This window comes from Photorhabdus sp. CRCIA-P01 (assembly GCF_003545805.1).
In the GTDB taxonomy this organism is placed as follows: Bacteria; Pseudomonadota; Gammaproteobacteria; order Enterobacterales; family Enterobacteriaceae; genus Photorhabdus; species Photorhabdus antumapuensis.
Map to the genome: position 1 here is coordinate 230,685 of NZ_NMQR01000001.1, position 54,017 is coordinate 284,701.

Genomic DNA, 54,017 nt, shown 5'->3' on the forward strand with positions numbered 1-54,017 from the left:
TCATTTCTAAGCTGCCTGTACGGCAGTGCACAAAGCAATAGAGAAATTTGGATATATGAAAAAGTTTCTAAGCTGCCTGTACGGCAGTGCACATTTCGAGTGGGCTGCGGTGAGTTAATCATATTTTCTAAGCTGCCTGTACGGCAGTGCACATTGTGATCAATTAGTACCGGATGGCCGGGGTTTCTAAGCTGCCTGTACGGCAGTGCACGAGACGCTGAGTTTCAGGCACCGCCGAAAAAATTTCTAAGCTGCCTGTACGGCAGTGCACCTCGGTCATGGTGCCACCCATATACAATTGAATTTCTAAGCTGCCTGTACGGCAGTGCACTACCTCCGGTAAAAGTGGTTTTGGGGTGTAGTTTTCTAAGCTGCCTGTACGGCAGTGCACTCGTTATGATGTAATGATAATTAATCAGGTTATTTCTAAGCTGCCTGTACGGCAGTGCACCTACCCCCTCAATGGGTGCGCTCGTCGCTTCTTTTCTAAGCTGCCTGTACGGCAGTGCACTTCCCCGATTTATTTGAAGCAACGCAAGTAAATTTCTAAGCTGCCTGTACGGCAGTGCACGTTATACCTACAAAAGGTGGCTTACAATCAATTTTCTAAGCTGCCTGTACGGCAGTGCACAGAAATATGTGTCAGTATCAAATATAACCAGCTTTCTAAGCTGCCTGTACGGCAGTGCACTATAGGGTTAAGGGGATCAGGAATCAGGTTAATTTCTAAGCTGCCTGTACGGCAGTGCACTTTTAATCTTCATCTCAAAAGTCCTTACTGTATTTCTAAGCTGCCTGTACGGCAGTGCACTTTTCAGAACGGGGAACTTGGCTTAAGTTTGATTTCTAAGCTGCCTGTACGGCAGTGCACTCTGTCTTATCAGCGATATCTTGCATCAATCCTTTCTAAGCTGCCTGTACGGCAGTGCACTTTATATCTGTCACGTTCTTTACGAAGAAATTTTTCTAAGCTGCCTGTACGGCAGTGCACTTAACAATATGATGAAACCGTATGCCGATTCATTTCTAAGCTGCCTGTACGGCAGTGCACAAAGGCGTCGCATTGACGATGGCCGAATATCATTTCTAAGCTGCCTGTACGGCAGTGCACTATGCCTCACAGAAATATAGTGGGTAAACAAATTTCTAAGCTGCCTGTACGGCAGTGCACGGTCACCGTTACCGGGCAATCGGAAATTCAATTTTCTAAGCTGCCTGTACGGCAGTGCACGTGCACTCGCTAATGAAGTGGACGGAGACTTGTTTCTAAGCTGCCTGTACGGCAGTGCACGCCAATTGACTAATTACAGCTCATTTCCGAGTTTTCTAAGCTGCCTGTACGGCAGTGCACTGAAATTGGTGATCCTGCATATTGGGAATATATTTCTAAGCTGCCTGTACGGCAGTGCACGATGCTCGATCCATCGTATCCGTCCATTTTTTTTTCTAAGCTGCCTGTACGGCAGTGCACGCTTACATCGGCAGCGTCATTATTGGTTATCTTTCTAAGCTGCCTGTACGGCAGTGCACAGTTACATATTAACTTTAACCTGATGATTTTTAAATAGCATATCTGTTAAAAAGTGAAAAACCCTTTTTATAAGAGATAATTAATTTTACTATAAAATCAACAAGTTACAATACATCTCAAAAAAAGGGTAAAAATAGGGTTTAACAAAAATACCATCACACACTTAAATCACCCATTCTAATGTCTATGCAGTAAGTGAAAGCATTGATCACAAAACATTCAACCATGATAGAGCTATCAAACAAGATAGACTTTACTCTCACTCTATTTAGAATATGCTGACCTAATATTTTTAAGTGCATTTACCAACGTGTGATATTGAACACTTTTAACTGAATACATCATATTTCACTCTCTTCTTGTATAATTACTATATAAAAATAGAATTAAATGACTCTGGATTAAAGTAATAAATGTAATATTATTGCTCTATAAATAAAACTCGAATGCCTTTAAATAATTCATTACGATTTTTACTATCCCACATTTTTCATATTCAATTATCCAATCTTTTCATGACCAAATTTATCTCCTGATTATAAATATCATTTAATATATCCATCTTAATTCCTTATCCCAATTAGAGCTATTCTATTTATCATTCTTTTCTATAAAAAAGAGCGAACCCAAGCAGTACTCCGACAAAAGCGATAGCTTTTGAATGCACTTGAGTACAGAGTGGTGGATGAACGAAACGAATTACTCCTCACGTACTACGTGTACGTTCCGGGTTCTCTTCACTGTTCATTTAGAAGAATAACGTGCAACAATTACTCCAGTTAGGATAAGATTTTAGCTAATATTGGATTTAACCACTTTACCACAACATAATGATAATCTACTGAATGTTAATTATATCGCAGAAATTCTGCTTACCACCTTTATGTTTACCTTATTCCTTTTATATCACTGATAAAATTCAATATTTAACTGTTTGATATAAATGTTAAGTTAAATCTCATCGATAAATTATCTGCTATATAGGTAGTTAAGTAACCGTAACAATAAGGAAACAATAAAATGGCAATAATATATATAAACCCTAATCAGACCTTTGAAATTTATAATAAAGGCAATATATTAATCCCTTTCATACACAATGATGCAATTATAAAAAACAATGGCCCAGCACCAGTTAGGCTTGTAAATTACTGGGCACCTCCATCTGGGAATTATAATCAATATATTTCTATAGATATCCCGCCCGGAGAAACCAGAACGCTTCCAGCACCTCCTGACCTTATTTACTATTATAAAGTTGAAGCTATCAATCTCAGCAATAACGAACCCGCAGAAATTGAATTTATTGTGTTAACATCTGATCCTGATTGGGATTAATAAGTAAGACCTTCATTTTCTGCCCTAAACAAGGCATTAAAAGGTGAGGAATTCGACTTTATCATATCGACAATTGTTATCCAATGTATTAGAAGGGAAAAATTTATAAGTCTTTTTACAGAGACTATGAGACTCTTAAAGATATTAGGAATAGATATTCTAAAGAAGCGCCCTTAACTGAAGAATCGGAAATTGTTAAAAGAGATTCAGTTAAGAAATGCCTTAAAGAAGATACAAACACAGATGACAATTTTAAGTGTGTATATAATTTCTATTCAAAAGAGATAGATATAGAAATATGCACTCAAAAAGCAGATACAGAAGCTACGGAAACAACTAGGCAGCTTCAATTCAGAATTGAAGCTGCCAAGGAAATAGTTCAAAAAAATATCCGAAAAAGGAACAGAACTAACGGATATCAATATAACTAGATTCTATTACGCATCAGCAAGGATAGCTGCATTGGCTTATGTCAGCATCGTAGATGTATATCCGATTTACCATATCGAACCCGATCAGATTATACCCAGCTTCTCAGATAAGCTTTTTGGGCGCCTTGAAAAAAAGTAAATTCAGATAAAAAAGGGATTGCCATGGTGCGTAATGAGCCATCCCCTCCAACTTTTAGAGCCGTTCGGCCCCACTAAAACGCTTTTGTTTTTGGCTCACCAATCTGCCACCATCCCACTTTACCGCAGATGACATCATGGCGGTCTATCGCTGTCGCTGGCAGGTCGAACTGCTGTTCAGGGAACTAAAATCCCACACCCATTGGACAGGTTTTGCGACCGGCCAGAAAGCGATAGCGGAAGGGCTCATCTGGGCAAGTCTGCTGGCGTTGATAGTCTGGCGAGGCAGTTTTTGCCTTCAGTTTCCTTTCTTAAAGCCGCCAAAAATGTTGATGTCTGGTTGTTGCCGATATTGGGCGCGATTATTCATCATGCCGGGTCGGAAATAGAACACCATCTGGATTGGGCCCTGAAATATCTCGCCAAAAATGCGTTGAAGTTGCCCCAAGGAAAATCCAATAAAAATAATGGGTTGGAGGGTATTTTCGAGAGACTTAATGCTTAAGGTCCAGTGTATGATCGTTGTTATATGTATTAGCTTTAGCAATAGCTTTTGCCACATATTCTGTCATTTTGTCAAGTGGTACAATGTCCGTACTATCGATATAGTCCATCATTAAGAAGATACCGAAAGCAGTAATAGCACAAGTCTGTGGTTCCATATAATTATCAGTACCATGCTTCAGCACAAAGAATTGAGAAGCGATAGCTGGAACTAAGGATTTAGTGATATTGGACATGATTATCTCCATTATTTCAATAAGAGTTGGATTGGTTAATTTGAATTAGCTTGTTACTTTCATGCAGACATGAGAAAACTAGGTATGGGACTCCTACCTCTCTCACCGCCTTACATTCCGCCTCTCACTCCATACACAAAAAAATTAAATTCTTCACACAACAAAATTCAAGATACCGCAATATTGGCTAGCTATAAAAATAAATAAAACTAGCCCACGACGATAAAGATGAGTACACATATGAATGGATTCGCCAGCACCGTTGGAACGATGTGGTACACTCATGTGTAACAGTAAGGTGTGAATCTTAGGAAAATCATTTAGAAACATAAGGCTAGAAAGAAGTGGCGGAGGAGGAGAGATTCGAACTCTCGGATGGTTTCCCATCGGCGGTTTTCAAGACCGCTGCCTTAAGCCGCTCGGCCACCCCTCCGCAATGGGGTGCACTATAAACAGCACCGAGACAGATGTAAAGTATTCTTCTGTTCGATTGCCGTAAATTTACCCTTTCTCACGGTTGTTGGCTTATTTTATCCACACATGTGCATACCATCCTTGGGTATGGAAGTGATTTTTGCTAAATTACGGCTACTTTTCTTTGATGGTTATTAATGATTATGCTGGTATTCGAAGGTCAAGAAATCGAAACCGATGCGCAAGGTTATCTGAAAAACAGTAGTGACTGGCAGGAAGCAATAGCTTTACTCCTAGCCGAACAGGAAGAAATCACTTTGACTGAACAACATTGGGAAGTCATCCGTTTTATCCGAGAATTTTATAAGGAGTTTAATACATCCCCGGCTATCCGTATGTTAGTAAAAGCAATCGCACAAAAGTATGACGAAGAAAAAGGCAACAGCCGCTACCTTTACCGTCTGTTTCCCAAAGGGCCGGCAAAGCAGGCAACTAAGATTGCCGGTCTGCCGAAACCGGTAAAATGTATCTAATCAATAAACTAGTTCAGTGGCGGACACTAAAATCTACAACATCCTCCACTGCGCAGGATTGAGATGAAAAGTTATCTATTCGAGCTCCCGGTGGACCACCCTGTTCCAACCAATGGGTTAATTCATTTAGTTGTTCACTATCACCATAAGCTACGATTTTGACACTACCGTCATGCAAATTACAGACATAACCTGTCAGCTTATTAAGTTTCGCCCAACGAAAAGTTTGATAACGAAATCCAACTCCCTGAACCCGGCCATAAACATAAATTGTTACCCCATATTTAATCATAATTACCCCTAATCAACCAGTCACCTTGCGGTATCGCTCACATATATAGTTAAGCACGCGACTCTTGATTGTGTTTTATATTTACTACAGCTAACCTGAAATACATGAAGTCACGTTTGCAACTTAAAGCAAAAAATGGCTTCAACTACCGGGTACTGCTCTTGTAATTCACCTTACTACCCTTATATCAATGTCAAGACAAGACTTCTTTGGAGATGACTATGATTATCGCCAGCAAATTCGGTATCGGCCAACAAATACGTCACAAACTTCTGGGTTATTTGGGAGTCATCGTGGATATTGATGTGGAATACTCTCTGGAACAACCCCAAGAGGATGACATTGCATCCAATGCTACCCTGCGTTCCGCTCCCTGGTATCACGTTGTGATGGAAGATGACAACGGTCAACCTGTACACACTTATCTGGCTGAAGCACAATTAACCTATGAAACATCCGATGAACATCCAGAACAACCTTCTCTCGATGAGCTAGCAGAATCCATCCGCCATCAACTATTGGCCCCAAAACTGCGCAATTAACCGCCATTTATACCTAAACAACCTAAGGCAGTTATTGAACCACAACACTATTTTCCGTTTTTCTAAGCTGCCTGTACGGCAGTGCACCTTGTATGCTTATCGACGTACATTGTTGCATTTTTCTAAGCTGCCTGTACGGCAGTGCACCGTGACAAACGGCATACCCAGGAAGATATCCTTTCTAAGCTGCCTGTACGGCAGTGCACAGCAATAAATATATTGGCGACCCGTGCCCGAATTTCTAAGCTGCCTGTACGGCAGTGCACAGTAAACAACGGCGTCTCCCTCCAGTTAATCTTTTCTAAGCTGCCTGTACGGCAGTGCACCGTGGAAACGCCGGCGACGGCATTGAGCAGTTTTTCTAAGCTGCCTGTACGGCAGTGCACCCGCCGAATGCCGAACGATACCCGCACTCGTATTTCTAAGCTGCCTGTACGGCAGTGCACATGCTGACCATCTGGTCTACCCTGATGTGGACTTTCTAAGCTGCCTGTACGGCAGTGCACGCGGTGATCGGGCAATGGCCGATAGTTTTTGATTTCTAAGCTGCCTGTACGGCAGTGCACCTTAATAACATGTAAGTTTGCATTCCAAAGGTTTCTAAGCTGCCTGTACGGCAGTGCACGGCTTCCCGTTCATAATTACCTCGCTATTAGTTTTCTAAGCTGCCTGTACGGCAGTGCACGACTACAATTCTTAAATCCATAAGCCACGGAATTTCTAAGCTGCCTGTACGGCAGTGCACAGTTACTCAAAGTGCAGGTGCGCCAACTTGAATTTCTAAGCTGCCTGTACGGCAGTGCACTCTGGGGGTGAGTGCGAACACGATTTATTCATGTTTCTAAGCTGCCTGTACGGCAGTGCACGTGTGTGAGTGACGCAGATTGAAGAGCACAACTTTCTAAGCTGCCTGTACGGCAGTGCACAGTGATATCAAAGCCCCGCAGTGGTCCAAAATTTTCTAAGCTGCCTGTACGGCAGTGCACGTGGCACAACAGCAGTTATTGATACAGAGAAATTTCTAAGCTGCCTGTACGGCAGTGCACTGACGCAACAATCTATACAGTTGATAGAAGCTTTTCTAAGCTGCCTGTACGGCAGTGCACTGCCGTCGCAATAACGACACTCTGTCGGAATGTTTCTAAGCTGCCTGTACGGCAGTGCACAGGGTGATTTTAATTCAGCAACGGCTGCATTGTTTCTAAGCTGCCTGTACGGCAGTGCACTCAAGCGGGGCTAAATATGACAAAAATATTATTTTCTAAGCTGCCTGTACGGCAGTGCACTGAAGTTATTCGAAAGTTGGGGCCACTATCCTTTTCTAAGCTGCCTGTACGGCAGTGCACATAGCAAAGCAATTAATGAGCGAAATACACTGTTTCTAAGCTGCCTGTACGGCAGTGCACAATTAAAATCAATCGGGGTGAGTTTTAATAATTTTCTAAGCTGCCTGTACGGCAGTGCACTATGAAACTCATGGACAAGCAGCCTGATATATTTCTAAGCTGCCTGTACGGCAGTGCACTAGCAACAACTGATGATATCAATGTCCCTGTCTTTCTAAGCTGCCTGTACGGCAGTGCACTTACGAGAGGTCGTATGAAGTTTAACTCTCATTTTCTAAGCTGCCTGTACGGCAGTGCACGAACGCGGTCAGCTACTGGCACAGTGTGAGCTTTCTAAGCTGCCTGTACGGCAGTGCACTTGTTCACTGCAACGGCGTAACCAAAAATTGGTTTCTAAGCTGCCTGTACGGCAGTGCACGTACAGACCAATTGTTGAGAGAGGGTATTATTTTTCTAAGCTGCCTGTACGGCAGTGCACGGCGGAACTTCATAAAAACAGCCGTGGTAAAATTTCTAAGCTGCCTGTACGGCAGTGCACTATGACGTATCTCGCCCTGGCGACTGCCTAACTTTCTAAGCTGCCTGTACGGCAGTGCACATAGTTAAATTATGTGAAAATTTTGATCTTGATTTCTAAGCTGCCTGTACGGCAGTGCACCTTTTGTGCGTGTAGTGAAGTGATCAATACGATTTCTAAGCTGCCTGTACGGCAGTGCACGCACTGATATTGGCATTTTTCTGGTATACATGTTTCTAAGCTGCCTGTACGGCAGTGCACCCAAAGTCAGCACTTTTTAGCTTCTTAATTGTTTTCTAAGCTGCCTGTACGGCAGTGCACTGTTACATATTAACTTTAAGTTGCTGACTGTCAAAGAATATAGTGATAAAAAATGAAAAAACCCTTTTTTCAGGAGATATTTTATTTTTCTTTTAAATCAATATGTTATTTTTTGATGATAAAAAAGGGTCAAAACTGAGGTACAGCAAAAGCACCATATCTTATAGCAATAAAAATGTAGATTCCGGCAAAATTTAGCCGCTATAAGAACAACTAAATTTTCCTTAAAATATTGTAATAACTGTAAAAATAGATTTTATAAGAAGTCTAGAAAAGTACACTCAACTAAATATCCAGCTCAAACATTATTTGAACACTTGGAACCGGGGCACCGTTTCTCACCCAACACCTTAAGTTTGTATTGGATACTGGTGCCAAGATCCCTTCATCCACTGATTAAAAACCAAATAATTACAAGCTGGAAAATATTATTTTTCGAGCCCCAATCTTGGAATTTCAATTTTTGGGCAGCGATCCATAACAACATCCAGACCTGATTCCTCTGCCAACACTTTTGCTTGCTCATTAATAACACCAAGTTGCAACCAGAGCACTTTTGCTTTGATATCTATAGCTTCTTGCGCAATGTCATATGCAGCTTCAGCATTACGGAATACATCGACCATATCAACAGTCTGTGGAATATCTGCCAGTTGTGCATGCACTCGTTGCCCAAGCAGTGTTTGCCCGGCAAGCTTCGGGCTGACAGGAATCACCTGATAGCCTTGTTCCAATAAATAAGCCATAACTTTATAACTTGGACGAGTCGTTTTTTCACTCGCACCTACCAGAGCGATCGTTTTTACTCGTTTTAGTATGTCGGCAATTTTCTGGTCACTCATTTACTCCTCCTTAAAATTCGATATTTTTACTTTGTTTATTTATATCAATGTATATGATAAACATTGTTATCAATTGAGCTCACTACGATCAAAAACACAATAACGATTACCAAAGGTATTCTCATGGAATTGACAACCCGCACAATGGCAACCGCTAAAAATATAGCGCTTATTGCACATGACCACTGTAAAACTTCGCTACTAACCTGGTCCAAAAAACATAAGAATTTACTCAAGAAACATCATTTATACGCTACCGGCACAACCGGTAATCTGATTCAGAATGAAACCGGATTACCCGTTACCAATATGCTTAGTGGCCCAATGGGTGGAGATCAACAAATTGGCTCTCTAATCTCAGAAGGGAAAATTGATGTGTTGATATTTTTCTGGGACCCACTTAATTCCGTGCCTCATGATCCTGATGTAAAAGCACTGCTACGCCTTGCTACAGTATGGAATATCCCCGTTGCAACCAATCTGGCATCTGCGGATTTTATTGTTGGTTCTCCTCTGTTTTCTGAATCAGTAGATATTCAAATGCCTGATTATCAACACTATTTGAATGAACGTCTGAAATAAGTCTTTATAATATATATACCTGTAACTACGTACTTTCTCCAAGTCAGATACTTAGAAAAAACAGCGTGGGATTTCCAGGAAAGGTATCCCATGATAGCATCGAATATTTCAGTCAACGCAAAACCTTAAGGTTTACGTTGAACAGGCACACTTAACTGCTCTAGCTGACGTACAAACACCGACGGATTATTCTTGTCTTGCATCAACCACACCTGCTTCTTCGCCCGTGTTAATGCAACATACAAAAGGCGACGCTCCTCTGCATCCGAAAAATCCTCCGGCGGTGGCAGTAAAACCTGTTCCATCACAGATTCCCTTGCTGGTGCAGGAAAGCCATCTTGCCCCTGATGCAAACCAAGAATAATCACATAATCCGCTTGCCGTCCTTTGGAAGCATGGACAGTCATAAACTCTATTTTCAATTTAGGCCAACGAGTTGCTGCTTTTTTCAGTAATTCAGGTTTTAAATAGTGATAACGCGCCAGCAATAAAATCGTTTCCTGCTCAGTGATATAGCCACTCATTTTATTCAACAAAGGTTCAAGCTGGTCTTCTGGCAGGATAACAATTGATTTTTTATTACCTTTAGTCAAACCATTCAATGGCTTCCTTAACTGATTTGGGTTTTGTTGCACAAACGCGTTAGCAATCTCACCAATCCTATCATTAAACCGATAAGAGATATCCAGTACACATTCAGCACCTTTGCCAAAATAATCAGCAAATGCGGTAGTCAACATCAGCTCCGTGCCACTGAAACGATAAATTGCCTGCCAATCATCCCCTACGGCAAACAGACAGCTTTGGCTATTTTGGCTTCGCAATGTAGTGAGCAATGTGGCCTCTAATGGTGAAATATCCTGAAACTCATCGACCAGAATATGCTTCCACGGGCTGATAAACCGCCCTTTATCCAGAATATTCACTGCTTGATGGATTAACCCTGAGTAATCAACAGCACCTTCTGTTTTCAATTCAGATTTCCACGCTTTTAATAAAGGCCCAATCAAGCGAATACATTTTTGAAATCGATCTAGATACTCTCCCTGAACTTGCTCTATCATTGCTTTCTGACTACCACCATGTATACGCATCAACCCCAACCAACGCTCAAACCGATCTGACAAACGGTTAGCAAGCTGTTCATCGCGCCAAAATTCACCTTCCGGCACTTCCCATTTCAACTCTTCCGTCAGCCATTCCCGCCAACCTTTGGCCTGCGCTTTCTTTCCGCTGCATTGTTGTTGCCAGTGTTTAATCAGAAAATCTTTTCTTTTTTGTTCATCTGTTTCCAACACGCTGATTTTTGGCGCTTTATTACTCCCTTGCTGAATGATATGCAACACCAAAGTATGAAACGTTTTTACTTTAATATCATTCACACCAAGACGAGTCTGAATCCTCTCATTCATCTCATTTACGGCTTGATGACTAAAAGCTAACAGTAATATCTGTTCGGAAATCACCTGTTGGCGAAGTAATGACCAACCCGCTCTCGCTACTAGCACCGATGTTTTTCCACTACCCGCGCCAGCAAGAACCAGAACTGAATTTTCACCATTAATAACAGCCAGACGCTGAGAAAGGTTTAAAGGAGATGTTTCTACCCGCTGAAAAAAGTCACGATGTTGCTCCAACATACGTTCTGTCCATTGCAGATTGATTTCCTCAGCACACTTTTCGCCATTCTCAAGCCAACGCAAACAAATTTGATACCCATCCCGGCAATGATCAAATTGTTCCAGACGTTGTAATGGCAATGGTAAAGCCTGAAATGTTGCTTGAATCTGTTGTTGTAATTGGAACAAATCAGCTTTTTTCAACCAGCGATTCTGTTGTCCAATTCTGTTGATTTCACTAACCTGAGCTGCCAGTACATTAGCACTAATATCACTCATTTCCTGGCTCCATTTCTGCCATTCACCAAGCAGATAATGGTAAAAATGCTGAGTTTGCTGCCATTCAGTACCGTGAAGGCGAACCGCTTGTCCATCGGATAGTTCAAACTCTAATTCACCCCAGATGATACCCCGTTTACACTGAATATTAATTAACTGGTTAAATGGGATCAGGTATTGATGCTTTTCACCACTGACTTCAATACCCGCATTCAGCAAACGCACCCGATTATAAGGATGCTGAGCAAGACGTTGACCAATTTGTGTTGCTTTAAGTTCCATTATCGAGCGCCATACCTAAAAAATAGTTGAATTATGTCTTATAAGAGTTTTTTATCACTAATAAACCTTTTATCATAATAGTTATTTATGACCGTTATTATTACCTCAGAGGTATTTTGTGCTAACTGTTTTCTCCGGTCTGCGCCGTTTTCTTTATAACAGTCATTTTCTCTACTATAACCGTATCCTAATAGCCTTGGCTGGAACAACACTAGTGCCTTGGTTTCTGGATAAAGAGCCTAAAATAACTATCTCATTGACCTTGGGCGTTGTTGCCGCAGCACTCGCTGATCTTGATGATCGTCTGACTGGTCGTCTACGTAATCTAGTGATCACGCTGATTTCTTTCTTTATCGCTTCAACCTCTATTGAATTACTGTTCCCTTATCCCTGGTTTTTTACTATTGGACTGGCATTATCCACTTGCAGTTTTATCTTACTGGGAGCCCTCGGACAACGTTATGCCACTATTGCATTTGGTGCGTTGCTGATCGCAATTTATACTATGCTTGGCTCGTCTATTTTCCCACTATGGTATCAACAACCCCTATTACTGCTGACAGGTGCAATCTGGTATAACCTGCTAACCCTAACGGGCCATTTACTGTTCCCTATTCGCCCATTACAAGACAATCTAGCACGTTGTTACCAACAACTCGCAGTTTACCTTGATGCTAAAGCTAACCTGTTTGATCCCGATATAATAGAAGAAGGATACCAGCAATCCGTCGTTAATGTGGCAATGGCAAACAGTGTCTTAGTTAACACGCTAAATCAAGCCAAAACCTCCCTACTGACCCGTCTGAAAGGCGATAGCAGCCAACGTGGAATCCACCACACTCTACATTACTACTTTGTTGCACAAGATATTCACGAACGGGCAAGTTCATCTCATGTGCAATATCAGAGCCTACTACATACTTTCCGTTACAACGATATTCTGTTCCGCTTTCAACGTCTTCTCTCTATGCAAGCCCGTGTATGTGAACAGATTGCTCAATCGATACTCTGGCACAAACCATACCAGCACGATCCGCGTATCGAACGTGCATTTAACTATTTGGAAAGTTCCTTACAACAACTCAGTAAACAACAGAAACATAACCTCAAGATTACCGCCTTATGTCATTTGCTAAAAAACCTACGTGCGATTGATGCACAATTAGCAAGCATGAGTTCTGGACAATACCATCTTTCCAAAGACAGAAGAGATGAAACTCAACTATCCGACGAAACTTTGACGGGCTGGCGTGATATCTGTCTAAGGCTCAATCGTCACCTAACCCCACAATCAGCCCTGTTCCGCCATGCAATCCGCATGTCTGTTCTGCTATGTAGTGGCTACACCATGATCCAGTTGTTGGACTTACAACATGGATATTGGATTTTACTAACCAGTCTATTCGTTTGCCAACCCAACTACAGCGCTACTCGCCGCCGTTTGACACTGAGAATAATAGGAACCCTTGCCGGCGTCTTGATCGGCTTGCCAATCCTTTACTTTGTGCCATCTATTGAGGGACAACTGGTGTTAATTGTCATTTCTGGTGTATTGTTCTTCATCTTCCGTAACACCCAATATGCACATGCAACCCTGTTTATCACATTACTGGTATTATTATGCTTCAATTTGTTAGGTGAAGGCTTTGAAGTCGCATTACCAAGAATTATTGATACATTAATTGGTTGTGGTAGCGCCTGGTTAGCCGTTAATTTCATTTGGCCAGACTGGAGATTCCGCCAGTTATCACAAGTGATAAACCGGACGATGAACACCAACTGTCGCTACCTGGATGCTATTTTAGTTCAATATTATCAGGGAAAAGATAATGGATTAACCTATCGAATTGCCCGCCGTGATGCCCATAATAGTGATGCAGAACTGGTATCCGTTATTTCAAACATGTCTGCCGAGCCGAAAAGTGACCAGACTTCTCAAGAAAAAGCATTCCGGCTATTGTGCCTAAATCACACCATGCTAAGTTACATCTCTGCGCTGGGAGCACATCGAGATAAATTGGATAATAAAGCTATTCTGGATATTCTTAATGATGTTGTTTGTTATGTCGATACAGCATTAAAATCGATATTAATAGACGATGATAGAATTAAGCAAATACCTGTCAACATAGTGAAAAGAATTGAGCAAGCTCCGACAGAAATAAATAGTAAAGAACAACTGGTATTGCAACAAATCAATTTATTAATAGAATTGTTACCTGAAATCGTCAATATCATTAAAAAAATTAATCAATTATAACCAGATTGACATACTGGGGCAGTTAACTGCCCCTTCCTTTAGCTGTTCACGATAAAGATCTAATAAGCCAATTCCTTGTGCCAGAGTAATAAATCATTACGGATCTGTACCGGTAAAACGGCTGAATGGCATCCTTCAATTGCACCAGCCAAAGCAAGTAATAAACTAACATTAGAATTTCTTTTATATTGATGCAGCTTTAAATAACTGGCTTTCGCACCTAACAACCGCAAATCTTCAACTTTACATATTCCGACTTTCCATAACTGACGTTCCAAAGACATTCCAAGATTAGGCAAATCCTTCAAACGCTCTGGCATCTTCTTTTTACCTGCCATTTCAATAAATGAGTAATGATAAGCCAAATACGCATATTGAGATAACAACTCCTGATCTTGCCAAAGGGACTCAACAACTTGATAATAACGCAAAATTACAGGCACTCCTTTTTTCGAGTAAATATAGTTTTTCATTCCTCTGGCTTTAAATAATACTTCAGCATGGCCATTTCCTCTTAAATATAATTCTCCATCAGCAATAATAGCGAACATAATCCCATCAGCTAACAGGCTGTAACCGCCGAACTGTGGCTTCCTTGTCAATGCCCCAAACGAAGAAAAACCATTTTTGAGTTGAGTAAAACGCACCTCAGACAAAAACATACAGATCACTCCATGAGTTTTGTGCAAATAAATCTCTTATCCATAGATTTGCCCCAATTATTAGTAAAATAAATAACAGGAACAAGCAATTAAAAACATACGCAATCCAATTTTATCTGCCAATGGTTAAATGAGTTTACAGCCATTTACAGTCAATATTTGCGAAGCTCTTTGAAAAAATAGGCTTGATCTCAGCCTGATATGAAGATACTGTATATTAATACAGTTAATTGTGGCGAGGTTCATTATGGGCATTCAATCATCCTGGGTTTACCCTTCTATGCCTTATGGATTTCAAGATGCATCGCGACGGCAAGGGAGCGAACCCCGGGAGCATAGATAACTATGTGACCGGGGTGAGTGAGTGCAGCCAACAAAGAGGCAACTTGAAAGATAACGGGTATAAACATCAGTCAACCAAAAAGCGGCTATCACCCTCTTCACCTGCACAAGACAATTCAGCCAAAAGAGAGGGTTATAGTGAAAGAGGGTAAAGAAGGTATAGTGAGTGAATTGATTTATAGTGATAACCAATATAGCGATAACCAAGCGGTCATTAATCGTATATTGCTACCTTTGTTACGCCAATCAGGAAATGAAGCCCGTTGGTTGCTATGGGTTAGTCCACATAAGAAACTGAGTCGCCAATGGTTAATTAACTCCGGATTACCTCTAGATAAAATTATTCAATTAAATCACATTAGCTCCATTACAACGGTAGAAGCAATGGAAAGAGCATTGGCGAGTGGTAATTACAGCGTGGTACTTGGCTGGTTACCAAAGTTATCGGAAAAAGATACCGTAAGATTACGGGCTGCGGCACAAAAAGGTCATGCACTGGGCTTTATTATGCGCCCACAAGATGTAAGTAAAGAAACCAACCGTGCTGAATCGCGATCAGATTTACTAAAAATCCATTCCATTCACTATCATTGACCAAAACTAGGAATTATTGCAATATTCATAACACAAAATAATCAATTTAGACCAAGAGCCACTAATCACAGTTAAAATCAATTAATTAAGGTAAGATTAGTTGTAAAGAATAGTAAAGTTTTTTTGAAATCACACATTATCTTTTAAATTTTTTACTCTATTAATCAAGGGGCACTTGTAACTTTTTAACTTCGTTGTAGACTTTACACCATTAAAGGTTACTGCACTTAGTACCCTTGTATTGTTTGGTCCATCGGTTTTATGAAAGTGCAGTATTCCTAACTGAGTTTTTTTAATCAATATGGCTCAACAGCCTATCTTCGTAGGTATTAAATTAGTGCAGGTTATTCTTATGGGTAAATAGTGAACACGGAAATGCACAAAATTCAAAGCGTACACACAATAACGGTACCGAAGAATTTGAACACAACTCAGTGTTTGCTTTTATTACAAAGAATGGCAAATGAAATAGCCTAATGGGGTAGGCAGTAAGTAAAAAGGCTCCCAAAGCCAATTGCCTATTGGGTGATGATAATAACGAGGCGTTAAAATGAAAAAGACAGCTATCGCGGTAGCAGTGGCAGTGGCCGCTTTCACAACTGCAACGCAAGCAGCTCCAAAAGACAACACTTGGTATACCGGTGGTAAGTTGGGTTGGTCCCAATACCATGACGTAAATTTCTACGGTAACGGCTATACCAGTGCAATCGGTAATGGCCCTACTCACAAAAACCAATTGGGTGCGGGTGCTTTCTTAGGTTATCAAGCCAATCCGTACCTAGGTTTTGAAATAGGTTATGACTGGTTAGGTCGTATGTCTTACAAAGGCAGCGTCAATAATGGTGCCTTCAAAGCCCACGGTTTCCAACTGGCAACCAAACTGAGCTATCCAATTATGGATGACTTGGATATCTATACTCGCCTAGGTGGTATGGTTTGGCGGGCAGATTCCAAAGCAACTTACAGCACAACCAATACTCATCTGAAAAATCATGACACCGGTGTTTCTCCACTGGCAGCTATCGGTGTTGAATATGCGATAACTAAAGACTGGGCTACTCGTCTGGATTACCAATGGGTTAATAATGTCGGTGATGCAGGTTCAGTAGGTGCACGTCCTGATAACGGTTTGTTGAGCGTAGGTGTTTCTTACCGCTTCGGCCAAGATGAAGCAGCAGCCCCAGTTGTTGCTCCGGCTCCGGTTGTTGCTCCAACACCTGCTCCAGCACCCGTTGTTGAAAATAAACGTTTTACCCTGCGTTCTGACGTTCTGTTCGAATTTGCAAGTTCTGAGCTGAAAGCCGAAGGTAAGCACAATCTTGATCAACTCTATACTGAGTTAGCAAATATCGACCCAAATCAGGGCAAAGTACTGGTTTTAGGCTACACCGACCGTATCGGTAAAGACGTTTACAATCAGAAATTGTCTCAGAAACGTGCTCAAAGCGTAGTTGACTATTTGGTATCTAAGGGTATCCCTACCGATAGCATCAGCGCGGAAGGTCACGGTAAAGCAAATCCAGTCACTGGTTCTACTTGTGATAAGGTTCACAAACCTAATCTAATCAACTGTTTGGCGCCAGATCGTCGCGTAGAGATCGAAATTCAAGGTACTAAAGAGGTTGTTACTCAAGCACAATCTGCTCAATAATAGCCTTTCTTGGTTATAATTAATCATCAAAAGCTCAGAAAGCCCCATGGTCAAATGGGGTTTTCTTTTACCGATAGTGCAAAACTGATTAAGGAGCTTGTTGCAACACCAACCTATCACAACTGAAATTACTCTTCCTTACCCAGAATAGCTTCCAAGTCGTGTTTCAAGCTGGACATCTGATTAGCATACTTTTCTTTCCGCTCAGCATCTTCAATCAACTGGATAATAGTTTCAGACAACGTATTACCCCGTCGCTGAGAAAGTGCGGATAAGCGATGCCACACGGGAAAATCCAAGTCAATGGATTTCTTGCGAGTATGCTGATGTTCCGCATTAAAATGCCGTTTACGCCGAGCGCGGATAGTTTGTTTCATCCGGTTGGATAAATCAGGATTCATATGCTGCTCAATCCATTTCAGTACCCTTACCGGTTCACTCTCAAGTTCAATGAGTTTATCAACTACTGCATGAGCTGCACTGTTTTCAATATATTTAGTAATTGGCTCACCTTCTTGATGTTTTTTCATCAGATAAGCCCACTTCCAGCCACATTCCAAATTTTCCAGTTGTTGATATTTCATCTTACTTTCTCAGTGACAGCGTAACTAAAAATAAGCATAACAACTATTTTAGTAAATTGCTTATAGCCAAACTAACTAATATCTGTTTTTTGATAAAATCATTTTTTACATGAAGTGTCTACAATAGCAAACATTCAAGCATGTTGGTTTATATCTTAATCTTGTATAATCGACGCTTTCCTACTTTACAATATACAGCGATCACTTTGACCACTAACAAACTAGACTGGCAGGCATTACTGCCGAATTGCGCTCCTTATGATGCACTTTTTCATTCCGCTTCCCAACAGGCGTCTGCCAGTATGGAAGCAGTTCAATCACGGCTACATAGTGGTTTGCAGCTTTTTTGCCGGATGGATTCCCACCAGCCTTTTATGCTATTGAAAGCTGAAGAATGTGATATTTATTTGTCAGCATTAGCTGAGTCTCTCCGTCCATTACTCACGAAAGAACTTCCCCAAATTGGTGGCAATTATCGCATACAGCAACAGAAAATTAGCTGGCAACCATCAACAGAAGGCCATTTCACACCAGAGTTGCAAGTAGCCTATCGTGAATGGATAGAAGCAGAGCAACTATTTGGCTGCTTCCATTCTCACAACGGAGAAATTCACTTACAACCCGGTCTGATTCATCAGGTAAATGGCGGTGTACTTATTCTGCCGTTACGTACCCTACTGTCTCAGCCATTAATGTGGGTTCGCCTGAAACAGATGATTATTCAGCAACGCTTTGAATGGTTGTCTCCAGATGGCAACAAGCCGTTACCATTACCTATCCCCTCTATGCCATTAAAGCTACGTCTGATCCTGGTTGGAGATCGTCTAAGCCTTGAAGAGTTTCAGGCTATAGAACCTGAATTAGCAAAAAGCACTCTATATGGCGAATTTGAGCTGGATATGCCATTTCATAATGAGCAGGATTTGAGCCTGTGGTGCAATTATATCAATGGACTCATTCAACAGTGGCAATTACCTCCATTGAATCATAATGCCTGGCCTGAGCTGGTCCAACAAGCAATCCGCCATGTAGAAGATCAACACCACCTGCCTTTGGATATTCTCTGGCTACAACGGCAACTGACTACTGCGGCACTCTATCAGCAAGAAAATCAGATTACAGCTCAATCAATTAAACAAGCAGAGGAAAATCGCCGCTGGCGTCACAATTATCTGCCTGAACGTGGTTTAGAGGAAATTCACAAAGGCCAGATTCTTGTCCGTACCCAAGGCATGGTCATTGGCCAAATTAATGGATTATCTGTGCTAGAGTATCCCGGCCATCCTGATCCAGTAGGAGAGCCATCCCGTATCACTTGCGTGGCGCATATGGGAGATGGGGAATTTGTTGATGTTGAACGCAAAGTTGAGTTAGGTGGCAATATCCATGCGAAAGGCATGATGATTATGCAAGCATTTTTAATTTCCGAGCTAAAATTGGATCAACCACAACCTTTCTCTGCATCTATGGTATTTGAGCAGTCCTATAGTGAAGTTGACGGCGACAGCGCTTCTCTTGCCGAATTATGCGCATTGATAAGTGCTCTTTCCCTGCAACCCATTGATCAACAGCTGGCCGTCACAGGTGCAGTAGATCAATTTGGTTATGTTCAGCCAATTGGTGGTATTAACGAAAAAATCGAAGGTTTCTTTGAAGTATGCCACCACAGAGGACTAACTGGTCAACAGGGAGTCATCCTACCAGCAGCGAACATCCATCATTTATGTCTTAATCAAACCGTTGTGGATGCGGTAAAAGCACAAAAATTTCATTTATGGTCAGTAAAACATGTTTCTGAAGCGCTGCCTTTATTGACAGGTATCCCTTATTATGATCAACAAGAAACACACTTGTTAGCTATGATACAAGAACGTATAACACAGGCGAATAATCAGGAGCGACCTAAATTCCCGTGGTTTCTTCGCTGGTTGGGTTAATTTAGAATGTCTGATCGGAGTTGTTCAGCGTACAAGTGTACTCTATTATTTACCCTACACTAAATATAAGGCTATCTGATAATATGGTTGATAAACGTAAATCCTACACAAAAGAAGATCTTATCGCGTCTGGACACAGTGAGCTGTTCGGAAAAAATGGGCCGCCATTACCATCTGGTAATATGTTAATGATGGATCGCATCATTGAGATGACAGAAAACGGTGGTACCTACGATAAAGGCTACATAGAAGCCGAGCTGGATATTACCCCTGATTTATGGTTTTTCGACTGCCATTTTATTAATGACCCGGTAATGCCCGGCTGCCTTGGCCTTGATGCCATGTGGCAATTAGTTGGATTCTTCCTTGGCTGGTTAGGTGGTGAAGGCAAAGGCCGTGCCCTTGGTGTTGGTGAAGTTAAGTTCACCGGCCAGGTATTACCAACGGCTAAAAAAGTCACCTACCGTATCAACTTTAAACGTGTCATTAACCGTAAATTGATTATGGGACTGGCTGATGGTGAAGTGTTAGTAGATGGTAAAATCATCTATACGGCAACGGATTTGAAAGTAGGCTTGTTTAAAGATACCAGCTCTTTCTAACAAATAATCAGTAACATATCGAAAAGGAAGGTGACTGGCTAATTGCTTTTCACCTTTTTCACTAAAAGCACACCACCAAGTAACCAGTATCTTAAAAAAATACCTAGTGCTATTTTTGCTCCCTCAAAGGCAATTCCGGTTATATCTCAGAGTATAAGATTCGATATCCATACAGAAAAAAATCAAATCAAGTTCTAACTTTGACCTACCTCGATTAGAAATAACACAAATCCACACCTGAATATCTGCATTATAAACACCCAATTGTCGCTGACCAATCAGTATACAATTGGCAAATTGTGCTATGATCAAATTGACCTGATATATCAAACAAGCTCACCAAAGCATACTGATAACAGGTAAAAACATTAATAATGATTAAGATTGATGATTAATATTAACAAACACACCGAGGTAATATTATATGAACATCAGAAAAATACTGCTCATAATCATAGCATTGACTCTTACACCAACTGCCATTGCAAAACTCGATAAGATTGACGGTACTGTCGAAATGCTAAAAGCGCCTAACACAAATGGAGATTGCTATGGAAAAATAGCGACTCCTACTCGTGTCCAAGGATTTAGGTGGGTATGTACTATTAATGGCGGATCGACGCTATTATCATTGCTTCAAACAGCCTATACAAGTCATGAAACTATAACCATATCAGTCGATGGGATTGAAGAATATAGCCGTCTCTTTTGGGTTGAATTACATCATAAATGTTTATCAAACCCATCTTACTGCAATTATTGAATTACAATCATCCCTCGTATTAGCAAGTAGATTACTTAATGGCCGTAATATCAGTTGTCATGTTGAATAAGTTAAATAAGATATGTCACCTAGCGGCCACTCATTCACATGTTACCGAATTCGCAAATAACAGCACAACAATATGAAAGAATTGGAATCCTGACATTGCTAATGCTTATCGATTTATTAGATGCTATGCATCAAGGCTTTCATCACACGATACTTTAATAATTTAATAAGATACTTTAATAATTCAATAAATAAATAGTTGGTAAGCCACTGACGTCGGGAAAAACTTATTTTATACGGTACGGCATTTTTACTTTTGTCACAGCCAAAGGGAAATCTGGACAGAGAAAACTTACAGGATTCAATCTGACAGATATCTGTATAAACAATCAGTCACTGTCAGATTAAATTTGGGATATATACCACGTTGATAAGGAATGGAGGTTTTTTCTCACCTAACCTATACCATCAGTTTGGCAGACTAAGCCATCATCGCCCTGTCTTCCATAGCCTGACGCCATCCTCCTAACCAATGAGAACGGGCATCTAATGAATAATAGGGACAATGCTCCCTTGGACGCCCCAAAATACCTGCATGGTACCCTCTCGATAACGCACGTGCTAAACGATCTCGTTTCTGTCTCTTCATGCTTTTATTTACCTCATAAGCTAGATCAGTAGAAAGAAAACAGTGGTCATCATTTATCCAACCACGATTTAGAAATACCCCTATAAATTTTGAAAATCAAGTCAAGAAATTCATATTAATGTAATATTTGTTATATCAGTACAAAAAAAACAATAACGTATTAATAATAAAGAGAAATTTTTATCCTACTGATAATACTAATTTTCTCCGAGCGCAAGAGTTTTACACTCGGAGAATGACAGAGGGTTACGATTGGGAAATTAATTGACTGGCAATAATTTGCGCCAACTGACTCCATCCTTTTGCCAATGTGCGGACTAAATCATCGTAACCATCTTCTTCCTGTTTTAGCTCCAGATTAAAGGGCTGTTTAACGACACTCCCTTGATGAGTTAATGTCCAGTAACCTTGCAAAATCACCTTACCATCATAACGACCATGAAAACTGGTGACTGTCACGTCTAGAGTATCTGGCTTATTAACCAATAATTGAGCAGAAACTAAACGCTGAGGCAACGCCATAGTTAACTCAGTTACCAGCACTTGCTGTAACTGCTGTTCAAGTGGACTTGCCCACAAGTGATTCTCCGCGCTGACATAACTAACATCACTACCTTGATACACCACACCGGAGGATGACAGATAATCGGACAACATAACCCGTTGTACCCATAATTGGCGATCATGCTGCACGATAGCACTCTTTTGTGATGCTATTGCTACTACCGGCAATTGATAGTAAGTTTTTTCTGGCTGACGGCTACAAGCAGAAATAAAAATCACTAAAATTAATGCCAATCTTCTCATCATTTTTTAGCCTTTTTCGGTTCTGGATCTTCAATTGGCTTAGACTCAAAAACTAATGCATTGCTCTTATTATTCAGCGTTCTCAGAATAGGTCGTAGTTCACTCAACACTTGATCTAATCGCTGCATATTATCCAACATCTTATTATAAACCGGTGAACCGGGCTGGAAACCTTGCATGCTACGGCTAAGCTCCTGCAATGTTTTCTGTATATCTTTTGGCAGATCTTTGGTTTCAGGATTCGCCAGCACTTTATTCAATTCATCAAGGGTCCGCTGGGCTTTTCTGATCGCTTTCTGACTCTCTTCCAAAGTGCGAATAGCCTGATTAAACATTGGCTCAACCGGCATATTATTAATTTTGTCTAACGCTGCAATAACCTTATGTTGAATTTGAGCAAGGCCACCACTGATTGTTGGCAATAGCGGATAACCCGCAATTTCATACGGACCAGCCCACCCTTTTTCATTTGGATAAAAATCCAAATCAATAAATAGTGCCCCTGTCAGCAAGTTACCTGACTTGAGAGACGCCCGCAGACCACGTTTAGTTATGCTATTCAGCTCTTTTTCAACATCAAACCCTTCCCCCAACTCCTTCTCAAAGCGCTCCGGCTCAATGGAGATAAGTACTGGGATACGAAAATCGTTATCCAGCCGCTGTCTCATTCCCTCTGAATAGAACGGTACTTTTGCCACAGTCCCCATACGGATACCACGGAACTCTACTGGCGCACCCGGCTGTAGCCCTCGAACGGAATCGGAGAAGAGCAACAGATAGTCTTTATGTTCGGTATATAAAGAATCCTGAATGCTTCTTTGGTTGTCAAAAAGTTTGTAAGTGGCTTGTTCTTTAATTGGCTCACCCAATTCCCAACCCTTAGGCACATCAAAACTGACACCTCCACCAAACAGTGTTGATAACGAAGCCATTTCAACACGTACCCCCTGAGAAGACATATCAAAGGTAATACCACTCTCTTTCCAAAAGCGGACATTGGTTGTCAACAAACCATCATAAGGTGCATTAATAAATAGCTGATATCTCATCAGATGAGATTTCGGTTCAAACTCACTGGTTTCAACAGAACCAACCCGATAACCACGAAACAACACCGGATCACCCGGATTGAGCTGGCCCGCTTTATCACTGACCAAGATGACACGAATACCTTTTGCATCAGGTGAAGCCAATGGTGGTGAGTCCAACAAATTAAATTTATCTTCTTCATCACCATTCGTTCCCGGTTGAAGTTCAATAAAAGCCCCGGACAGAAGAGTACCAAGCCCGGATACTCCATCACGGCCAATCTGCGGTTTCACTACCCAGAAAGCGCTGTCACTATGCAATAGGTTTTCCATGCCATCATTCAGCCGAGCCTTAATAATAACTTGACTAAGATTATCACTCAGCATGACCCTCTCAACCACGCCGACATCCACACTACGGCTTTTAATTTTAGTTTTTCCGGCTTCAATGCCCTCCGCATTGGAAGTAATCAACGTCACTTCCGGCCCTTGGTGGTTGAAATGGTAAAACAATATCCAAGCACCAATAAGCACCGTCACAATCGGTACAATCCAGACTGGCGACCAACTTTTAATTTTATCGATTTTAGCCTGACTCTGGTCTTCAACTTTATCCGTCACCTTGACACTCCTTCATTGCCTTATAACGAATGTTTAACGTTGGCTCTATCCCAAATTAAACGCGGATCAAATGTCATTGCCGCAAACATAGTCAGGATCACAACTAAAGCAAAAATAACTGCCCCCATAGCAGGGTAGACACTCATTAATTTCCCCATACGTACCAGTGATGACAATATTGCGATAACAAATACATCAATCATTGACCAACGGCCAACAAATTCGACAACTTCATAAATAAAATGCATTCGGGCGGAATCCCGTTTACCGTGACCTTTAGCATCCCAACACAACCAGCCAATTGCCAGCATTTTCAGGGATGGCACCATAATACTAGCAATAAAAATGACTAAAGCGACCGGGTATGAACCTACACTCCATAGTAATATCACTCCAGCCATAATAGTAGAATCACTCTGATTACCTAACGATTCTGTCACCATCATTGGCATGATATTAGCAGGAATATAAAGCATTAAAGCTGTCACCATCAGTGCCATTGTCCATTGCAAACTGTTACGACGACGGGCATGTCCATGAGTATAACAACGTGAACATACTAATTGATCCGCCGGTAAAATAGCCGTACAACACTGGCATAATCGAACACCCTGCACTAACCCCGCTCTCCCTGCCTGTAACGGTATATTCACCTTAGGTGCGGGCGCTATCTGGTTCCATAACCAGTGGCGATCCAGACACTGAAATGCTCTCACCTGGAGAAGACAAAACAGACAATATGGCAAAAAACTTAAACCTAACCCAATATCACCATAAGCCATTAACTTAACGAAGCTGACTAATACCCCTGCCAGAAAGATTTCAACCATACACCAGCTTTTCATCTGAAATAAAACTCTGGCCGACCAGATTTTTATCTTCCGGGAAATAACAACACCCTGGCACAAGAGAATAATCGCTACCATACAAAACGCAGGCACTAGTTGAACACAGAGCAAAAAAAATGTTCCCACACTGGCGTAATTTTCATTAAACATCACTTGAGGGATTTGAGATAAGGTAACTTCACTGCCAATTCCCGCCACACTCATACTGACAAGTGGAAACAAGCAAGCCATTAATAGCATAAATAATGCACTGATTGCATAACCTATTGGCTGATGTTTAGGTTCCTTCCACCATGTGACTAATGTCGTCTTACAACGAGGACAAACCGCCTTCGTTCCCTGGACCCATTCTGGCAATGTCACCAGCAAATCACATTGAGGGCACAATACCATTTCATGATGATGGTTACCGGAACACAAGATCTTTCTCCTGTTAAGGAAATCGGGAATATACACAGAATCATACTCAGAAGAATTTCGCAGTATGATTCTGCTAATTATGTTAACTATTAACTGTTTTTCAATGTTTCCAATTCCTGCCAGCGATCAAAAGCAACTTCTAACGCTTGCTCTTTTTGAGACAGTTCAGTCAATATTTTTTGGGTCACTACATGAGGCTGATTAAAAAATTCAGGATCACTCACTTGAGATTGTAACTGATCAAACTCTTCTTCCAGTTTCTCCAGCAATGATGGTAACTGCTCTAATTCTCGCAATAAATGATAACTCATTTTGTTACGAGAGCTTTTCGACGGCTCTTTAATCTTTTCTACTTTAACATCCGTTTGAAGTTTTCTCTCATTTTGCCGACGCAACGATACAGCCTGTTCGCGCTGTTGCTGAGCATCGTAATAACCACCAACATAATTATTGATCTCACCATTACCTTCAAAAATCCAGCATTCCGCCACAGAGTTATCAACAAATTGACGATCATGACTCACCAGCAATACAGTACCTTTATAACTGTCTACCAGCTCTTCCAGCAGCTCTAATGTTTCTACATCCAGATCATTGGTCGGTTCATCAAGTACCAACAGATTACTGGGTTTCAGGAACAGACGCGCCAGTAACAACCGGTTCCTTTCACCACCAGAAAGCGCTTTAACCGGTGTCATTGCCCGTTTGGGATGAAACAGAAAGTCCTGTAAATAACCCAGAACATGACGAGGGCGGCCATTCACCATCACTTCCTGTTTACCTTCAGCCAGGTTATCCATCACCGTTCTTTCCGGATCAAGTGCTATACGATGCTGATCAAAATAAGCAACTTCTAATTTAGTACCACAATGAACACGGCCACTATCAGATTGCAGCTCACCCAACATCAGTTTCAATAAGGTTGTTTTGCCACAACCATTTGGTCCCACCAGTGCAATTTTATCCCCACGCTGAATTTGCGCACTGAAATGATTGACCAGTTTCCTTTCACCAATTTGATAGTTAACATTTTCCAGCTTAAAGACAATTTTGCCGGAACGACTCGCTTTTTCCATCTGTATTTTAGCGGTTCCCATTACTTCACGGCGTTGTGAACGCTCAATACGTAATGCCTTCAATGCCCTAACACGCCCTTCATTACGAGTACGACGCGCTTTAATCCCCTGACGGATCCACACTTCTTCCTGAGCCAACTTACGATCAAATTCAGCATTTTGCATCTCTTCCACACGCAACGCTTCTTCTTTTCCTTCAAGAAACTTATCGTAATTACCCGGCCAGGATACTAACTTGCCACGATCCAAATCGACAATACGGGTTGCCATATTGTGAATAAATGAACGGTCATGAGAAATAAAAACAAGGCTACCCTGAAAATCTTTCAGGAAATTCTCTAGCCATTCAATCGTATCAATATCCAAGTGGTTAGTTGGTTCATCAAGAAGCAAAACTTTTGGCGAACTAACCAACGCCCTTCCCAATGCTGCTTTACGCAACCAACCACCTGAAAGAGAAGAGAGCTTCGCTTCCGCAGGTAAAGAGAGCTGTTTCAATACGTCATTAATACGGCTGTCCAGTGACCATAACCCACGGATATCCAGCACCTCCTGCAATTCCGCCAGGCGATTAAGGTTTTTCTCATTTGGCTCCTGCTCCACCAAGCGGGAAACCAGATGAAAAGATTTAATATATTCGGCCTGCTCCTGAACACCTTCGGCAACAAAATCAAAAACCGTCCCTTCTACATCACGGGGGGGATCCTGTTGTAAGCGGGCGACAACCAGATCCTGTTCGTAAATAACCTGACCATCATCCAGCGGTTGCTCTTTTGCTAATACCCGTAACAAAGTAGATTTTCCAGCACCGTTACGGCCAACCAGGCAAACCCTTTCATTTTCTTCTATATGCAATTCTGCATTATCAAGTAATGGCGCATCACTGAACGACAACCACGCACCAGATAAATTGATCAATGACATAGTAATTATTTTTCCTCACCAGCATGACGTAATAGCCAGCAGTTGTGAATCTGACGGTTGCGGGCAAAATCCTGCGACTGGGTTTTACGGGTGATTTCTTCCGCCACCAAGCCAACTTTTTCCAGCTCAGCAAAATCCATTTTAAAACCACGTTTATTATTAGAGAACATCAGCGTTCCCCCACGACGCAACAAGCGCTTAAGCTGTCTCATCAACATGATATGGTCGCGTTGTACATCAAATGTATCTTCCATTCGTTTAGAATTGGAAAAAGTCGGCGGATCAATAAAAATCAAATCAAACTGTTCATTGGCTCGTGCCAACCAAGCGAGACAATCTGCCTGAATCAACCGATGCTGACGCCCTGTTAATCCATTAGCCTGTAAGTTCCGTTCAGCCCATTCAAGATAAGTGCGAGACATATCAACCGTCGTTGTTGAACGCGCGCCTCCTAATCCAGCATGTACCGTCGCTGCTCCGGTATAAGCAAACAGATTCAGAAAATCTTTTCCTTCACTCATTTCACCTAGCATTTTCCGGGCAATACGATGATCAAGGAACAAGCCAGTGTCCAAATAGTCAGTTAAATTGACCCAGAATTTTGCGTCATACTCATTTACCAGAAAGAATTCCTGTTTTTCCGCCATTCTTTCATACTGGCTTTTGCCTTTCTGACGCTGACGAGTTTTAAGTATTAATTGATTTGATGAGAGTCCGAGAATTTGCATCGTTGCACTGATAACATCGAATAAACGCTGACGCGCTTTATTAGCATCAACACTTTTCGGCGGAGCATATTCCTGAATCACTACTTTATCCGCATAACGGTCAACAGCCACATTGTATTCTGGCAAATCAGCATCATACAAACGATAACAATTAATTCCTTGCTGTTTTGCCCAATGGGTTAATTTCTTTTCATTTTTGCGCAGACGGTTGGCATAATCTTCCGCCACATTCACCTCTGATGAATGCGGTTTATCTGACAACTGATAATTTTTCTGTACGCAATCCAGTGGACCATTTTTAGCTTTAAACTCACGTTCAGCCCGTAATTGCAGACAACTCAGCAATTCAGGTGACTCACTGAATAGCGACAGGCGCCAGCTAGGGAAACGGCTTTTCATGATCCGCCCAAACAAACTATGTAGTGCAATCAATGCCGGCTCACTTTCCAAACGCTCACCATAAGGTGGATTACTTAATACTGTTCCAGCCGGGCCTTCTGGTAACGGATTTTCCAGACGACTGGCATCACCTTGCTGGAAAGTTATCAACCGTGCAACCCCTGCTCTACGAGCATTTGACCGAGCCATATCCAGCACTCGGCGATCAATATCAGAACCAACAAAACGGCAAGTGGTCTCCTGAAGACCTTTACGAAAACGGATCTGCGCTTCCGTGGTCACCTCACGCCAAATTGCTTCATCATGTTTTAACCAGGCAGTGAAGCCCCAATGATCACGATGTAAACCCGGAGCACGATCAGCCGCCATCATCGCGGCTTCAATCAATAATGTGCCTGAACCACACATAGGATCGACCATCGGAGTACCAATCTGCCAGCCTGAACGTAAAATAATCGCCGCAGCCAGATTTTCTTTCAGCGGAGCCTGACCCGCAAGATCGCGATAACCTCGGATATGCAAACCATCACCACTCAAATCCAATGCAATACTGGCTTTCTCTTTATTTAGGAAAACATTAATACGAACATCCGGTTGCTGCTTTGCCACATTCGGGCGTTGATCCAACTTACGAATAAAACTATCGACAATGGCGTCTTTAACTTTTAACGCACCATATTGCGTGTTACGTATCTCTTCATTTGTACCACTGAAATGCACAGAGAAAGTGCTATGTACAGAAAAAACCTGGCTCCAATCAATTGACTGAACCCCAAGATAGAGATCTAAATCGCTATAAACATTAAATTCGTTTAGCGGTAGTAAAATACGTGATGCCAGCCTGCTCCACATCAGACTTTTATACATCACTAGACCATCACCTTGAAAATGAACTCCACCTTGCACAATCTTGCATGATTGCGCACCCAGCATTTCCAGTTCGTTCTTCAACAATTCTTCTAATCCACGCGCCGTGCTGGCAAACAAAGAGTTCATATGACATATCACCAAAAAGAAAATTGTCACGCATTATAGCCAATCCGGGTGACATGTCATAAAGTTGCTCATGTCAGAAAAATGTTTTGTGGAGATTAATGGATGATCACGCTGTCTCGCCTGTATACCCACCCAGTGAAATCCATGCGTGGTTTGCAACTTTCCCATGCATTAGTCAGTGAAAGTGGCCTCATATTTGATCGCAATTTTATGGTCACAACGACAGATGGAACTTTTATCACTGCCCGTAAGTACCCGCAGATGCTGTTATTTACTCCTGCTATGTTAAATAATGGTATTTATTTGTGCGCACCCAATGGAGAAAACACCACGATACTTTACCGTGATTTCCTACCTGAACAGCAACCCACGGAAGTATGGGGCAACCATTTTACAGCCCTCATTGCACCAGAAACCGTTAACCAATGGCTAAGTAGTTTCTTTGACATTCCGGTGCAATTACGCTGGTTAAGCCATGAATTAACCCGCAGAGTAAAAAAACACCCTGAGATTCCATTATCATTCGCGGATGGTTATCCATTTCTGCTTATTAATGAAGCCTCATTTCATTTATTACAACAACGTTGCCCGGCTAGTATTAAACTAGAGCAATTTCGCCCAAATATCGTCATTACTGGCGCAGAAGCATTTGCGGAAGATAGCTGGCAATCAATTCAAATTGGGGATGTTATTTTTGATTTACCTAAACCATGCAGCCGCTGTATTCTGACCACCGTCAGCATTGATAAAGGCATTAAAAACCCAAACGGAGAGCCATTAGCGACATTACAATCATTCCGTACAGCAGAAAACGGTGATGTCGATTTTGGTCAGAATCTCATTGCCCGTTCAAGTGGTATTATTCGAATCGGGGATAGTGTCACAGTATTAGCTAAAAAAGATCCGCATCAATATGGCAGCAGTGAAAAAGCTGAAGATATTGATATACCAAAAACAAATGAGCAATCCGTCATTATCAAATATAACGGACAAACTTTTACAGGTAACAATCAACAAATTATTTTAGAGCAACTGGAACAACAAGGAATAAGAATCCCTTATTCATGTCGGGCAGGCATATGTGGATGTTGTAAAATTTCTTTAATTAAAGGAGATGTTTTTCCTTTAAAAGCCACGGCAATTAAAGAAAATGGTCAAATCCTGGCTTGCTGTTGTATCCCAAAGAATAACCTTATTCTTAATAATAAATAATATGACGCATTAGCAGAAATATCTAAGCATGTAGAACAATTAATTCTTCAACAAAGAAGCGTTATCTAAACCCTAACTCCGTTATCATCCTCCCTATTTTGGCACTAACATAACCTAAAGGGAGGAGATTAATGAACCATGTTTCATAATTTCACCAAGAAATCAATCATATTGATTATTGCAATAATGAATTAATTATTACAATAATGAATTTATGACTACTATCATAAAATGATTACACTCTAATCAGGAGCTAAAGCAACTCAACCAAAACACAAAAGGAGTAAGTCATGGCACGTATCATCATTGCTGCAATCGCAACACCCGGACATGTCTATCCGATGTTGAAGATTGCTCAATCACTGATAGCACAAGGACATCAGGTAACCGTATTCACTGGTGCGTTATTTCGCCAACAGGTAGAAACTTTAAGCGCACAATTTGTCCCTTTTGATGAACGGATAGATTTTGACTACCGCCATTTAGAACAGCATTTCCCCGACCGTGCTCAACTTCCTCCGGGCAATGTGCAAATGGCACTGGCATTCAAGAATTTCTTCTCAGCTCCAATCCCACTTCTTGACCACCAATTACGGCAAATTATCCGTGAACAACAAGCAGATCTGCTGATAGCCGAGAACTGCTTTTATGGCATATTACCCCTGCTGCAAGAAGAAAAAACCCATCGCCTTCCAGTCATAGTCATTGGCATAACACCTCTGGCTTACTCTTCGAAAGATTCAATTTTCTGGGGACCACGTATCCCACCTGCGGTATTACCACCAGAATTGACACATGAACAGCTCGTCGATAAAGCCAACCAACAACTCATAGCCGAAGTGCAGGATAGCTTCAATGATTCATTAATCCAATCAGGAGGCTCTGCATTAACCAGACTTTTCAACGATGAAGTCATCTTTGGTGCTGATCGCTTTTTGCAACTCTCAACTCTGGCATTTGAATATCCACGAGAAGGATTGCCTGATACAGTCCATTTTATTGGGCCACTTCCCAACCCTGCACCGACAACGACATCACCTCAATTATGGGAAGAAGATGATCCACGTCCATTGGTTATAGTTACTCAGGGTACTATCTCCAATACCGATTTAAATCAGTTAATCCTCCCCACATTGCATGCACTGGCTACATTACCGGTACGTATATTGGCCACCACCGGTGGCAGATCGGTAGAAAAACTGAGTAAAGATCTACCTGAAAACGCGCGCGCCGAAGAATTTATTTCATTTGAGCACTGGCTGCCGAAAGCTTCATTGCTAATATCCAATGGGGGTTATGGAACCATTAATTATGCTCTCAGCCACGGAACACCATTACTCATTGCAGATGCAGGAGAAGGCAAGCAGGAAGCCGCTTTTCGTGTCGTATGGGCTGGATGCGGTATTAATCTGGATACAGCACATCCCACTGAATCTCAACTTAAGCAAACAGTAGAAAACATGCTGAGTACAGATTTATTTAAACAACGTGCACAAATTGTCCAAAAAGATTACGCAAAACATGATGCATTAGCAGCAATATCCCGTCACGTAGAACAATTGATTCTTGAACAAAGCCGCATTAACTAAACCCTAGATACCTCCGTCTTTCCTCTCCATTTTGGTGCTAACACAGACCGACAGGGAGAGGAAATCGGCATATTTCATTACATCATAAAAAAATCAATAACAGTTATTATTTGCATAATACATTATTATTACTACAATGAATTTATGACAGTAGTCATAAAATGATCACACCCTGAGTCAGGAGCTAGCTAGCGTAATTAAATCAAAACAATATAGAGGAGCAAGTTATGGCACGAATTGTCATTGCAGCGGTTGCAACACCCGGGCATGTCTATCCGATGTTAAAGGTAACTCAATCACTGATAACGCAAGGACATCAGGTAACTGTCTTCACTGGCGCGTTATTTCGCCAACAAGTAGAAGCTTTAAACGCACAATTTATCCCTTTTGATGAGCAAATAGACTTTGATTACCGCCACTTAAAGCAACGTTTTCCTGACCGAGCGCACCTTCCGCCAGGAAATCTGCAAATGGCACTCGCGTTTAAAGATTTCTTCTGTAGCCCAATCCCATTCCTCAACCGCCAACTACAACAAATCATCCATGAACAGCAAGCAGAATTACTTATAGCCGAGAATTGCTTTTATGGCATATTGCCACTGTTGCAAAAAGAAAAAGCTCATCGCCTTCCCGTGATCATAATTGGCATAACGCCTCTGGCTTACTCTTCGAAAGATTCAATTTTCTGGGGGCCACGTATCCCACCCGCACTATTACCATCAGAATTGACACATGAACAACTCGTAGATGAGGAAACCCGGCAACTAATAACCGAAGTGCAGGATAGCTTCAATGATGCATTAGCTCAGTCAGGATGCGCTACGTTAACCAGATTTTTCAACGATGAAGTCATTTTGGGCTCTGATCGCTTTTTGCAACTTTCAACCCTGGCATTTGAATACCCACGAGAAGGATTGCCTGATACAGTCCATTTTATTGGCCCACTCCCCAACCCCGCACCGATAACAGAATCACCTCAATTATGGGAAGAAGATGATCCACGCCCATTGGTTATAGTCACTCAAGGTACCATGTCTAATACCGATCTAAACCAGTTAGTTTTCCCCACATTGCGGGCACTGGCTACATTACCCGTGCGTGTATTAGCAACTACCGGTGGTAGATCAGTAGAAATACGGCCGGAAAACATACCCGACAACGCACGTATCGAAGAATTTATCTCATTTGAGCACTGGCTACCAAAAGCTTCATTGCTAATATCCAACGGGGGTTATGGAACCATTAATTATGCCCTTAACCACGGTACACCAGTGCTTATTGCCGATACAGGAGAAGGCAAACAGGAAACAGCATTTCGCGTCGTATGGGCTGGATGCGGTATTAATCTGGATACAGCACAACCTACTGAATCTCAGCTTAAGCAAACAGTGGAAAATATGCTACGTACAAACTTGTTTAAACAACGCGCACAAATCGTCCAAGACGATTACTCCAGTCACGACGCATTAGCAGCAATATCCCATCATGCAGAACAATTAATCTTCGAAAATCGTGCTAATTAACTTCATTATCTCTCCTCCCCATCTCGGAACTCATGTTATCCAGAGGGGGAGGAAATTATAAAAATGCTTCTTATCTATTTTTCACGCCTGATTCAAATGAGCAAGCCATAGCTATTACATATAATAGGCAAGTTTCTGTGATAATAGCCAACTGGAGATTTTAGAACACAAGAAAAAAGTGACTTACTCATAATCAGATGGGAAGATGTGAATGCGATAATATTTCCTCAAATGATAAAGAACAATTTTTTCAATTAAAAACCGTGATTATCTTCTGACTTGTCGCTCTATTTTCAAAAAGTGTCTTTACGCTTGGAAACCACAGAACCATGGGATCTTAAACCCAAATCAAATCGCAGTGCCATAAATTGGCATATAAATAGGTTCTACAAATGGCATCAATCGATCATTCATAATCTTAATTGGATCGCAAAAATTCATTACCCGATCAGATAACATCAATTGCGGTTGAGCTAGCAGACAAAGGCTCGCACTATCCCCAGCCTCTACGACTAAGAATATAGCACCTGTCCCGCAATCCTGGAGCTGTACCTGAATCAGTTCTCCTTGTACTGGCTTTTCTATCATGGCAAACCGGGAAAAATACCAGCTTCTTGGCATCTGTGGTTTAATAAAGCGGAAAGCCACTAACGCATTAAGAACTAATTCAGCCCTGGATTCATCTGAAATATTAATTCGGCGTGTCTGTTCTTCAAAACAATAATAAAGCGTCGCATCTTCTACAGAAAACGAAGTTTCTCCCATTGCATGGGGTATCAGCATCTTAGCAGGAAAACAGGAACGAAAAACCATACCATTAGACAGATCGAGCATTACACGGTCATGGTCAGCATCAAAATACCAACGCCATTGGTCATCGGGTTTAATGTTCATGAGTTATCCTTTTATACCCGTCATCTTTCAAGTTGCCTCTTTGTTGGCTGCACTCACTCACCCCGGTCACATAGTTATCTATGCTCACGGGGATTCGTTCCCTTGCCGTCGCGATGCATCTTGAAATCCATAGGGTATATGCCAGAAAAACTTACATCGCCAAACAGATTGTAAATAACTTGCCCGCTATTCAGTGAAATAAGTCCTGCCATAATTAAGAGATATGCGAAGATACAGATAAAATTTAGGTGATCAGAATGAATATAGACGAGTTGGGGGCAAAAATAAACCCCCAATGATAAATTAACAACAAGATTTAGATATGATTGACGATATCTTTGATTAATTTTGGACCATGATAGATAAATCCAGAGAAAATCTGTATTAAAGAAGCCCCAGCAGCTATTTTTTCTCTGGCCGCGGTGAGTGAATCTATTCCGCCAACACCGATAATAGGAATTTTACCTCTTAATTCTTGAGAGAGCTGACGAATAACTTCTGTACTACGTAACTGAACCGGTCGGCCACTTAACCCACCAGCTTGTTGGCAATAGTTAAGCCCTTCAACTAATCTCTTATCTAACGTTGTATTAGTGGCAATAGCACCATCGATATTATGACGAATTAAACTATCTGCAATTTGAATCAACTCTTCTTCAGAAAGATCTGGTGCGATTTTTACCGCAACAGGGATATATTTTTGGTATTTTTGCTGAAGTTCACCCTGTTTATTTTTAATCGCAGATAATAGATCATCCAACGCTTCGCCGTATTGCAGTGTTCTTAAACCCGGAGTGTTGGGCGAAGAGATATTAATCGTGATATAACCAGCGTGAGGATAAACTTTATCCATGCAGATTAAATAATCATCTTTTCCATGCTCTACTGGTGTATCTTTATTTTTGCCAATATTGATCCCAATAACTCCGCCATATTTTGCCTTTTTGACATTCTCCACCAGGTTATCAACACCAAGATTATTGAAGCCCATACGGTTAATTAACCCTTCTGCTTCGACGATACGAAATAATCTCGGTTTATCATTTCCTGCCTGAGCACGTGGGGTTACGGTGCCAATTTCAATAAAACCAAATCCCATTGCACCAAATGCATCAATACAATCGCCATCCTTATCAAGGCCCGCAGCCAGACCAAGGGGATTTTTAAATGACAGGCCCATACAAGTAACAGGCTTTGTAGCAACTGACTGGTGGATAAGAAACTCGAAAGGACTACCGGTAATACGTTTGAGCTGGCGGAAGGTTAATTCGTGTGCCCGTTCCGGATCAAGCTGGAACAACGCCTTCCTGATGAGAGAGTAATACATGCGATCTCCTGAGATCAAGATAACAGGGAGTGACTGCTGTAAATTAAGCGCCGGGCATCTTAATAAGATTTGATCCGAATGTAAACGGATAGCAAGCAGAAATTTATTTTCCAAGAAAATAGGGCAAAAAGAATATCGGGCTAAATAACCATTAGCCCGATAAATAACTATACCCTTCATCTTTCAAGTTGCTGCTTTCACTCACCCCAGTCACATAGTTACCTATGTTCCTGGGGATTCGCTCACTTGCCGCCGCGCTGCAACTCGAAATCTATTAGGTATATCAGCTTTCTAACGCCTTAGTGATTTTCTCAAACAGATCACCAGACAGATTTTCCAATTCTTTTAACTGCTCCAACGCACTACACATCATATTTTGACGTTTTTCATCATAACGTTTCAGGCGAATCAGCGGCTCAATCAAACGGGAAGCAACCTGTGGGTTACGGCTGTTAAGATCAGTCAAAATTTCCATCAGAAATTGATAACCCGTGCCATCTTCAGCATGGAATGCAACCGGATTGTTAACAAATGTCCCAATCAGAGCACGCACCCGGTTTGGGTTACTCATACTAAATGAACGATGATTCAGAAGATTGCGTACATTAGCCAGAATATCTGCTGCCGGGCTACTTGCCTGTAAGCTAAACCATTTATCCATCACCAAGCCATCCTGATGCCATTGTTCATCAAACTCCGCCATGAGTTGATCACAGCAAGGTAACTCTGCCAGCACCGCGCCAGATAATGCCGCTAGTGCATCGGTCATATTGTCAGATTGATGATATTGATTTGATACCACTTTATCAGCCTGCTCTTGATGACCAAAAGCCAGATAATATAGACAAATATTACGCAGAGAGCGCTTAGCAATATCCTGATGAGCGACGCGATATGCACCGATATTGATAGCGTTATAGACCACCGCAAATTCATCAGCCATTTCCTGAGCCAAAGTACGGGTGATTGCATCCAAAACTTCATGAATCGCTTTAGGATCAATAATCGTAAACAGTTCTGCTATTTCACTTTCTGATGGTAAAGCCAGAATATGAGCCGCCAGAGCCGGATCAATATCTTTATCCAATAACACCGCGCGGAAAGCATCCACTACATGCATTGGCAGTTCGATCGGCTGCTTCTGCTGGTAACGGATAATATTCAGTTTGATATAGTTTGCCATCAACGACTGAGCCGCATCCCAACGTGAAAACGCATTGCGGGCGTGTTTCATCAAGAATGCCAATTGCTGATCACTGAATTTGTAATCCAGTTTCACTGGTGCCGAGAATTCCCGTAATAAAGAGGGAACCGGCAGTGATGGCACATCATCAAATACAAACGTCTGCTCTGCGTTAGTCACATTCAATACATGGTGAACCGGTTGACCATCATAACGTAACGGGATCACATGACCTTTGCTGTCATAAAGCTCAATATCCAGGGGAATATGCAGAGGCTGCTTCTCTTTTTGATCGGCGGTAGGTGGTGTCATCTGGCTGACATGCAGCTTATATTGCTGCTTTTCTGCATCATATTCATCGCGGACTGTTAATACTGGTGTACCAGACTGGCTATACCAGCGGCGGAAAAGTGACAAATCCACATTTGATGCATCTTCCATTGCCTGAACAAAATCATCACATGTTGCAGCACTACCATCATGACGATGGATATAAAGCTGCATCCCTGCCTGGAATTGCTCTTCGCCTAGCAGGGTATGAATCATACGGATAACTTCCGCGCCCTTCTCATACACAGTCAGGGTATAGAAATTATTCATCTCAATCACTTTATCCGGGCGAATTGGATGGGCCATTGGGCTGGCATCTTCCGCAAACTGTGCCGAACGCATAACACGCACATTATTAATACGATTAACAGAACGAGAGCCAAGATCAGAGCTAAATTCCTGATCACGGAATACCGTCAATCCCTCTTTTAAACTCAGTTGGAACCAATCGCGACAAGTAATGCGATTCCCGGTCCAGTTATGGAAATATTCGTGGCCGATCACCGCTTCTATATTAAGGTAATCTTTATCAGTCGCGGTTTCAGATTTTGCCAGCACATATTTGGAGTTAAAGACATTCAGCCCTTTATTCTCCATAGCGCCCATATTAAAGAAATCCACCGCAACAATCATATAAATATCGAGGTCATATTCAAGGCCGAAACGGGTTTCATCCCACTTCATCGCATTTTTCAGGGAAGTCATTGCCCAATCGGCCCGATCGAGATTGCCACGATCAACAAACAACTCCAATGCAACTTCACGGCCACTACGCGTCGTAAAAGTATCGCGCAACACATCAAAATCACCCGCGACCAGAGCAAACAGATAACATGGTTTTGGGAATGGATCTTGCCATTTCACCCAATGACGCCCATCATCGGTTTCTCCCTGCTCAACCCGGTTACCGTTTGAAAGCAGGTACGGATACTTGGCTTTATCGGCTGTAATACGCGTTGTAAAACGAGCCAATACATCAGGCCGATCAAGATAGTAAGTAATGTGGCGAAACCCTTCTGCTTCACACTGAGTACAAAGTGCATCACCAGAAACATACAAGCCTTCCAGCGCCGTATTTTTCGATGGATGGATCTCATTGACAATTTTCAAAGTGAACCGAGCCGGCAACTGCTCAATGACTAGCGCCCCCTCCTGTTCACGGTAATGCGCCCACGGTTGACCATTCACATGAAGACTTTTCAGTGTCAAGTCTTCACCATCCAACACTAATGGCGTTATTTCGTGACTCAGACGTTTTATCTGGCTGATTGCGGTGATTTCCGTGTTATCGGCATCAAGATTAAAATCGAGTTCAATATCAGAAATCGTATAGTCGGGAGCGCGATAATCCCGGCGGTACTTAGCTTGTCGCTGTTGTGTCATAAGAAACCTTTTTGTTTCATGCCTGATGGAATTAATTTAATACTAGGTCTTACGCTGCCATAGAAAGAGGTTGAATTTCAAGAGTGAAACGCACCTTCCGGCGTTTAACATTCATTAAGAACGAGTATGATGTTATGTAAGGAATATGTTTACTCTCTGGTGCTTGTTATCACTTAATGACCAAATAACATGATAACATTTAACCAAAGACTCTCTTTAGCTTCGATATTTTGGTGAACTATATGACATTATGTGACTTCAATAACAAAATAATCCCGGTATACTCTTCCAACTTTATCGATTTAGCTAATACGAATACGCTCCGTGAGGATGCATAACGCGCTATGACACTAGACGCTACTCCAATTATTAAATCACTGCTTGATACTGACGCTTATAAACTTCATATGCAACAAGCAGTGTACCACCGCTACAGCCACATTCCTGTTGTTGCAGAGTTTCGCTGCCGCGGCGACGAACTGCTAGGTGAATATGCCACGGAATTACGTCATCAAGTTAATATGATGGCTGATCTGGCATTAACCGATGCTGAATTTAATTACCTTTCCAGTCTGCCTTTTTTCAAGGCTGATTACCTGGGCTGGTTAAAAACCTTTCGTTTTAACCCACGGCAAGTCAATATTTCTGTTACAAATGGTGGCCAATTAGCTATCCATATTTCAGGATTATGGCATGAAGTGATTATGTGGGAAGTCCCATTACTGGCGTTAATCAGTGAATTAATTCATCGTCATCACTTACCAGATAACGCAGTGGAAAATGCAGTCAACCAGCTACGCAAGTTGATCAAACTGTTCTATCAAAATGCTGAAAATGAAGGAATCGATCTCTCCAGTTTCAAACTGATGGATTTCGGTACACGCCGTCGCTTCTCACACCGTGTTCAACACGCTGTCGTCAGTGATCTGCAACAGCATTTCCCTTATCTGATTGGCACTAGCAATTACCAACTTGCACAACAGCTTGGGCTCCCTCCGGTTGGCACACAAGCGCATGAATGGTTTCAAGCTCATCAGCAAATCAGCCCGGATCTGGCTGGCAGTCAACGAGCAGCATTACAGAGTTGGCTGAAAGAATATCCTAACCAATTAGGTATTGCCTTGACTGACTGCATTACAATGGACGCTTTCCTGCGGGACTTTGATGCCCAATTTGCCAAAAATTATCAAGGCTTACGCCATGATTCGGGTGATCCCGTTCAATGGGGTGAAAAAGCGATCGCCCACTATCAAAAACTGGGTATCGATCCAATGACGAAGACCCTGGTGTTCTCTGACAGCTTGGACTTCCAAAAAGCGCTAGCGCTCTATCGTCATTTCCACAACAGAATAAACCTGATTTTCGGTATCGGTACACAGCTCACCTGCAATATTCCAGGGGTTAAGCCACTGAACATCGTCATCAAACTTGTCGAGTGTAATGGCAAACCAGTCGCAAAGCTTTCAGACAGCCCAGGTAAAACCATTTGTGAGGATAACGAGTTTGTTAACAAGCTACGTGCCGCTTTTGATATACCCCAAGTTAAACAAGCTTGTTAACCCAGATTTCATTCAGAAATACCACTGTGCTGTTGGCAGATAAGGCTGCGGCACATCTGAAAAGCACTCTTTCTCTACTATTTCACCGTTTAAATTGATGATTTCCCCTTGTTTCCTGAAACAGGGCAAGTAACATAGAATAAGTTGCCCCTTGTGGGGATATTCATTTTCATAAACTTGAACTGATAAAGAAGAGAGAAATCTATGAGCGTAGCGCCTGTAGTCGACGTACTGCAAGGCCGGGTTGCGGTTGATAGTGAAATCACCGTTCGCGGCTGGATACGTACAAGGAGAGATTCTAAAGCTGGCATCTCTTTCCTCACCGTCCATGACGGTTCCTGCTTTAATCCATTACAGGCCGTCGTTAATAATAATTTACCCAATTATCAGGATGAAGTTCTGCATTTAACTACCGGCTGTTCTGTCGAAGTGACCGGGACGGTTGTTGCTTCCCAAGGTCAAGGGCAGAGCTTTGAATTGCAAGCGACGAAAGTCGTGGTGATCGGTATGGTTGAAGATCCCGACACCTACCCAATGGCAGCTAAACGCCATAGCATTGAATACCTGCGTGAAGTGGCTCACTTGCGTCCACGCACTAACCTGATCGGTGCTGTTGCCCGTATGCGCCATACTCTTGCTCAAGCGCTACACCGTTTCTTCCACGAAAATGGTTACTTCTGGGTTTCTACCCCATTGATCACGGCTGCTGATACAGAAGGCGCTGGCGAGATGTTCCGCGTCTCCACGCTGGATCTGCAAAACCTGCCTTTAACTGACAAAGGTGAAGTGGATTTCAACCAAGATTTTTTCGGCCGTGAAGCTTTTCTGACTGTATCCGGCCAATTGAACGGTGAAGCATACGCTTGTGCATTAAGCAAAGTTTACACATTCGGCCCGACTTTTCGTGCTGAAAACTCTAATACCAGCCGCCATCTGGCAGAATTCTGGATGCTTGAACCGGAAATTGCTTTCGCCAACCTCAACGATGCCGCCTCACTAGCTGAAAAGATGTTGAAATATGTTTTCAAAGCTGCATTGGCAGAGCGCGCTGACGATCTACAATTCTTCGCTGAACGCGTAGATAAAGATGTTATCACCCGCCTGGAAAAATTTATCAATTCTGACTTTGCTCAGCTTGATTACACCGATGCCATTGAAATTCTGCAAAACTGCGGCCAGAAATTTGAAAATCCAGTCTTCTGGGGAGTTGACCTTTCTTCGGAACATGAACGTTATCTGGCAGAGAAACATTTCCAAGCCCCGGTTGTGGTGAAAAACTATCCAAAAGATATTAAAGCCTTCTATATGCGAATGAACGACGACGGTAAAACTGTCGCGGCAATGGATGTGCTTGCCCCAGGCATTGGCGAAATTATCGGTGGCTCACAGCGTGAAGAGCGTCTGGATATGCTGGATAAGCGTATGGAAGAGATGGGGCTTAATAAAGAAGATTACTGGTGGTACCGTGATCTACGTCGTTACGGCACCGTACCTCACTCCGGGTTCGGACTGGGCTTTGAACGTCTGGTTGCTTACGTGACTGGCGTGCCAAATGTACGTGATGTCATCCCATTCCCCCGCACACCAAGAAGCGCAAACTTCTAATGAATGCGTAAAATAAACATTAAAAAACGATTATGTATAAAGCCAGCAAAAGCTGGCTTTTTTTATTCTTCCAATTCAATACACGATCAAAAATTCTATTACATTTACATTTTGCAATATATTATTTTCACTTTATTACAAAAACCGTCACTTTGTATCAATTTAATGATGGATAAAAGCCACGACTAATGAAAAACTGTGCCCCGAATCGGACAACACAATATTTTCATAAATAATTTCAACGAGTTTCTTAAAGGAATTATTTCTGTCAGTAACAGATGTCCGAATAACGCCAATACTGGTCATTAACGATAGTAATTAAATGAAGGTAACAATAATGAAGGGTAGTATCCTTTCCGTGGTCATTCCAGCACTATTAACTGCTGGTGTAGCAAATGCCGCTGAAATTTATAACAAAAACGGTAATAAACTGGATCTCTATGGCAAAGTTGATGCACGTCATCAATTCGCTAAAATTACCGAAAAATCAGATACAGACCCTACCTATAGTGAGGATGGTGATGCAAGCTATGTTCGTCTGGGTTTCAGAGGTGAAACCCAAATCAATGACCAACTGACCGGTTATGGTCGTTGGGAATACAATATTCAAGCTAACAAAGCTGAGGCAAACAATTCCGAAGGTAATCAAACCCGTCTGGGCTTCGCTGGTCTAAAATGGGCTAAATATGGTTCTCTGGACTACGGTCGTAATTACGGTGTTCTCTATGACGTCAATGCCTGGACTGATGTACTGCCAGTATTCGGTGCTGACTCCATGTCGCAAGCTGACACCTACATGACTAATCGTGCTACCGGTGTCTTGACTTATCGCAATACAGATTTCTTTGGCTTGGTTGATGGTCTGAACTTTGCCCTACAATACCAAGGTAAGAACGACGAAGACAGCAAAAACGGCCGTAATTCACTTCATAAACCCGGTGATCGCATCAAGCCCAACGGTGGTAGTAACGGCGACGGTTTCGGCCTCTCTGTGACTTATGATATCGGTAATGGTATCAGCTTAGGAGGAGCCTACTCCAATTCTGACCGCCCTATTACACATGAAAGGCTCGTGACATCTGTCGCTCGTGGTGAAAGGGCTGAGGCATGGAACGTTGGCGCCAAATATGATGCAAACAACCTATATCTGGCGGCCATGTATGGCGAAACTCACAATATGACCTCTTTTGGCTACCAAGATGTTGTCTCCGCCAAAACTCGTAATATCGAATTAACTGCCCAATATCAGTTGGATTCTGGCCTGCGCCCATCTCTGGCATATGTTCAATCCAGGGGAACAACTTTTTTCACTCATCAGAACTGGGTAAAATATATCTCTATTGGTTCTTATTATAATTTTAACAAAAGTTTGTCTGCCTATGTTGATTACAAAATCAACTTAGTACATGACACCCCCTTCACCAAATATCTCGACGTCAACACGAATAACGCTGTGGGCGTAGGTTTGGTATATCAATTCTAACAGTCTGAAATAAATTAGGTAGATTAATAGAAAATCCAATCAACATGTTATGGTGCTCACTTAAAGTGAGCACCACTTTTTCAAGAATAATCATTATCAGGTATCTGTTAAAAAATGGTATATAACACATCGACAAGCATATCAGTAAGTTACATATAAGAAATAGAATTGACGAAATAAACACCAATTTTACTCTTTTTATTAAGATCAACAGGTAATTTTCTTCCGCCACTGACTGCGAGTCATTTTTCATTTTTTTGATCAACTGGACCAACCAGAGATTAAAAAATAATCTCACATTTACATTTTGAAACACTTTGTTTCACATTTTTACTAAATTTTCTTTTTTATAGCATTTTGTGAGTGGATAAAAATAACAACCAATGAAACACTTGACAGCGAAACAGACGACACTAAACTCTCACAAATAGTTCCGTAGATTTTTAAAGAATTATTTTTGGCAGTGGCAGGTGTCCGAATAACACCAATGAGGGTAATAATAATGATGAAACGCAATGTTCTTGCAGTAGTAATCCCAGCTCTGTTAGCTGCTGGCGCAGCAAATGCGGCTGAAGTTTATAACAAAGACGGCAACAAACTGGATCTGTATGGTAAAGTTGAAGTCCGTCACCAATTCGCTAACAACAAAAGTAGCGAAGATGGCGATAACTCCTTCGCTCGTCTGGGTTTCAAAGGTGAAACTCAAGTTAATGACCAACTGACCGGTTTTGGCCGTTGGGAATACAATATCAAAGGTAACCGTGCAGAAGGTACTGACGAAGAAACCAAAACTCGTCTGGCTTTCGCTGGTTTGAAACTGTCCGACTACGGTTCACTGAACTATGGCCGTAACTACGGTGTGGTTTATGACGTCAACGCTTGGACCGATGTGTTGCCAGTATTTGGTGGCGACTCAATGGCTCAGACTGACAACTTCATGACTGGCCGTTCTACTGGTCTGTTAACTTACCGTAATAACGATTTCTTCGGTCTGGTCGATGGTCTGAATTTTGCTCTGCAATATCAGGGTGAAAATAGTGAAAACACTGCTAATGGCCGTATCGACCGTAAAGACAACGGTGATGGCTACGGTTTCGCTGCAACCTATGACGTAGGTTACGGTATCAACGTCGGTGGTGCATACTCTAACTCTGCCCGTACTTCCGCACAAAAAGGGACTTCTAAGTCCGCTGAGTATGGGTCTGCCGCATTAGGTGATCGCGCTGAAGCATGGAACATTGGTGCCAAGTACGATGCTAACAACATTTACCTGGCTGCCATGTACGGTGAAACCCGCAACATGACCCGCTTCGGTGGAAAAGTTGGTGACGACAATAGAGAAAATATCGCCAACAAAACCCAGAACATTGAATTGACTGCTCAATATCAGTTCGATTTCGGTTTACGTCCATCCATAGCTTATGTTCAATCTAAAGGTAAGAGCCTGAACGACGATGCTGGTCATCTCAATGCGGCAGGCAAGAAAGTATCTAGTAGTAATGATCTAGTTAAATATATCTCAGTCGGTACTTTCTACCACTTCAACAAAAACTTGACTACCTATGTTGATTACAAAATCAACCTGCTGGATAGCAATGAACTCACCAAAGGTAGTGGTATCAACACTAATAACGTTGTTGGCGTAGGTATGGTTTATCAGTTCTAATTACTCTGTTAATAAATAGATTTAGCTGAACAAGTTAAGCATCATGAAAAGAAAGCAGCGCTTATGTGCTGCTTTTTTAGCCTTATGTTTTCTCTCTACTATTCCAACTTTTTCTCACTCCGCAAACTGCCTCACAAGATTATCTTCTTTTTACGACAAATAGTTGGCAAACTGTTTTAGCAACGTTAACCTGACTACCCTTTTGGGCTTAACTCTGAGCTTTGGAATTACAAACATGTTTGAGAAAATTACCGCAGCGCCTGCCGACCCTATTCTTGGCTTAGCCGATAGTTTCCGTTCTGATCCTCGTACAAATAAAATCAACCTTGGTATCGGTGTCTATAAAGATGAAACAGGAAAAACCCCTATCCTGACCAGTGTTAAAAAAGCTGAACAATATTTACTGGAAAACGAAACAACAAAGAATTATCTGCCGATTAGCGGTTTAGCTGAATTTGGCCGCGTAACTCAGGAATTACTGTTTGGCAAAGATCACCCAGTCGTCACAGATAAACGCGCCCGCACAGCACAAAGCCCTGGCGGTACAGGTGCCTTACGTATTGCTGCGGATTTCATCGCCAAACAGACTAACGCTAAACGAGTTTGGATTAGCAACCCAACCTGGCCAAACCATAAAAACGTTTTTTCCGCCGCTGGCCTGGAAGTCTGTGAATATAAATACTATGACACTGAAAAACACATGCTGAATTTCGAAGGCATGCTGGCAAGCCTGGCTGAAACTCAAGCAGGTGATGTTGTTTTGTTCCACGGCTGCTGCCACAATCCGACGGGCATCGATCCAACCCCGGCACAATGGGCCAAACTGGCAGAAATGTCCGCGGAGAAAGGCTGGTTGCCTATTTTTGATTTCGCTTATCAAGGATTTGCCAAGGGCCTAAACGAAGACGCAGAAGGTCTACGTATTTTTGCGAAAAATCATGATGAACTGATTGTTGCCAGCTCTTACTCCAAAAACTTTGGCCTGTACAATGAACGTGTCGGCGCCTGTACTATTGTTGCTAGTGACGGTGATACAGCAGAAAAAGCATTTAGCCAGGCTAAAGCGATTATCCGTGCTAACTATTCCAACCCACCCGCTCATGGTGCATCTGTTGTCACCACCATTTTGTCAGATGAAGATCTGAAAGCGGCTTGGGAACAGGAACTGACCACCATGCGCGAACGTATTCAGCGTATGCGTCAACTGTTTGTCAATACTTTGCAGGAAAAAGGGGCAAAACAGGATTTCAGCTTTATCATTAGCCAAAATGGTATGTTCTCATTTAGTGGCCTGACAAAAGAACAAGTAGAACGTCTGCGTGAGGAATTTGGTATATACGCTGTCAGTTCCGGTCGTATTAACGTCGCTGGCTTGACGTTGGAAAATATGGCTCCACTGTGTGAAGCTATTGTTGCAGTACTCTAACTGCCCCAATAGGGCTATTTTTATTTGCCATTTTGAATCTGAGCAGTGCTCAAACTGCCTGCAACAATTACGCCTATTGAGGTAGGCACTGAGTTAACATTTACCTTATGAAAAAGTCGCTGAATTTCAGCGGCTTTTATCATTCAGAAGCTTCGACGTCCGACACAATTGCGATATGACTCTTATAGCTCAAACACCACTGCCCGGTTCTGCTGATTTATGTTTTATCAGCCTATCGTCCATGGATGAGATTATTCAATATCTGCAACAATATAAAGTTGAAATCCTTGAAGGGCCGGTTAAACGTACCGGAGCAAACGGAGCCATTATGTCCGTTTATTTCCGTGATCCGGATCAAAATCTCATTGAAGTCTCCAATCAGTTATAGTTGCTATCAAACAACTATCAGCCAGCCCTCAGATTGACACTTATTGACTATAACGTTACGTCACATCACCAACTTGGTACTTCATCCTGTAAAAATGGATTAGTCTGCCGCTCATAACCTAGCGTCGACATTGGCCCGTGCCCTGGAATAAATTCATAATCATCACCAAGTGGCAGAAGTTTATCTTTAATTGAGTTAATTAACTGCCGGTGATTACCGCGTGGAAAGTCACTACGCCCAACTCCCCCTTTAAATAGAACATCTCCCATATAAATCAGCTTATCTGCATGATTCACAAACACAACATGCCCCGGTGTATGCCCCGGACAGTGCAATACAGATAAATCAACGCCCCCCACCCGCAGCTCATCACCTTCATTTAACCAGCGATCAGGTTCAAATGATGGGCATTCTTCAATGCCGAACATCCGACTTTGAGCTTGCAAGCCTTCGATCCAGAAAGCATCTTCCTGCTGCGGTCCGTAGATCGGCACATTAAAATGCTTAGCGACTTCCGCCGTTGCACCAACATGGTCAAAATGACCATGAGTCAATAAAATCTGGGTCAATTTCAGACCACGACGTTCTATCTCGGCGATCAGTTTTTCTGCTTCACCGCCCGGATCAACAACTGCCGCTTCCTTACTCTCTTCGTTCCAAATAAGGGTACAATTCTGCATAAAAGCAGTAACAGGAATAATTTGGTATTTCATTATTTCATTTACTCCATAGTCAAAACAAAATAGTTACTCACCAGATTACCACGTCCTGACGGGACCTGTATCAATATGAACGAAATTACTGCGTGGATAGTATCCTACCCCTCCCGCTTTCATTTTCAGAGCAGCCTTACAGATACGACTAAGCTCAATACCTTCAATATGAAAATCCATCGCCCGCCCGCGAGTATGGTAACTCTGTTTAGCCACGCCTTTACTTTGCTTGCGCAACTGATTGTTGGTTACTAGTGAACGGTAACCAGAAATTAGTTGTACAGGCTTATTAATACCCATCATCATTTGCAGCAAATAAATCTGATCAAATAATTTAGGATCGATCGTTTTAATTCTATTTTGACGGTAATCCCGAAACAGATGATCCAAGCGAGCCAGCTCTTCTTTGTTGTAACGATAACCGTCAAAAAACTCAGCTTTGATCGTTTCACCCGTATGTAAGTTGTCAAAACGTAAAATTCGTGGGCGTGGAGTGGCTAGAGTCGCAAAAGTATGCCCCGGCAACAAACTCAAGCCTAAAGCAGCGGCTCCTGCACCAAGCCACTTGCGGCGATTATGATCGATTATATCCATGAAGAAACATCTACCCAAATTATGGAAAAAATAGGCCAACAAGCAATTGGTCACTGGTCACTATGACAATTAATAACAAAAATTAGTTGCGTTTAGTTTTGTAAAGGTAGCAACTTTGACAAAAACTGGGAGCCTTGTCTCACACTATTGTCGTAGTCATAAATATCGGTACGGTACTGAGGTACCCCCTGCTCATCTACCCAAGCAGTTAAATAATGCAAATAAACTGGAATACGCCGTGGGATGTTAACATAAACGGTATTGCCCTGTTTCAGGGTATTATTCACTCTACTCTGATGCCAACCTACATCTTCCAATAACATACTTGCTAATTCTGAAGCCTTGTTAACCCGTACACAACCAGAGCTGATCGCTCTGATATCTTTGTTAAACAGACTATGGTTCGGCGTATCATGCAAATAGATAGCATCAGAATTTGGCATATTAAATTTATAACGACCTAATGAGTTAGTCGGCCCCGGAGCTTGCCATATTCGATAAGGAAAGTTAGCAGGCGTGATCACGCTCCAATCAATAGTGTAAGGGTCGATTACACTGGCATCAGCACGCCAATTTGAAAAGATAACGTATCCTCGCTGTTGAAAATATCCGGGATCATCAACCGCCCGTGGTGCGATATCTTTTCTTGCCAGGCTAGTTGGCACACTCCAGGGAGGATTAATCACCACATTATTCAGCACACTACTCATAATGGGTGTCTTACGGCTTGGACGACCAACGATCACTTTCGAGCGCAACACTTCCTGATCATTAAGATAATAATGCAATGAATAATCGGGAATATTGACCATAATTCCCGTGGACACATCTCCTGGGATAATACGTAAACGCTGGATATTAAGCGCCATCAATCCTGCTCTGGTTTGAGGCGAAGTATTTAGCCAATCTCTTGTGCGTTTACCGATTACGCCATCCGGTGCCAACCCTTGCCAATGCTGGAAATTTTTTACCGCAGTCACCAGTTCAGGATCGTAGATATGATCTGATTGAGTGGTCAGTTCACTCAACATACCAAGACGAATAAGTATTTCCCTCAACACAGCGACATCAGAGCTACTCTGTCCCGGTTTTAGCGCACTTTTGTCAGCAAGCTGTGGCCACGGTTTACTATCAGCCAGTTGTTTCATCATCTCCTTGCGCATATTTTCATATTGAGGATGTTGTGGTGCCAGTGCCGCGACATAAGCGGCCACATTGTGATCGATAATAGCTTGCTGCCACTGATCTATAACGACTGGTGAAGGTAATACAATTTTGTATGGTATTTTGGATGGAATAGTGCGATAGAGCCAGCTTTGGCCCTGATGGCCGACATCTGAGACAAATTGTAAATAACCTAGCATAGCATCCGATAAGATGAGATCACGTCCCATCTGACTCAATTGAGCATCATTGAGTTCAATCAGCCATTGACCAAATTGCGGCTGAAACCCAGCCAATGCAAGTTCTGAAAGTTGTTGTTCAAAGCGTTGAACCGCGATTTTATCTTGCCACAAAGGTTGCATCTGGTTAGAGGAGTACAAACTAACCAACCGGTCAAAGAAAACGGGCTTAAGTTGGGCTGGTATCCAGCTTCGCAGCGTTTTACGACGTTCTGTTTCTGAAATTGTAGTAGTTTGAATGTGTACTTGTTCAGGCGTTGTTATCTCAGATATCTTTTCAATCTGCATTTTTGGCAGATTTTGAATATCACCTTCAATAAGCCTATTCTGATGATTAGCGAAAGCATATCCAGCTATTATCGATGCGCTACAAATAACCGAAATACACAGTGGCTTTATCGCTCTTTTTACCATATCAACATACCCACCTTCAGAATATTCTCATGAATTAATTTTAATTATGACAAATTCAGATTCTAATCAAAGAAAAACAACAAGTTATTTACATTGTAAACTATTTACCTACAAAGGAAATATAATAAGCCATCGCCAGCCAACCAAGCCAAAAAGACGCCAAAGCGTCTCGTCCATGTCTATATTCAAGGCATTCAACCCGCCTTCTTAACTCAGCAAAGAGACCTACCTGATAACAGGCAGGCCCTTAATTCAACGCTATTCCTACGATAATTTCTGGTTTACTACAGCGCGACTATCATGATGAAGAAGTGCTACCACATGAGGCAGTACCATATGCAGCGAGAAATGACTGAACAGCGATGGCAATGCGCTGAGATTTCTCCTCCGGGGTCGGTAAACCAATGCCCAAAGTAGCCTTAAGCCTTGGCATTCCAATGATGCCATCGATAAACACCTCTGCGGAGATTTTCGGGTCTACTATGTCCAATTTTCCCTCCTTCACCTTTCGTACCAGATATTCGACAAGAAAATCTACTATCTTTTTGACCCCCTTTTCATAATAGATTTTACCTAGTTGCGGAAAACGTTGGGCCTCCAGAGTTACCACCCGGTAATTCGCAATCATTGCTTCTGAAAGAATTACCGTGAAAACTTCCTCCGCAAAAATGGTTAACGCTTTCCCAATATCTGGTTCGGGATTCATGGTCTTGTCCAGACCGCCTTCAACTTCTTCTATCCTCTGCTTAACAACAGCGACTAACAGCTCTTCTTTAGAAGGGAATCGGCTATAATAGGTTCCCTTCGAAGCATTAGCACGTTTCGCCATCTCATTGATACTGGCACCATCAAAACCCCGTTCTGCAAATACTTGAGCAGCAATTTTTAACAGCTCGTTAACTCGTTCTCCTGAAATTCTAGAGTACGAACGGGTTCTTTTGTGATCTGTTTGGGCTTTAGGTGGATTTGTCATGTAAAAAAACCTAAATTTTTATTGGTACCGAACGGTACGGTATACTATTATTAAGACTATAGCAGTAACACAACCCGATGGCTGTGATCAAATGGTCCTGGCCAGCTACAGTCACCATGATTCTTTCAGAATCACATCGTACTACTTATGGAGAAAAAAGAAATGAACGTTGGAATAATTGGTTCAGGGATTGGTGGAGCATGCCTGGCACATGGCTTGCGCAAAAACGGAATAAAGGTGAAAGTCTATGAACGAGGCTCTGCTACGTCATCCATACTTCCCGGTTATGGAATTTACGTCGATACATTCGGCCAACAAGCAATGCAGGAATGCCTCCCGGAAACCAACTGGCTAACCTTTCAAAAGATTTCAAAGCCTGTTGGTGGACAGACAAGATTCTATGATGAGCATCTGCGTCTTCTTCTCGCAGCTCAGAGAGATATTCATCAGGAGGATGGACAAATCATTACCGAAGATCGGATGTCAATCAGCCGATCTGAACTGATAGAAGTACTAAACGAGGGGCTCTCAGATACCGTTCAATGGAACAAAACGTTCGAGCGTTATGAACACATGCAAAACGGTAAAGTCAGGCTTTTTTTCACCGATGGAAGTCACGAAGATGTTGATGTTCTTATTGGTGCGGATGGAAGCAATTCAAAAGTACGCAAGCAGTACCTCCCCGCGATAAAAAGGCTTGATATTGGTGTCACTCTCACCGTTGGACGTGTACGCCTTACTCCGGCTCTTGCTGCCTCATTACCTCCATATTTGCTGGATGGATCGCCCAACAATATTGTGCCTAAAAGCCCTGGTGGATTGTTTGTCTCTCTATGGCGTGCTCCGATCAATACTCAAGTAAAAGCCACATCGACAGAAATTGGTGATTTTGTCATGTGGGCCTATGCAGCAGCAACGAATAGCTATCCGAATACGATTACTGACTTTCCTGCTAAATCTCTGTGTGATCTGATCCGCTCCCGTATTGCTTCATGGGACCCAAACCTGCATACCCTGATTAAGCAGAGTGATATGGAAAACATCTCTGTGATTCCGTTACGCAGCATGGAGCATCTCTTACCCTGGCGCTCCAGCGCTGTCACTCTACTTGGCGACGCTATTCACAACATGACGCCAATGGTAGGAATGGGAGCAAACATAGCGCTTCGAGACGCACTTTTACTCACGCAGACGCTGGCTCGCGTAGCATCTGGTCAAGAAGAGTTAATCAAGGCGATTTCAGATTATGAACAACAAATGCGGACATATGCTAATGAAGCCGTTGAGATTTCGTTACGTACCGCGCTAAATGCAGCCGACCGCTCAATGATCAAGCGAATACTGTTTCGAACAGTACTTCGGGTTGCACAAACTTTACCTCCAATAAAGCGAGTGCTATTCCCGATAACAAAATCTGCCCAACACCAGGAAAAAATAAAATTAGGTACTACACATTCTTTTAGTAGTACGCAATAAAGAGGCTTTCACTTTACCGCCAGATAACTTAAATGAACGATTAGCAAAGAATTTGCTGTAATATTGCGTCGGCCCAAGAATAGAGTCTGGTTTTGGTAAATCAGTGAGAACTTCTTTTTTGAAAATAAAGACTTAATCAGGGAGATACGATTCTTTTCTATCGGATCGACCGGAAGATTTTTGTCTAAAAAAATAATAAAAATCCATGCCCGGATTATTAGGTGGGTTTTTGCCAAATTTACAATGGCTTAACTCCATATTATCCGGGCTACAAAACCTTATGAAATTATATATTTTTAAATCTATTTTATTCAAAAAATATGAATTAAATTAATTTACCATTTTATATGGTAGATTCACATAATAAGTTATTCCGATTATCGTGCTTTGCATTTAGATCCTTTAGGAGGATCGCCGATAAGAGGATTAAAGATGAAAAGGAATAAGCTGTTTTTAACCATTCTATCCCTGTTAAAAACCTGGCATTAATGGATGCCAATTTGCTTAATATATACCTAATAGATTTCGAGTTACAGCGCGGCGGCAAGTGAACGAATCCCCAGGAGCATAGATAACGATGTGACTGGGGTGAGTGAAAGTAGCCAACAAAGCAGCAGCTTGAAAGATGAAAGGTATAGTTAATCCTGTAAAAGGTTTTAATAGAATCTCATATTCTTGTTATTGGGTTAATACTATTATTTCGTCACTTCCTTTATCAGCTTAAAACTCGTTTTTCCTGACATTTTCTTTTCCAATATCAATATAGCATTGCGTTTTTTACCTACTTTAAACAATCTTTCATTACGATCTCTTACCTTTAATGATGAAATTTTCTACTGGCCTTTTCATCGTGGCAGCTCGTCCTTGCTCGATTGCCAGAGACCCTCACGCAAAAACTGAAAGAGTCATGGCTGGCGTAAGGAAACAACATCTCCATCCTTATCGTGATTTTCCGGCATTTAATATAATAGATTCCCCATTATCAGGATTAAAAAACCGATCGCTGATCACATTTCATACCATTCATTCTGACAGTCAATTAATTACACATTAGAATGGTTTAATGATGTAACTATTAAATCATCAATATTTCCTGTGGAAAGATGACCATTTTCTCACCGCAGCCTGACCGCAGAACCGGGTCACTTATTGGTCAGTCTCACTGACTTTGTCACACTTAAAGTAAACAAAAGGGAAAGTACGATGAGTAAACGCAGCAACTCCGTGGC

39 protein-coding genes, 1 tRNA gene, 1 pseudogene and 2 CRISPR repeat arrays (1 of these 43 only partly in view) are annotated in these 54,017 nt (G+C 41.9%); of the genes and pseudogenes, 21 read left to right on the forward strand and 20 right to left on the reverse strand.

From position 1 onward, the window contains the following. Positions 1 to 1,530: direct repeats of the CRISPR family, unit length 28 nt; unit sequence TTTCTAAGCTGCCTGTACGGCAGTGCAC (it extends 897 nt beyond the left edge of the window). A gap of 1,021 nt (positions 1,531 to 2,551) precedes the next feature. Together D3222_RS01205 and D3222_RS25775 are read left to right on the forward strand one after the other, a co-directional pair. Next, a complete protein-coding gene (locus D3222_RS01205) occupies positions 2,552 to 2,869 on the forward strand; it encodes a hypothetical protein (RefSeq protein ID WP_118984466.1) in 318 nt (105 codons plus the stop codon). Between the two features lie 646 nt (positions 2,870 to 3,515). Then, positions 3,516 to 3,943 (forward strand): annotated as a pseudogene (locus D3222_RS25775) (transposase); the annotation flags it as partial. On the opposite strand, the gene D3222_RS01215 reads toward D3222_RS25775, so the two are convergent. Continuing rightward, positions 3,933 to 4,178: a hypothetical protein gene (locus D3222_RS01215; protein WP_118984468.1), complete on the reverse strand. Its 246-nt coding sequence runs from the start codon at positions 4,176 to 4,178 to the stop codon at positions 3,933 to 3,935. The pseudogene D3222_RS25775 and the gene D3222_RS01215 sit on opposite strands and share 11 nt — an antisense overlap. Before the next feature lie 345 nt (positions 4,179 to 4,523). Beyond that, a tRNA-Ser gene (locus D3222_RS01220) sits at positions 4,524 to 4,611 on the reverse strand. Positions 4,612 to 4,795: 184 nt separating this feature from the next. Here D3222_RS01220 and tusE point away from each other — a divergent pair. Continuing rightward, a complete protein-coding gene (gene tusE / locus D3222_RS01225) occupies positions 4,796 to 5,125 on the forward strand; it encodes a sulfurtransferase TusE (RefSeq protein ID WP_118984518.1) in 330 nt (109 codons plus the stop codon). 13 nt (positions 5,126 to 5,138) lie between these two features. Here tusE and yccX read toward each other — a convergent pair whose 3' ends face one another. Further along, complete coding sequence (gene yccX, locus D3222_RS01230; RefSeq protein WP_118984469.1) at positions 5,139 to 5,417, reverse strand: acylphosphatase; 279 nt, start codon at positions 5,415 to 5,417, stop codon at positions 5,139 to 5,141. A gap of 221 nt (positions 5,418 to 5,638) precedes the next feature. Here yccX and hspQ point away from each other — a divergent pair, with 221 nt between their 5' ends. Then, on the forward strand, positions 5,639 to 5,959 hold the full coding sequence (gene hspQ / locus D3222_RS01235; protein ID WP_198672720.1) for a heat shock protein HspQ: 321 nt from the start codon (positions 5,639 to 5,641) through the stop codon (positions 5,957 to 5,959). A gap of 59 nt (positions 5,960 to 6,018) precedes the next feature. Continuing rightward, a CRISPR array of direct repeats spans positions 6,019 to 8,143; the repeat unit is 28 nt; unit sequence TTTCTAAGCTGCCTGTACGGCAGTGCAC. A 428-nt stretch (positions 8,144 to 8,571) separates the two neighbouring features. Here the strand turns inward: hspQ and D3222_RS01240 are convergent. Continuing rightward, positions 8,572 to 8,985, reverse strand: coding sequence for a CoA-binding protein (locus D3222_RS01240; protein ID WP_118984470.1), 414 nt, complete (start codon positions 8,983 to 8,985; stop codon positions 8,572 to 8,574). Between the two features lie 123 nt (positions 8,986 to 9,108). On the opposite strand from D3222_RS01240, the gene mgsA reads away from it, so the two are divergent. After that, a complete protein-coding gene (gene mgsA / locus D3222_RS01245) occupies positions 9,109 to 9,567 on the forward strand; it encodes a methylglyoxal synthase (protein WP_118984471.1) in 459 nt (152 codons plus the stop codon). 125 nt (positions 9,568 to 9,692) lie between these two features. Here mgsA and helD read toward each other — a convergent pair whose 3' ends face one another. Then, on the reverse strand, positions 9,693 to 11,747 hold the full coding sequence (gene helD, locus D3222_RS01250; RefSeq protein ID WP_118984472.1) for a DNA helicase IV: 2,055 nt from the start codon (positions 11,745 to 11,747) through the stop codon (positions 9,693 to 9,695). A 118-nt stretch (positions 11,748 to 11,865) separates the two neighbouring features. Between helD and yccS the strand changes: the two genes are divergently transcribed. Next, a complete protein-coding gene (yccS, locus tag D3222_RS01255; RefSeq protein WP_118984473.1) occupies positions 11,866 to 14,007 on the forward strand; it encodes a YccS family putative transporter in 2,142 nt (713 codons plus the stop codon). Positions 14,008 to 14,066: 59 nt separating this feature from the next. Here the strand turns inward: yccS and D3222_RS01260 are convergent, their stop codons facing one another. Then, a complete protein-coding gene (locus D3222_RS01260; RefSeq protein WP_118984474.1) occupies positions 14,067 to 14,669 on the reverse strand; it encodes a TfoX/Sxy family DNA transformation protein in 603 nt (200 codons plus the stop codon). Between the two features lie 480 nt (positions 14,670 to 15,149). On the opposite strand from D3222_RS01260, the gene sulA reads away from it, so the two are divergent. Continuing rightward, the gene (sulA, locus tag D3222_RS01265) at positions 15,150 to 15,605 is read left to right on the forward strand and encodes an SOS-induced cell division inhibitor SulA (RefSeq protein WP_369973491.1); all 456 of its coding nucleotides are present in this window, start codon (positions 15,150 to 15,152) and stop codon (positions 15,603 to 15,605) included. Between the two features lie 550 nt (positions 15,606 to 16,155). After that, complete coding sequence (gene ompA / locus D3222_RS01270; protein ID WP_118984476.1) at positions 16,156 to 17,256, forward strand: porin OmpA; 1,101 nt, start codon at positions 16,156 to 16,158, stop codon at positions 17,254 to 17,256. 128 nt (positions 17,257 to 17,384) lie between these two features. On the opposite strand, the gene matP is transcribed toward ompA, so the two are convergent. Then, positions 17,385 to 17,840, reverse strand: coding sequence for a macrodomain Ter protein MatP (matP, locus tag D3222_RS01275; RefSeq protein WP_118984477.1), 456 nt, complete (start codon positions 17,838 to 17,840; stop codon positions 17,385 to 17,387). Positions 17,841 to 18,046: 206 nt separating this feature from the next. On the opposite strand from matP, the gene D3222_RS01280 reads away from it, so the two are divergent. The 3 genes from D3222_RS01280 to D3222_RS01290 all read left to right on the forward strand — a co-directional run bounded on the left by D3222_RS01280 (position 18,047) and on the right by D3222_RS01290 (position 21,142). Further along, positions 18,047 to 19,777: an AAA family ATPase gene (locus D3222_RS01280; RefSeq protein ID WP_118984520.1), complete on the forward strand. Its 1,731-nt coding sequence runs from the start codon at positions 18,047 to 18,049 to the stop codon at positions 19,775 to 19,777. An 83-nt stretch (positions 19,778 to 19,860) separates the two neighbouring features. Continuing rightward, positions 19,861 to 20,379: a bifunctional 3-hydroxydecanoyl-ACP dehydratase/trans-2-decenoyl-ACP isomerase gene (fabA, locus tag D3222_RS01285; RefSeq protein ID WP_118984478.1), complete on the forward strand. Its 519-nt coding sequence runs from the start codon at positions 19,861 to 19,863 to the stop codon at positions 20,377 to 20,379. 424 nt (positions 20,380 to 20,803) lie between these two features. Beyond that, positions 20,804 to 21,142, forward strand: a complete 339-nt coding sequence (locus D3222_RS01290; protein ID WP_118984479.1) for a hypothetical protein — start codon at positions 20,804 to 20,806, stop codon at positions 21,140 to 21,142. A gap of 490 nt (positions 21,143 to 21,632) precedes the next feature. Here the strand turns inward: D3222_RS01290 and rmf are convergent, their stop codons facing one another. From rmf to rlmKL, 6 genes are all read right to left on the reverse strand, one after another. After that, positions 21,633 to 21,800: a ribosome modulation factor gene (gene rmf, locus D3222_RS01295; protein ID WP_011146047.1), complete on the reverse strand. Its 168-nt coding sequence runs from the start codon at positions 21,798 to 21,800 to the stop codon at positions 21,633 to 21,635. 246 nt (positions 21,801 to 22,046) lie between these two features. Further along, the gene (gene pqiC, locus D3222_RS01300; RefSeq protein WP_118984480.1) at positions 22,047 to 22,610 is read right to left on the reverse strand and encodes a membrane integrity-associated transporter subunit PqiC; all 564 of its coding nucleotides are present in this window, start codon (positions 22,608 to 22,610) and stop codon (positions 22,047 to 22,049) included. Continuing rightward, on the reverse strand, positions 22,607 to 24,256 hold the full coding sequence (gene pqiB, locus D3222_RS01305; RefSeq protein WP_118984481.1) for an intermembrane transport protein PqiB: 1,650 nt from the start codon (positions 24,254 to 24,256) through the stop codon (positions 22,607 to 22,609). Before pqiB ends, pqiC begins: the two co-directional genes overlap by 4 nt. 20 nt (positions 24,257 to 24,276) lie before the next feature. Next, positions 24,277 to 25,524 (reverse strand): membrane integrity-associated transporter subunit PqiA, encoded by a 1,248-nt coding sequence (gene pqiA / locus D3222_RS01310; RefSeq protein ID WP_118984482.1) that lies wholly within the window; start codon positions 25,522 to 25,524, stop codon positions 24,277 to 24,279. A gap of 89 nt (positions 25,525 to 25,613) precedes the next feature. Beyond that, positions 25,614 to 27,524, reverse strand: a complete 1,911-nt coding sequence (locus tag D3222_RS01315) for an ABC transporter ATP-binding protein (protein ID WP_118984483.1) — start codon at positions 27,522 to 27,524, stop codon at positions 25,614 to 25,616. A 5-nt stretch (positions 27,525 to 27,529) separates the two neighbouring features. Continuing rightward, positions 27,530 to 29,647: a bifunctional 23S rRNA (guanine(2069)-N(7))-methyltransferase RlmK/23S rRNA (guanine(2445)-N(2))-methyltransferase RlmL gene (rlmKL, locus tag D3222_RS01320; RefSeq protein WP_118984484.1), complete on the reverse strand. Its 2,118-nt coding sequence runs from the start codon at positions 29,645 to 29,647 to the stop codon at positions 27,530 to 27,532. A gap of 102 nt (positions 29,648 to 29,749) precedes the next feature. On the opposite strand from rlmKL, the gene D3222_RS01325 reads away from it, so the two are divergent. From D3222_RS01325 to D3222_RS01335, 3 genes are all read left to right on the forward strand, one after another. Further along, positions 29,750 to 30,859, forward strand: a complete 1,110-nt coding sequence (locus D3222_RS01325; RefSeq protein WP_118984485.1) for a YcbX family protein — start codon at positions 29,750 to 29,752, stop codon at positions 30,857 to 30,859. 290 nt (positions 30,860 to 31,149) lie between these two features. Continuing rightward, positions 31,150 to 32,448, forward strand: coding sequence for a glycosyltransferase (locus tag D3222_RS01330; RefSeq protein WP_118984486.1), 1,299 nt, complete (start codon positions 31,150 to 31,152; stop codon positions 32,446 to 32,448). 227 nt (positions 32,449 to 32,675) lie between these two features. Continuing rightward, entirely contained in the window at positions 32,676 to 33,971 is a 1,296-nt protein-coding gene (locus tag D3222_RS01335) for a nucleotide disphospho-sugar-binding domain-containing protein (protein WP_118984487.1), read from the forward strand. A gap of 348 nt (positions 33,972 to 34,319) precedes the next feature. Here the strand turns inward: D3222_RS01335 and D3222_RS01340 are convergent, their stop codons facing one another. The 3 genes from D3222_RS01340 to pepN all read right to left on the reverse strand — a co-directional run bounded on the left by D3222_RS01340 (position 34,320) and on the right by pepN (position 39,088). Further along, on the reverse strand, positions 34,320 to 34,865 hold the full coding sequence (locus D3222_RS01340; RefSeq protein ID WP_118984488.1) for a cell division protein ZapC: 546 nt from the start codon (positions 34,863 to 34,865) through the stop codon (positions 34,320 to 34,322). 316 nt (positions 34,866 to 35,181) lie between these two features. Then, complete coding sequence (pyrD, locus tag D3222_RS01345) at positions 35,182 to 36,192, reverse strand: quinone-dependent dihydroorotate dehydrogenase (RefSeq protein ID WP_118984521.1); 1,011 nt, start codon at positions 36,190 to 36,192, stop codon at positions 35,182 to 35,184. Positions 36,193 to 36,475: 283 nt separating this feature from the next. After that, positions 36,476 to 39,088 (reverse strand): aminopeptidase N, encoded by a 2,613-nt coding sequence (pepN, locus tag D3222_RS01350; protein WP_118984489.1) that lies wholly within the window; start codon positions 39,086 to 39,088, stop codon positions 36,476 to 36,478. 344 nt (positions 39,089 to 39,432) lie between these two features. Between pepN and pncB the strand changes: the two genes are divergently transcribed. The 6 genes from pncB (at position 39,433) to D3222_RS01380 (ending at position 47,215) form a co-directional block, all read left to right on the forward strand. After that, positions 39,433 to 40,647, forward strand: a complete 1,215-nt coding sequence (gene pncB, locus D3222_RS01355) for a nicotinate phosphoribosyltransferase (protein ID WP_118984490.1) — start codon at positions 39,433 to 39,435, stop codon at positions 40,645 to 40,647. A gap of 204 nt (positions 40,648 to 40,851) precedes the next feature. Next, positions 40,852 to 42,252: an asparagine--tRNA ligase gene (asnS, locus tag D3222_RS01360; protein ID WP_118984491.1), complete on the forward strand. Its 1,401-nt coding sequence runs from the start codon at positions 40,852 to 40,854 to the stop codon at positions 42,250 to 42,252. Between the two features lie 337 nt (positions 42,253 to 42,589). Next, positions 42,590 to 43,735: a porin gene (locus D3222_RS01365; protein WP_118984492.1), complete on the forward strand. Its 1,146-nt coding sequence runs from the start codon at positions 42,590 to 42,592 to the stop codon at positions 43,733 to 43,735. Positions 43,736 to 44,237: 502 nt separating this feature from the next. Beyond that, positions 44,238 to 45,401, forward strand: coding sequence for a porin OmpC (gene ompC, locus D3222_RS01370; protein WP_304598664.1), 1,164 nt, complete (start codon positions 44,238 to 44,240; stop codon positions 45,399 to 45,401). Positions 45,402 to 45,636: 235 nt separating this feature from the next. Next, on the forward strand, positions 45,637 to 46,827 hold the full coding sequence (locus tag D3222_RS01375) for an amino acid aminotransferase (protein ID WP_118984493.1): 1,191 nt from the start codon (positions 45,637 to 45,639) through the stop codon (positions 46,825 to 46,827). Between the two features lie 175 nt (positions 46,828 to 47,002). Next, positions 47,003 to 47,215 carry a VOC family protein gene (locus tag D3222_RS01380; protein ID WP_118984494.1) on the forward strand — a complete coding sequence of 71 codons (213 nt, stop codon included), beginning with the start codon at positions 47,003 to 47,005 and terminating at the stop codon, positions 47,213 to 47,215. 65 nt (positions 47,216 to 47,280) lie between these two features. Here D3222_RS01380 and D3222_RS01385 read toward each other — a convergent pair whose 3' ends face one another. The 4 genes from D3222_RS01385 to D3222_RS01400 all read right to left on the reverse strand — a co-directional run bounded on the left by D3222_RS01385 (position 47,281) and on the right by D3222_RS01400 (position 51,312). Next, positions 47,281 to 47,928, reverse strand: coding sequence for an MBL fold metallo-hydrolase (locus D3222_RS01385; RefSeq protein ID WP_118984495.1), 648 nt, complete (start codon positions 47,926 to 47,928; stop codon positions 47,281 to 47,283). 45 nt (positions 47,929 to 47,973) lie between these two features. Continuing rightward, complete coding sequence (locus D3222_RS01390) at positions 47,974 to 48,522, reverse strand: YcbK family protein (protein WP_118984496.1); 549 nt, start codon at positions 48,520 to 48,522, stop codon at positions 47,974 to 47,976. Between the two features lie 92 nt (positions 48,523 to 48,614). Further along, positions 48,615 to 50,339 (reverse strand): L,D-transpeptidase, encoded by a 1,725-nt coding sequence (ldtD, locus tag D3222_RS01395; protein ID WP_118984497.1) that lies wholly within the window; start codon positions 50,337 to 50,339, stop codon positions 48,615 to 48,617. Between the two features lie 298 nt (positions 50,340 to 50,637). Then, positions 50,638 to 51,312, reverse strand: coding sequence for a TetR/AcrR family transcriptional regulator (locus D3222_RS01400; RefSeq protein ID WP_118984498.1), 675 nt, complete (start codon positions 51,310 to 51,312; stop codon positions 50,638 to 50,640). A gap of 162 nt (positions 51,313 to 51,474) precedes the next feature. On the opposite strand from D3222_RS01400, the gene D3222_RS01405 reads away from it, so the two are divergent. Further along, on the forward strand, positions 51,475 to 52,788 hold the full coding sequence (locus D3222_RS01405; protein WP_118984499.1) for an FAD-dependent oxidoreductase: 1,314 nt from the start codon (positions 51,475 to 51,477) through the stop codon (positions 52,786 to 52,788). Positions 52,789 to 54,017 lie beyond the last annotated feature (1,229 nt).

Bases quoted from the DNA above. Each gene is read 5' to 3' on its own strand.
- D3222_RS01205 (WP_118984466.1), top strand. From the start codon at position 2,552: ATGGCAATAATATATATAAACCCTAATCAGACCTTTGAAATTTATAAT.
- D3222_RS01215 (WP_118984468.1), bottom strand. From the start codon at position 4,178: ATGTCCAATATCACTAAATCCTTAGTTCCAGCTATCGCTTCTCAATTC.
- tusE (WP_118984518.1), top strand. From the start codon at position 4,796: ATGCTGGTATTCGAAGGTCAAGAAATCGAAACCGATGCGCAAGGTTAT.
- yccX (WP_118984469.1), bottom strand. From the start codon at position 5,417: ATGATTAAATATGGGGTAACAATTTATGTTTATGGCCGGGTTCAGGGA.
- hspQ (WP_198672720.1), top strand. From the start codon at position 5,639: ATGATTATCGCCAGCAAATTCGGTATCGGCCAACAAATACGTCACAAA.
- D3222_RS01240 (WP_118984470.1), bottom strand. From the start codon at position 8,985: ATGAGTGACCAGAAAATTGCCGACATACTAAAACGAGTAAAAACGATC.
- mgsA (WP_118984471.1), top strand. From the start codon at position 9,109: ATGGAATTGACAACCCGCACAATGGCAACCGCTAAAAATATAGCGCTT.
- helD (WP_118984472.1), bottom strand. From the start codon at position 11,747: ATGGAACTTAAAGCAACACAAATTGGTCAACGTCTTGCTCAGCATCCT.
- D3222_RS01260 (WP_118984474.1), bottom strand. From the start codon at position 14,669: ATGTTTTTGTCTGAGGTGCGTTTTACTCAACTCAAAAATGGTTTTTCT.
- ompA (WP_118984476.1), top strand. From the start codon at position 16,156: ATGAAAAAGACAGCTATCGCGGTAGCAGTGGCAGTGGCCGCTTTCACA.
- matP (WP_118984477.1), bottom strand. From the start codon at position 17,840: ATGAAATATCAACAACTGGAAAATTTGGAATGTGGCTGGAAGTGGGCT.
- fabA (WP_118984478.1), top strand. From the start codon at position 19,861: ATGGTTGATAAACGTAAATCCTACACAAAAGAAGATCTTATCGCGTCT.
- D3222_RS01290 (WP_118984479.1), top strand. From the start codon at position 20,804: ATGAACATCAGAAAAATACTGCTCATAATCATAGCATTGACTCTTACA.
- rmf (WP_011146047.1), bottom strand. From the start codon at position 21,800: ATGAAGAGACAGAAACGAGATCGTTTAGCACGTGCGTTATCGAGAGGG.
- pqiC (WP_118984480.1), bottom strand. From the start codon at position 22,610: ATGATGAGAAGATTGGCATTAATTTTAGTGATTTTTATTTCTGCTTGT.
- D3222_RS01315 (WP_118984483.1), bottom strand. From the start codon at position 27,524: ATGTCATTGATCAATTTATCTGGTGCGTGGTTGTCGTTCAGTGATGCG.
- rlmKL (WP_118984484.1), bottom strand. From the start codon at position 29,647: ATGAACTCTTTGTTTGCCAGCACGGCGCGTGGATTAGAAGAATTGTTG.
- D3222_RS01325 (WP_118984485.1), top strand. From the start codon at position 29,750: ATGATCACGCTGTCTCGCCTGTATACCCACCCAGTGAAATCCATGCGT.
- D3222_RS01330 (WP_118984486.1), top strand. From the start codon at position 31,150: ATGGCACGTATCATCATTGCTGCAATCGCAACACCCGGACATGTCTAT.
- D3222_RS01335 (WP_118984487.1), top strand. From the start codon at position 32,676: ATGGCACGAATTGTCATTGCAGCGGTTGCAACACCCGGGCATGTCTAT.
- D3222_RS01340 (WP_118984488.1), bottom strand. From the start codon at position 34,865: ATGAACATTAAACCCGATGACCAATGGCGTTGGTATTTTGATGCTGAC.
- pyrD (WP_118984521.1), bottom strand. From the start codon at position 36,192: ATGTATTACTCTCTCATCAGGAAGGCGTTGTTCCAGCTTGATCCGGAA.
- pepN (WP_118984489.1), bottom strand. From the start codon at position 39,088: ATGACACAACAGCGACAAGCTAAGTACCGCCGGGATTATCGCGCTCCC.
- pncB (WP_118984490.1), top strand. From the start codon at position 39,433: ATGACACTAGACGCTACTCCAATTATTAAATCACTGCTTGATACTGAC.
- asnS (WP_118984491.1), top strand. From the start codon at position 40,852: ATGAGCGTAGCGCCTGTAGTCGACGTACTGCAAGGCCGGGTTGCGGTT.
- D3222_RS01365 (WP_118984492.1), top strand. From the start codon at position 42,590: ATGAAGGGTAGTATCCTTTCCGTGGTCATTCCAGCACTATTAACTGCT.
- ompC (WP_304598664.1), top strand. From the start codon at position 44,238: ATGATGAAACGCAATGTTCTTGCAGTAGTAATCCCAGCTCTGTTAGCT.
- D3222_RS01375 (WP_118984493.1), top strand. From the start codon at position 45,637: ATGTTTGAGAAAATTACCGCAGCGCCTGCCGACCCTATTCTTGGCTTA.
- D3222_RS01380 (WP_118984494.1), top strand. From the start codon at position 47,003: ATGACTCTTATAGCTCAAACACCACTGCCCGGTTCTGCTGATTTATGT.
- D3222_RS01385 (WP_118984495.1), bottom strand. From the start codon at position 47,928: ATGAAATACCAAATTATTCCTGTTACTGCTTTTATGCAGAATTGTACC.
- D3222_RS01390 (WP_118984496.1), bottom strand. From the start codon at position 48,522: ATGGATATAATCGATCATAATCGCCGCAAGTGGCTTGGTGCAGGAGCC.
- ldtD (WP_118984497.1), bottom strand. From the start codon at position 50,339: ATGGTAAAAAGAGCGATAAAGCCACTGTGTATTTCGGTTATTTGTAGC.
- D3222_RS01400 (WP_118984498.1), bottom strand. From the start codon at position 51,312: ATGACAAATCCACCTAAAGCCCAAACAGATCACAAAAGAACCCGTTCG.
- D3222_RS01405 (WP_118984499.1), top strand. From the start codon at position 51,475: ATGAACGTTGGAATAATTGGTTCAGGGATTGGTGGAGCATGCCTGGCA.